Below are 57671 nucleotides of genomic sequence, written 5' to 3' on the forward strand. Positions count from 1 at the left end.
CTATCGTTGACGCATTGGTTGACAGCTTCCAAGCTGCTAACACAACAACACACATTGAGCGTTTGACTATCCGTGCAATCGACAACGTCAACGTTGCAGCAGCAACGGTTGGTGTATCGATCGATGCAGGCGCATTGACAGCAGCTTCCGCTTTGGACGTGACATTGGGCCGTGGTGGTAACTTCTTGCAATTAGGCGCTGGTGGCGACCGCGTTGTCTTGTTGGGTAACTATGTTGCTGGTACATACAACACATCTGAAAACGGTGTAGCGTTGAACACACAATCTACTGCAACAGCAGTAGCTCGTGTAGTAACAGACACGATCAACTTGGGCGCAGGTAACGATACATTGGTCACTTACGGTGCGATCAACTTGGCAGGCGCAACATTGTCTGGCATCGAAAACATCACAGCAAACTCTGCTGTAGTTATCACTGCTTCACAATACGCAGCCTTGGTAGCAGCTCGTGCCGCATTGAATCTGTCTGGTCCGATGCTGACATTCTCTGGCGTGGGCCCACATCAATTGACGATTGTTGATGATATCGCTGGTGCGAATAACATCGATCTGTCCTTTATCACAGTGACCGGTGGTACTTTGGTCTTCGACGTAACGTCGTCCTCCAATGCAACGGGTGGTGGTGTAAACAACACGACGACATCGAACGCAGTGGGTACATCCGGCGGTGCTACTGCGACTGCAGGTATTATTGGTACTACACCATCTAATGGTGGTGGCCAGGCATTGGCGGCTATCACTTTGACGGCTGGCGGCGTATTCAACAGCACAGCAGGCGTGAACGATAACTTTACTGGCAATGCAGCAGCGCTTGTCGGTACCACAGTCAATGGTAATGCGGGCGACAATGATACGATCACCTTCACAGGTGGTGGTAGTATCGTTATCGGTGGCGGCAATACCATTACCAACATCAAGACAGTCACAATAGACAATACATCATCTGATGTCTACTTCAACGTGGCAACGGCTGGTGTTACTACCGTGAATGGTGGTACTGGTAACGATCGTGTGTACCTTGCGAATTCTGGCAACTCTATGTTGGCTGGAAATGTCAACTTAGGTACAGGTAACAATAACTTGACCATGGAAGGTAAAACTTACAGTGGTACATTCAGTGCAGGCTCTGGTACTAGTGACGTCTTGAGCTTAGTTGCTTCTTCAAACATTTCCGGTGCAAATATCAGTGGATTTGAAAGCTTGGTAGTTGCATCCAATGCAGGGATCACTTTGAATGCAGCACAATACGCCGCGTTCACAAGCATTACTGCTACAGGTACGAATGCATTTACCTTTGCTACTGCCGGTACTATCGCGGGTAACGCGACTGTGGAAAATTATGTTTTGGCTAACGGCGCAAATACGTTTACTGCGGCGGCTGGTTTGATCTCTGTCACAGGCGGTACGGGCGATGATGTCATTAATGTCGGTGATGCGATTATCACTGCGACAGTGGCTGCGAATGGTATCAATGGTGGCGCTGGTAATGATATTTTGAATGTAGGCGCAGTTACAGCAGCTTTAGATATGTCTGCAAAAGTTACAGGTGTCGAGACGGTCAATGTCACTGGTGGTACCAATGCAGCATGGACTGTCACTAACGAAAACGGTGCTGGTGTGACTTTGAATTTCACTAAGTCTGCTGCTACTGCGATCAATAATGTAACTTTGGGCTCAGGTGGTCAGACATTGAACGTGTTGGGTAGCGGTACTGGTGCTGCAACAATCACTGGCGGTAGTGGTGCAGACACGATCAACTTGTCTGCAACACAAACAGGTGCTGATACGATCATGACTGGTTCTGTGATCTCTGCAATCGATACCATCGGTAACTTCAAAGTAGCGGGTGCTGACGTATTCAAAACAGGTACAGCAGCAACTACATTGAACTCTTTGGTAATCGCTTCAGCTGACACAGCAACATTGGCAGCAGCAATCGCAACAGCAGCAACAGCAGCTGGCGCGACATTGGCAGCAAATACTCAGGCTTACATCATCACAGTAAGCGCTGGTACAGCAGCTGGTACTTATGCTTTCCAAAACATCGGTGGCACAGTAGGTGCAGTTGATGCAACTGACTTTATCGTTAAAATCGTTGGCGCGGGTTCTATCGTTGCTGGTGACTTCATCGCTTAATTCAGTATGCTTAGTAGTCGGTTGTAAAGTAAAAACATGGGTGGCGCAAGCGACCCATGTAACTCAAACAGCAGGGAGAAAATAGCCTCTCTGTTGTGCGAAACAAAAGACTCACGTCTGCAAAGAGATGGGTTTTTTTATGAATGAAACCAACGACAACGTCGAGGTAGGGTGTGCCCTGCGGATCAATTGTCGGTCAAGGCTGGCCATCAAGAGAAATCCAAACGCGGCGTGCTCTGGCACTGTGCCATCATTTTTGTGATGTGCGTCACAAAAAAGAGGAGGGTATCATGTTATCCTTACCCATTAATGATGTAGGTGGCTTCTAAAAGTGCGAACTGTTAGGTGGAGCGCCAATCTCAGTCCGTAATTAAGTTACCAGGAGTTTTAAATGGCTATTTTGAATGTAGATAATGAGACCATCAATTTGGCGTCGGTGCCTGGTGCTGCAGATCTGCTTGTTGACCACTCTATGTTTGCTGCCATTGATGCTCCGGCAAACGCAGTATCAGCTGGGGTAGAGGTATTGCACGCAGGTGCAACAGTCAATACCTTGAATCATTCTATCGATAGCGGTGTAGAAAAGCTTGAGACGATTCAAACGCCAGCGACTATTGTCTCATCGTCGTCGAATATTACCGCGCAGGCATACTTACACACGCTGGTGGCAGGTACTGCGGCAGGCGTCTATGCATTTCAAAATATTGACGGCACTCTGACTGCCGTAGACTCTACCGATTTTATTGTCATGGTGACTGGTACCGGCGCAATTGTTGCCAGTGATTTTGTTATGTAGTTGCTTGACATGAGCTGTGAGCAAAGAAATTGCCCTTATCTTATTCTTAAAACCCACCGCTATTAGAGGTGGGTTTTTTTATGTGTGGGACTTAATAAGGCAGCGGCATTTCAGCAAGCTTATCGGCGGATTTAGTGGTGGCGATGTTGCTTGAGTCGAATGCTAGCTTTGACCTTATCGTGGCAGCCGACGTGTTTGTATATACTGGGCAATTATCTGCTATCGTTGAACAAGCCAGCCGTCTTTTGAGCGGAGGAGGCTTATTCGCTTTTTCAACCGAGCTGGCGTACGAGAGTGAGTCCGAAAGCGTGTTGCAAAATGGCTATTGCTTGCGTGCCAGTGGTCGATATGCGCATCACCCCTTGTATTTGCAGTAATTGGCATCCATCTATTGCTTCGTCTGCATACAACAGTTGCCGCGCACCATCAGAATGGAAAATCATCAGGCTATTGATGGATATTTAACTATATGGCGTAAGTAGTTTGATGCTACGAAATGCATTTCTATTGCGTTGGGTGGTATCAGAAAATCGACTACCGGCGACGCTGCTGCTACAATGTCAGGCTTGATTTATTCGAATTGCGTACTTGTGTAGTTGACCGGTCGCGCGATATATACACTTATTTGTCATTTTCTTTTTTGCGATGGCACACAACCCATTTGAATTTAGTAGGTGGGTTTTTCAGTTAATGGAGCTTTTATATGTTTCAAAATATTCAGACTTTAGACAAGACTTTGCATAGCGCTTTGCGCTTGGATCCTGCGGCGGATTTCTCCTTCGCAAGTGGATTGACAACCGCCCCATTAGCTGCCGCTGAATTGCCAGATGCCGCTCTGTTTTATCCAATTTTATTTACACCTAGCGGCACGATCAATCCAATCGCGGTCTTGGGGTTAAGAGAGCGAAATGTTTTTTTGAACGAGAAAAATCAATGGCTCGATGCTTACGTGCCAGTGCATGTGCGTCGCTATCCTTTTATTCTGGGTCGTGTCGGTGATACGGACGACTATCTGTTAGCGGCTGATTTGTCTGCGCCTCAATTTAACGAGACTAAGGGCGAATTAGTGTTTGTTGATGAGCAAATCAATCCACACTTTAAACCTGTGCTTGAGCTGTTAAATGCGTATGAAAAAAATATGCGCGAAATGCGTGTGGTTTTGGCTGAGTTGGAAACAACTGGCGTGTTGATTTCTAAAGAATTGAGTTTCCGCGAAGATCACCAAGTGCATGTTATCGGTGGCTTTCGCACAGTAGATCGCGAAAAAGTGATGGCATTGGATGATGCTACTCTGGCACGTTGGGTACGCAATGGTTTGATGGCTTTGTTGGAAATCCACTGGGCCTCTTTCCGTCATATTCCTAAAGTCGCTTTGGCTTCTTCTCGTCCGGATCAAGTGCAGTAGTAGCGCTAGTTTCAACAGGTAGTGAGTAAGATAAAAATGGGGCTGTATCGCTCCATTTTTATTATGGTAATTTACTTTTATAGCTAAATTCTTTTTATTCTGCGATCTTAGGTGAGCACTTTGAAATTACTTCATGTCGGCTGCGGCCCACAAAATAAAGCTGGTACGACACCGTTCTTTCAATCGGATGATTGGCAAGAAATTCGTTTTGATATTGATGCTTCGGTTAATCCCGATATTCAAGGTACTTTGACTGACATGAGCGCGGTGGAAAGTGGTTCAGTCGACGCGGTTTATTCTTCGCATAATATTGAGCATTTATATCCACATGAAGTGCCCTATGCTTTGGCGGAAATTCTTCGAGTATTGAAAGACGATGGTATTTTTGTTGTGACTTGTCCTGATTTACAATCAGTATGCAAACTGGTCGCAGAAGATAAGTTGCTTGAGCCTGCCTATATTTCTCCTGCTGGGCCGATTGCGCCTATCGATATTTTGTATGGACACCGCCCTCCTATGGCGCGTGGTAATTTGTATATGGCGCATCGTTGCGGCTTCACTCAGAAAGTCTTGATGAATACACTTGCTGGTGCTGGTTTTAAGACAGTGGTAGCAGCGTCACGACCATCGGCGTTTGATCTATGGGCAGTCGGTAGTAAGAGTGAAAGGCCGGTTCCTGAAGTTGAAGCTTTATTACGTGCGCAGTTGAAATAGTATTGCATCACAAATAGACCGCGTCTCCTATGCATAAGAAAAAAGCCACTGTAGTCAAGCGTTCGTCGATTAACGCAGCACTTGGGCAAGGCGACAAGCTTGTCGTATTGTTGCAGCAGGCGCTCTCCTTGCATAAGAACGGGCAATTGGCAGACGCTGAAACACTCTATCTAGAAATACTAAAGATCAATCCCCGGTACTTTGATGCCTTGCAGTTTCTCGGCATGATTCAGCGTGCTAAAGGTGAGCTGCAGCAAGCACTCGATTCACTTTCTTGTGCCGCGCAAATCAATCCGAATAATTTAACGGTGCATGCTTCTCTTGGAAATGTTTTGTTGGATTTAGGACGGCATGTAGATGCGATTGCCAGCTACGATCGTTTTTTGGCGATGACCCCAGATTTTGCTGAAGTCCTAAACAATAAAGCCAATGCGCTGAGCGCCTTAGGTCGAGAAACCGAAGCAATGTCTTACTATGAAAAGGCATTACAAAAGCAGCCTGATTTTGCTGATGTGTATTTTAATCGCGGCAATTTGCACATGGACATGAGTCGATTTGCGCATGCCTTAAATGATTATGAGCATGTATTGCGGATGAATTCAGGACACTACCAAGCGTGGAATAATCGTGGTAATGCTCTATTCAAGTTGGGAAGATTGTCCGAAGCCATGCAAAGCTATCAGCAAGGTCTGACAATCGCGCCAGACAATGCCGAGTTGCTGGGCTGTATCGCGAATGCCTATAAAATGAGTGGACAATTAAATGAATCAGCGCAGCTTTATAGCAAAGTGTTGACACTTAATACCCAAGGTTTTCCTAGGCAAAATGCAGCTTTACAACTGGCGATTTTGCACTACGTGCATGGTGATGCAGCACAAGTAGCACCTTTGATGGAAGTTGCAAAAGAAATGTTGATCCAGCCGCATGGTAAAGATCATGGTTCTTTGATTTACTGCCTCTTTATGTTGAAAATACAGCAGTGGTGGCAGGCATTTCGACTACAGGCAAAGCTTCCCAATCCACAAGGTTTACTTTACGTAATAGGCGAAAGTCATATGCTTTCGGTTCACAATTTAGTGGTGCCGTATCGGGGACAAAATTTGCAATGCAAAGGTTTTTGGGTCGAAGGTTGCACGCAGTGGCGAGTCGGTCATACTGAATCAAATCATTATCAGCAGTTATTTACTAACTATTTGCAATCATTGCCCGTCGCATCCACGGTTTTGATGACGATTGGTGAAATTGACTGCCGGATTGATGGCGGTATTTTAAAGGCGCACAAAAAATCTCCAGAAACTGGATTGGCGCAAAGAATCCATATTACGATTTCGGCTTATCTTGAGCACATTTCTAAAGTGGCGCGCGTTAGGACGTTGAACATACTAGTTGCTGGGGTGCCAGCTTATTACATCGACGCAAGTGCTCACAGCGAGCAAGCGCTGCGCGACTTTGGTGATTTTTTGGCGTTGTTTAATGCCATCTTGAAGCAACATGCCATTGATATGGGAATGGCCTTCCTCGATGTTTTTGCGCTGACCGATAGTGGTGCAGGAAAATCCAATGAGCTGTGGCACATTGATCAGCATCACTTGCGTCCTGACGCCATGCTTGTCGCATTCGAGCGTCATTTAATGCTTCCGCAATAATTGCCAGATTCTAAATTGCACTGACACCGTCAGCTTTTTATTTACACTTTATTTTGATATTTTCTTTATGAAAATCCTGTTCATACATCAAAACTTCCCTGGTCAGTTTATTCATCTTGCACCTGCACTTGCTGCTAACACGCAAAATGATGTTCGTGCTTTGACAATGCAGCAAACCATACCCGCAGTGTGGAATGGCGTTAAATTGTTTCCCTACCAGATTACTCGTGGTACTTGTGCTGATATGCATCCTTGGCTAGCTGATACGGAGCCTAAAGCGATACGCGGGGAAGCGGCAATGCGGTCGGCTCTGCTATTGCGAGCTCAGGGCTTTACTCCTGATGTGATTATTGCGCATCCAGGTTGGGGCGAAAGTCTATTTCTTAAACAAGTATGGCCAGAAGCTAAGCTCGGAATCTATGCAGAATTTTTCTATCACTCACGCGGTGCCGATGTTGGCTTTGATCCCGAGTTCCCGTTAAATGCGATTGATAATGCGTGCAAAATCCAGTTGAAGAACATCAATAATCTTTTGCATATGCAGCTGGCGGATGCTGCTATTTCACCGACGCACTGGCAGGCTAGCACTTTTCCTAGTCAATGGCGGGAACGAATTAGTGTGATCCACGATGGTATCCATACCGATAAGTTGGTACCTAATCCCGGGATCGCTGTAAAGTTAAGTAATGGTTTGACTTTGACGCGTAAGGATGAAGTTATCACCTTCGTGAATCGGAATTTGGAACCGTATCGTGGCTACCATACTTTCATGCGGGCTTTGCCTGAAGTTTTAAAAAGTCGACCCCAGGCGCGCATATTAATTGTGGGTGGGGATGATGTGAGCTATGGAGCACGACCGGCTCAGGGCAATTGGAAGCAAATATTTTTGCAAGAAGTTTTACCTCAAATCGCAGCAAGTGATCTCGAACGTATTATGTTTCTAGGCAATTTACCCTATGAGCAATTCATACCTTTGTTACAGTTATCACGGGTTCACGTGTATTTGACTTATCCGTTCGTCTTGTCATGGAGTTTATTGGAGGCCATGAGCGTTGGTTGTGCCATTGTGGCGAGCGATACGCAACCTTTACATGAAGCGATTCGACACAATGAAACTGGACGTTTGGTGAACTTCTTTGATTCGCAGAAACTAGCACAAGAGATTTGTAATTTGTTATCGGATGAGACAGAGCGCCTACGTTTGGGCTCAAATGCACGTCGCTTTGCGCAAGAAAATTATGATTTGCAAAACATCTGTTTGCCAGCTCAGTTGGCTTGGGTGCAAAGATTATTGGCAATATAAAAAGTATTGGCTAGGAACTGTTGTTAACAGGTTGTTTTACTTCAGATAAGTTGAAAAGCGCTTGTAAACATCCGTAAACTTAGGCTAAACTAAGTACTCAAAGCCAAGTATAGCCAGTAAGACTTAACGCTTCGTGGATAAAACCACGAAGCGTTTATTTTTTGAGCTAAACTTCCCGAACTCTAAGACATATCTTTTAATTTTTTGATGTGCGTGGCTTAAACTAAGAAGTATGCGGTAAATCTGTTGTAGTTCCCCCGATTGCTTTGTTTGGTGCTCCTTTACAATTGCTTGAAGTCCAACGTGGATGATACAGACAGGGGGCGGCTATGCTTGACTTAAACTCTTTTGACACGATGCTTGGGCAATTGCGCGAAAGTAGCCAGTTGCATTCTGGTTCGGTTCTTGAAACTTTGGCTCAGCGTCAAAAAAGTGCCAGCGCGTTCATCCAAGCGATGACCAATGCAAATGAGGCGGCCAGCAATGTATCTAATAAGTTAAGTAGTATGCTTGTCGATAATAAGACCAACCAGGCAACTGATACTTTAGCTGAAATGAGTCAAAGCTTAGCCAGGCCCGCACCAAGCAACAGCAATGTAGCAACCCAGCAGATTCAGCAAACGGTGGTATTGAGTGCACCTCCATCGGCCTCTGGTACCGTTAATCTAGCCGAAAAAAATGCTTTGCTAGTGAATAATATTGTGCAGTCTAGGGCAATCTCGCCAGAGCAGCAGAATGTGATCGACTCAACTTTGCGTTCAAATTTCACGTATACAACGCAAAAAGACCCAGTTAACAATACTTTGTGGGAATTGGAAGATGGCTTGCGCCGGGCAGTCGATTGCTATGACGCCGCAGTGGTCAATGCGAAAGGTGGGATGAGCAACGGCGTGGCGACAAAAGACGGTCGTCCAATGTACGTAAGCCGAGATCTTGAAATACAGATGGCGAGCGATAAAGTCCAGCTTGCCCGACAAAACTTCGAAACCCATAAAGCATTCTTGAACGACCCGGTCGCTCGTAACAAAGCAGAAATGGCATTTCAAGTTACCCGAGGTTATCCGTCTATAGGCGGTCCAGAATTATCCGCGCAAGATCAGCTTATAGTAAAAGAAGAGCGCATGCGACGTGGTCTCGGCGTCTAGTTGCTTTAACCTGAGCTGCCTAGGATCACTTTTATCTGAGCCCAAACAGACAGAAATAGGCACTAAGTATCGTACGAACTTTGAGTGTGTATGCGCCGTGCCCAACGGCGATTGAGTCTTGTAGATCGTTATCCCTTCCTGGGTATTGGCGCAAATGGTGCACTTTACCGCCGCCTCAACTGATGCTTCATTTCTATCTGTTAGCGATAGGCCTTAATCCTAAAATTCATTCCAGCTATTCCACAATAAGCCCGGACATTCAAAGCATTGTCTTTCTTTTACTTTTGTGGGTATTTATCCTGTTTTTGTAATTTTTTAAATTTAAATCGCAGGTCACTCTTGACGATAGCGCAAAAAAAGTATTTTCTTTTTTTTCGATTTTTATGTTAATCTTACGAAATTGTGATGTACGTCACATTTTTAGATGTTCTTGTTGGTGATAATCCGGCCTGCTCTAACAAAGCGCAGAATTTTATTGCCCCGCCCGCAGACCTTGCAAAGTAATAAGTAAGACCTAGAGTCTAATATGCAAAGCATGTCTTCTCTCGGGGCATTCGGCACCTTTAGTGTAAAGAAATAGAATGATATCCAAATTAAAACTTCCTCAGAATGAAATCTCTCAGGTCTTGCAGACTTTTAAGAGCACTTTCAGAACCGTTGGCGTCTTTAGCGCCATTATCAATTTATTGATGCTTGCACCTTCTTTGTACATGCTGCAGGTGTATGACCGCGTTCTGCAAAGTCAAAATGAAATGACTTTGTTGTGGATTACATTGCTGACGCTTGGCGCATTCGCTTTCATGAGTATCTTGGAGTTCATTCGTAGTTTCGTCGTTATTCGTCTTGGCGCAAAGTTGGACATGCAAATGAATAAGCGTGTGTACACCGCTGCTTTTGAAGAAAACTTGAAGCGTGGTGGCGGTAATGCGGGACAAGCACTGCAAGATTTGACGCAAATTCGTCAATTCTTAACCGGTAATGGCTTGTTCGCATTCTTTGACGCACCTTGGTTTCCAATCTATTTGGCGATCATCTTTATGTTCGACACTTATCTCGGACTGTTTGCATTGCTTGCCGTGATAGTGATGGTTATTTTGGCTTATGTAAATGAAGTTGTGTCGAAAAAACCTCTGGCTGAAGCGAATACGATGGCGATTGCATCAAGCAATCTTGCGACCAATAACTTACGTAATGCTGAAGTCATTGAAGCAATGGGCATGTTGCAAAATTTGATGGGGCGTTGGTTCCAGCTGCAAGGCCGTTTCCTACATTTACAAAGTGAAGCCAGTGAAAAGTCCGGTATTGTTACCGCGATCAGTAAGTTTGTGCGCGTGTCGGTTCAGTCCCTGGTTTTGGGTTTGGGCGCATTATTGGTTATTAAAGGCGAAATGACGCCAGGTATGATGATTGCTGGTTCTATTTTGTTGGGTAAGGCGACTGGCCCTATCGATCAATTAATTGGCGTGTGGAAGCAGTGGAGTACCGTAAAAGGTGCATATAACCGTTTGAATGAACTGTTGGCGAACAACCCAGCGCGTACACCTGGTATGGATTTGCCAAAGCCACAAGGTCATGTTTCCGTTGAAGGTGTTACTGCGGCTCCCCCAGGTTCCCCAGTTGCGGTTATTAAAGGTTTGACCTTTGCTTTGCAACCAGGTGATGTGTTAGGTGTAATCGGTCCTTCAGGCTCAGGTAAGTCGACTTTGGCACGATTGTTAGTGGGTGTCTGGCCAGCAGCGGTTGGTAAAGTGCGACTCGACGGTGCGGATATTTTTCAATGGAATAAAGACCAATTAGGTCCAAATATTGGTTATTTGCCGCAAGATATAGAATTGTTTGGCGGCACGATTGCTGAAAATATCGCTCGTTTTAGCGAAGTTGATTCCGAAAAAGTCATCATGGCTGCAAAACGTGCGGGCGTGCATGAAATGATCTTGCATTTCCCTAAGGGCTATGACACGCGTATTGGTGATGCTGGTGCGGGCCTATCTGGCGGCCAGAAGCAACGCATCGGTTTGGCACGTGCGATGTACGACGATCCTTCTGTATTGATTTTAGATGAGCCAAACTCGAATCTGGATGACGTCGGCGAGCAAGCATTGGTGGTGGCAGTGAATGACTTACGTCAACGCGGCAAAACCATTATTTTGATTACGCATCGTACGACGATCTTGGGCGCCACCACCAAATTATTGTTACTGCGTGATGGCGTGGCACAAGCTTTTGGCCCGCGTGATCAAGTGCTGGCAGCCCTAGCGCAAGCAAATCAACAGGTTCAACAGCAGTTACAGGCGCAGCAAGCAGCGCAACAAGCGCAAGCCGGTGCAGCGACTGCTGCTTCCGAGCCACCTGCTGATACGCAGGCTCGTATCGAGGCAGCGGCCAATAGTGCTAATGCGCAAGTTGAAGAATAGGAATTGAGATGACTAATTTAATTAAGACTACGGGTAAGGCAACTGATGTGACTTCAAGCGAGGTCACGATCATTGATGTAAATACCGATGCCAGCAGCTATGTACGTCTGGGCTGGATGATTGTGTTGTTTGGTATTGTTGGGTTCCTGATCTGGGCGACATTTGCGCCCCTTGATAAGGGCGTACCTATGAGCGGAACAGTCTCTGTGGCGTCTAGTCGCAAAGCCGTGCAACACCTAACTGGCGGTACGATTGATGAGATTTTGGTAAAAGAAGGCGATGTTGTGAAAGCAGGTCAAATTCTGTTGAAGATGAACAGTGTGATGGTAAAGTCAAATTCTGATATCGCACGTGTTCAGTGGTTTACCGCGCAGGCAGCAGAGGCTCGCTTGTTGGCAGAGCGCGATGGCGCAGCGAGTATTGCGTTCCCGAAAGCTTTGATGCAGCAGCAAAGTGATCCGCATGCTGCGAACAGTATTTTGTTGCAACAACAATTGTTCATGGCGCGCAGAACATCAGTGCAGAGCGAACTCGCGGCGGTTGATGAAAATATTGCTGGCTTGAAAATGCAATTGCATGGATTGGAAGAGTCTATGGTAAGCAAGAAGCAACAACAAGGTTTTTTGAAAGAACAGTTAGACAGCATTCGTGAGCTTTCAAAAGACGGTTATGTCGCCCGCAATCGTTTATTGGATCTGGAGCGCAATTACGCACAATTGACAGGCGCTATTTCGGAAGACCTCGGAAATATGGGACGTACATCACGTCAAGTTGCCGAATTGACTCTGCGCAAAACGCAGCGTCAGCAAGAGTATCAAAAAGAAATTCGCACTCAGTTATCCGAAGTTCAAAAAGAGCGTGAATCCTTGCAAAGTCGGGTTGGTGCGCTCGATTTTGAATTGAATAATGTCAATGTAAAAGCTCCTGTTGATGGCACTATCATCGGTTTGAACGTCTTTACGCAAGGTGGTGTGGTTCCAGGTGGCTTTAAATTGATGGAAATTGTACCTAAGAATGATGCATTGGTTGTCGATGCGATGCTGGCTGTGAATTTGATTGACAAAGTGAAAGTGGGCCTTCCGGTTGAGTTCATTTTCTCAGCATTTAATACCAACACGACACCGCATATCCCTGGTGTGGTTACGCAAATTTCGGCAGATCGCTCAATAGATGAGCACACGGGTCACCCGTATTACAAAGTTAAAGCGGTAGTAACCGCTGAAGGCATGAAAAAACTCGGTAAGTTAGAGATTCGTCCAGGTATGCCAGTAGACATTTCTATCAAAACGGGCGAACGTACGATGATGAACTACTTGTTGAAACCTATTTTGGACCGTGGTCATACTGCAATGAGAGAAGAGTAATATGAATAAATTATTCCGCTTAACTGCTATATCAAGTGTCTGCATGTTACTGGTAGCACCTGCCTCTAATGCATTTGGGATCGGTTTGTTGGAGGCTTATCAGGCCGCCTTAAAAAACGATCCTAATCATAAAGTCGCCAAGGCCGAATTGATTGCCGGCAAAGAGTACGAGACCATTGGCCGGTCAGGGCTTTTGCCTTCACTGCAGTATAGTTATTCGACCAGTAAGAATAAAGGTGAAAGCATCAGCCCAAATTTTATCGGGCAACTGACGACTTCGAATCAGGACTACACCAGTGAAAGCAAGGGCGTTACATTGCGGCAGACCTTGTTTAATTTGGACGCGTATGCTCGCTTCCAGCAAGGTGTCGCACAGACGAATTTGAGCGATGCGCAATTTGATATGCGCAACAGCGATTTATTCATTCGCCTTTTAAGTGCTTATTCCGATGCAAAATTTGCAGAAGATCAGATTGGTTTATACTCCGCGCAACGCGACACCTTAGCGGAACAACGGCGCGTGAACGATCGCTTGTTCGCTAAAGGTGAAGGCACTAAGACAGACATGTTGGAAACTCAGGCGAGGTTGGATATTGCCGAGGCAATGCTGTTGGAAGCGAATGATGCTCTGCAAACCGCGCGCAATACCTTGAGCGGCATCATTGGTATGGATGCGACACAATTGGATGGGCTAAATTCAGAGTTTAAAGCGATACCGATGGTAGGTGATTTTCAAGAATGGAAGACGACAGCGGAAAAGAGTAATCCTGAATTATCTGCTGCGCGCTATTCTCTAGAAATTGCCGAAAAAGAGATCGATAAAAGTCGCGCCGGACATGCACCAAGAATAGATCTTAATGCTAGTTACAATCATGGTCTGTCCGAAACCTTTTCGACTCGCAATCAAGATTTGAATATGCGTACGATAGGTGTACAGTTGGTGATCCCTATCTACTCAGGTGGTTATGTGAATGCTGTTTCCAAGCAAGCCGTGGCGCGTCGGGAGCGGGCTCGAGCCGAGTTGGAAGCAACCTCTAGCAAAGTGATGATTGAATTGCGTAAACAGTTTAACGCGGTGAATAGTGGCGCAATCAAAATCGACGGTTTGCAGCGAGCGGTGAATTCCGCCACTTTGCTGGTTGAGGCGACAGGGCAGAGTGTCAAAGGTGGGATTCGTATCAATGCTGATCTGCTAAATGCGCAGCAGCAATTGATTACGGCAAAACGCGATTTGGCATCTGCTCGCTATAACTACTTGCTGAGTTTTTTGAAATTGCGCGTTGCCGCAGGCACCATTAATATTGATGATTTACGTACGGTTGCCGGATATTTTTCCGTTAATTAGTATAGTCTGGTATTCAAGCAAAAAAAGCGTGAGGATTTTCATCCTCACGCTTTTTTTATATCTGCGTAGACCTTAGTTAGCCCGCTAACTTCTTTTTCAGTAGCTCGTTCACCTGCGCTGGATTACCTTTGCCTTTGGTCGCTTTCATCGCCTGACCAACAAGCGCATTAAACGCCTTCTCTTTACCAGCACGATATTCATCGACTGATTGCTGATTGGCAGCCATCACTTCATCGATAATTTTTTCAAGCGCGCCAACGTCGGAGATTTGCTTGAGACCTTTTGCGTCGATGACTTTGTCGGCTAAATCCACATCAGCACTCGGCGTCTGCCACATCGCGGCAAACACTTCTTTGGCGATCTTGTTGGAGATCGTACCGTCGGTGATGCGTTGCAATAACAAAGCGAGTTGCGCCGCATTGACTGGGATGCTGTTGATGTCCATGCCTTCGCGATTTAATGTCGAAGAGACGTCGCCCATCAACCAGTTAGCGATTTGCTTTGCCTGTGCAGCTTTATCGCCCTCTGGAGAGGCAGCAATCGCAGCTTCAAAATAAGCCGCCATCGCTTTCGATTGCGTGACGATCATCGCGTCGTAATCCGATAAACCGAATTGTGCGATAAAGCGCTCACGCATTGCCGTTGGTAATTCTGGCATGGTGCTGCGTACTTGTTCTACCCATTCGCGGCTGATGCGTAATGGTGGCAAATCCGGGTCAGGGAAATAGCGATAATCTTGTGAATCTTCTTTACTACGCATAGAGCGCGTTTCTTTGCGATCAGGATCGTACAGACGAGTTTCTTGCACCACGGTGCCACCGTCTTCGATGAGTTCGATTTGACGACGCACTTCGATGTTGATTGCTTCTTCGAGGAAACGGAAAGAGTTCAAGTTTTTGATTTCGCAGCGTGTGCCGAATTCTTTTTGTCCGACCGGACGCACTGAGACATTGGCATCGCAACGGAAGGAACCTTCTTGCATATTGCCATCGCAAATATCCAGCCACATGACTAAGGAATGCAAAGCTTTGGCATACGCGACTGCTTCCGCAGCGCTGCGCATCACCGGTTCTGTAACGATTTCCAAGAGCGGAGTACCAGCGCGATTAAGATCGATACCGGTCATGCCTTGATAGTCTTCGTGCAGGGATTTGCCGGCATCTTCTTCCAGATGGGCGCGTGTGAGTTCGATAACTTTGACTTCAGACTTGCCATCTTTCTCGACCACGCAAGTAACCGTACCACCTTGCACTACAGGGATTTCGAATTGGCTGATTTGGTAGCCTTTAGGCAGATCTGGATAGAAATAGTTTTTGCGAGCGAAGATGGATTCTGGTGCGATGGTGGCGCCAACCGCTAAGCCAAATTGTATGGCTTTTTCTACTGCGCCTTTATTCATCACAGGCAAGACGCCTGGCAAAGCCAGATCAACTGGACTTGCTTGTGTGTTCGGCTCCGCGCCAAATTGTATGGACGAACCGCTGAAAATTTTGGAGTTGGTTTTGAGCTGTGCGTGTGTCTCAAAACCGATAACGACTTCCCATTGCATAATGCATTCCTTTGCTTCAAATTTTTGCCAGGCAGTTAGTCTGCACTGAGTTTCTTCCCTCCCCTTTAAGGAGAGGGTTAGGGCGGGGATAGGGATAGATTGCTCTATTGCTCCGGCGTCTTCGTATGCCAATCTGTCGCTTGCTGAAATTGATGCGCAACATTGAGCAATTTTGCTTCCGCAAAATAATTACCAATAATCTGCAGACCAACCGGACGCTTGCTATTCTTTTCACCTTGGCCAAAACCACAAGGAATCGACATGCCAGGCAAGCCTGCTAAGCTAGTCGATAAAGTGAAAATATCAGCTAAGTAGTTCGCCACTGGATCATCCGATTTGTCGCCAAGATCCCATGCAACAGTCGGTGCAACCGGCCCCATAATCACATCGCATTGCTCAAACGCAGCCTGAAAATCTTGCGCGATTAAGCGACGGATTTTTTGCGCTTGTAAGTAATAAGCATCGTAATAACCATGCGATAAAACATAGGCGCCGGTCAAAATGCGGCGCTTGACTTCATCGCCAAAACCTTCGGTGCGGGTCTTGCGATACATGTCGTTTAGGTCTTTGTATTCAGCAGCACGGTGTCCGTAACGTACGCCATCAAAACGACTCAGATTAGAGGACGCTTCGGCCGGTGCGATGATGTAATAGACGGGGATCGATAACTCTGTTTTTGGCAGAGAAATATCAACTAAGATCGCGCCCAATTTTTCGTATTCGGCTAAGGCTGCGCGGACTGCTTGTTCTACATCTTTGGCGAGGCCTTCGCCGAAAAATTCACGCGGCACACCGATGCGCAAACCTTTGATTTCTTGATTTAAATTGCATGAAAAATCTTCTTTGTCGCGCTGTACGCTGGTCGAATCTTTTTCATCAAAACCAGTCATTGCATTGAGTAGCCAACTGCAATCTTCAGCAGTCTGTGCAATCGGTCCACCTTGATCGAGCGAGGACGCGAAGGCGATCATGCCGAAACGTGAGACACTGCCGTAAGTGGGTTTGATACCTGTTACGCCGCAGAACGCGGCTGGTTGGCGAATCGAGCCGCCAGTGTCAGTGCCGGTGGCCGCAGGCGCTAGACGTGCAGCAATTGCCGCTGCAGAACCACCTGATGAGCCACCAGGAACGGCGCTGAGATCCCAAGGGTTTTTGACTGGACCAAAATAAGAATTTTCATTGCCTGAACCCATGGCAAATTCATCGCAATTGAGTTTGCCTAAAGTGACGGTGCCCGCTTGATTGAATAATTCAACCACGGTCGCATTAAATGGACTGACATAGTTTTCTAACATGCGAGAGCCAGCGGTGGAGCGCCAATCACGCGTCACAAAAATATCTTTATGGGCGATAGGAATACCGGTCAATGCGGTCGTATCGCCTTGTGCTAATCGCTGATCTGCGATGGCGGCTTGTGCCAATGTCAAAGTGCGATCAACATGCGTGAATGCATTCAGATTGCTGGCCTCAATGCGGCTCAAATAATGCGTCGCTAATTCAGTAGCGGAGACTTGCTTACTTTGCAGTAAAGCGGAGAGTTGTTTCAATGAGTGCGTATGCATGGATTTTCTCAGCGTATTCTTGGTGTCGTTGCGTCATGCCGGCTTGGTTCTTTCTCGAACGGCGGTCATGCTTAAAATTGCTAGTGTTAGCTGGTGATTTGGCGCTCTACTCTATGACTTTTGGTACCAGATAGAGGCCATCTTGGGTCGCCGGTGCGACTTGTTGATATTCTTCACGATGATTGCTTTCGGTGACCTTATCTTCACGCAAGCGCAGGCAGATTTCTGGCATAACGGTTGCAATCGGGTGACTCAAAGGCGCCACGCCTGTCGTGTCGACTGCTTTCAATTGCTCTGCAATTGAGAAAAAGCCATTGAGTTTTTCCAGTGTGCTGCTCGCTTCAGCGTCGGATAATTCAAGTCGTGCCAGATTGGCAATACGTTTTACATCGTTTAATTCTAATGACATGGTCTATAGCGCCAAGCGGCGCGCCAAAAATGTGTTAATGATAATGAAACTGCCGGATTTAGCTTATTAGAATCGTCGCGTATTTTTCCTTGAATCTGCCGCAAAAAAATGCCGGAAAATAGCTTGAATTCAATTTAATGGATTACCTATGATTTCTAGGATTATAAGGTAGAATGTCGGGTTAATACTCTTAAAATCGCCGAAGATGCACAGTTTGAGCGCTTAATTTGTGATTTGAGTAGTTGGATCTGAAATCCGTTTAATGCAGAAGCAGGTAGCTAATTTTGCTTAATTTCGGTCTTTGGTGATTATTTTTCTTTAAAGTGCACGCTATTTTGTTTGTAACGCATTTTGGAGAAACTGTGATTTTGGTGTGGCGCAACGGCTGCTCAATTATCGTGGAAATCATTGTGGAAAGTATTGCAGAAACGATGTCGCAAAATTGTTCTTTACGTTTTTTAAAGCGATGCAGATTCCAACTCAGAGTGAAAAAATTTTTGCGCAGATGATTTGCGCCTTTTAAAGACATCGTGACAACACAGCACACACAGGAATTTACATGTTTGGTTTTTTTCGTAGTTATCTCTCTAATGATTTGGCAATTGACTTAGGTACAGCCAATACCTTGATTTATGTGCGCGGTCAGGGCATCGTTCTCGACGAGCCATCCGTGGTAGCGATACGCCAAGAAGGCGGTCCTAACGGCAAAAAGACCATACAAGCAGTCGGTAAAGAAGCCAAGCAAATGTTGGGTAAAGTGCCAGGTAATATCGAGGCAATTCGCCCTATGAAGGACGGCGTTATCGCAGACTTTACTGTGACTGAGCAAATGCTCAAGCAATTCATCCGTATGGTGCACGACACTAAGTTCTTCAAACCTTCTCCTCGCATCATTATTTGTGTCCCTTGTGGCTCTACCCAAGTTGAGCGCCGTGCGATTCGTGAATCCGCTTTAGGTGCTGGTGCATCACAAGTGTATTTGATCGAAGAGCCTATGGCAGCTGCAATCGGTGCTGGTTTGCCAGTGTCAGATGCGACTGGTTCTATGGTGGTCGATATTGGTGGCGGCACGACTGAGGTGGGCGTGATTTCGCTAGGTGGTATGGTCTACAAAGGCTCTGTTCGCGTCGGCGGTGACAAGTTTGACGAAGCGATTGTGAATTACATTCGTCGTAACTACGGCATGCTGATCGGTGAGCAAACTGCCGAAGCGATTAAGAAGACGATAGGTTCGGCTTTCCCGGGTTCCGAGATCAAAGAAATGGAAGTCAAAGGACGCAATCTGTCCGAAGGTATTCCACGTTCTTTCACTATCTCTAGTAATGAGATTTTGGAAGCGTTGACTGATCCGCTGAACAATATTGTGTCTGCGGTTAAAAATGCTTTGGAGCAGACGCCACCAGAACTCGGTGCTGACATCGCTGAAAAAGGCATGATGTTGACCGGCGGCGGTGCTTTATTGCGTGATCTGGATCGTCTATTGATGGAAGAGACTGGCCTGCCAGTTCTGGTTGCTGAAGAGCCATTGACTTGCGTCGTACGCGGCTCGGGCATGGCATTAGAGCGTATGGATAAATTAGGTTCTTTGTTTTCTTACGAATAGATTATGAATAGTCGTACCTGTTTGCTGTAGTGGCAATCTGGTTTCAAAATACTATCAAGGAAAACGATGGCGATTAAGATCTGGCGAATGTGAATGCCAGATCTTTTTTTAAGTTTTTTCTACTACTCATCTTTATTTGCTAATGGCTTCGCATCTGGCGTCACACTATGCAACATAGTCCACCACCACTATTCAAACAAGGCGCATCCGCCCGAGTGAAAGTGATTTTCTTTGCCATTTTCTCCATTGCCTTGCTACTGATTGATTCTCGTATCAATTCCTTGGTGAGAGTGCGCCAAGTTGTTGGGACGGCGCTTTATCCCTTGCAGATGTTGGTTTTGATGCCACGTGATGCTGCGCGCAATGTAGGCGATTATTTTGCTTCCACCAGCACTTTGCAAAAAGAGCTGACGGCGCTCAAGCTACAACAAATCACGAACACTCAGACCATACAAAAAACACTATTGCTCCAAACGGAGAATGATCATTTACGACAATTGATCGATTTAAAGGCGCGCACGCCTAGCGCTTCCGTTCTGGCAGAGATTTTGTACGATGCACGTGATCTCTATAACCGTAAAATTATATTGAACAAAGGCTCGCAACATGGCGTTGCATTGAGCCAGCCTGTGATCGATGAACGTGGTGTGGTCGGACAGGTGACACGGGTATTTCCTTTGACTGCTGAGGTCACTTTATTGACCGATAAAAATCAGGCGATTCCAGTCCAGGTGCAGCGTAACGGTTTACGTAGCGTGATTAATGGGCGAGGCCGATCTGCATTTTTAGATATGCGCGTCACGAGTAATGCGGATGTGCAATTGGGCGATATTTTGGTGACATCGGGTATTGATGGTATTTACCCGGCTGGTTTACAAGTCGCCAAGGTGGCGCAGTTCGAAAACAAGGCAACTTCCACTTTTGAAATTGTACTTTGTGCACCGCTGGCGGGTATAGATTTGCATAAACAGTTATTAATCCTGTTAGTCGAGACCGATAAATTGCCGCCACCCGAATTGGAAGAAGTCCGCGCGAAAAAAGAAAAAATCAATCGTAAAGTCACGCGCGATGCGACAAAAGATAGCCCTAAAGATGGGACGGTGGATGTGAGCAAAGATAATTCACTGGTGCCGCCCAAACCGGTTGAGGCTGCACCTGTCAGTGTTCCTGCCACGTCAGTGAAAGAGGTAAGGTAATGAATCATCCTCAATACATACTATTGCCCGCAAATTCTTTTTTCATCGTACTAAGTTTGCTTGCTGCGTTCATGCTGAATCTTTTCCCTTGGGGGAATGTGGTGGGTGTGCCAGACTTTGTGGCCTTAGTGTTGGTGTTTTGGAGTATCCATCAACCACGCAAAGTAGGTATCGGTGTCGCATTCGTGATGGGTGTTTTAATGGACGTGCACGATGCAGTCTATTTGGGTGAAAATGCGCTAGCATTTACCTTATTGTCGTATTTCGCCATCTCTATCCATCGTCGCGTTTTGTGGTTTCCGCCTTTGGTTCAAAGTTTTCAGGTGTTCCCACTTTTTCTGGGTGTGCAACTCATACAACTTGCCGTGCGTTTATTACTGTCTACAGATGCGCATTTCCCCGGATGGTTATTCTTCCTCGGATGCATCTTGACTACTGCATTGTGGCCAGTCGCAACTTGGCTATTGCTGGCGCCGCAACGTCGTGCGGTTGATAAAGATGACACGCGTCCGATCTGAATTTGCTTCAGGTTGTCGTTGGGATTCCAACGAAGGTCTAAATTTTATGTTCCAACTTAGAGGTCGTACATTAAGTCGATCCTTAAGCAATATGTCAGCAATAACTAAAGTACAGATAAAGCGATAGCAGAAACATGAATGAACTTAAGAATACTGAGCGCGAGCTGTACCTGTTTCGAGTTCGCTTAGTTGCGCTTGGGGCCTTTGCCTTCCTGTGTTTCAGTATCTTGATTGGCCGTTTTGTCTGGCTGCAAATTATTAAGCATGATACCTATGCGACGAAAGCGGATGAGAACCGCATCTCTTTAGTCTCTATCGTACCGAATCGCGGCTTGATCCTTGATCGCAATGGCGTGATTCTGGCGCGAAATTACTCCGCGTATACTTTAGAAATTACTCCATCAAAGATCACGCAAGATCTTGATAGCTTGATTGATGAGCTTTCCAACTTAGTCGATATTCAGCCTAAGCATCGCAAGCGTTTGCGTAAGTTGATCGAAGAATCTAAAAGTTTTGAAAGCCTGCCTATCCGCACCCGATTGTCCGACGAAGAAGTGGCACGATTTACGGCGCAGCGTTTCCGCTTCCCCGGCGTCGATGTGCAAGCGCGCTTGTTTCGGCAGTATCCACTAGGCGATGTCGCCTCACATGTGATTGGCTATATTGGACGCATCAATAAACGTGATGCCGAATTACTCGATGACAGTGACGATGCAGCTAACTACAAAGGTACGCTGTACATAGGTAAAGAAGGTCTGGAGAAAAGCTACGAAAAGCTATTGCATGGTAAGACAGGATTTGAAGAGGTGGAAGTTTCTGCGGGTGGGCGTCCCGTGCGTACTTTATCGCGTAATTCACCTATCTCCGGCAAGAACCTGATCTTATCTATCGACATCGAATTGCAAAAAGTGATAGAAGAGGCGTTTGGTACGAGGCGTGGTGCGATGGTTGCGATTGAACCAGCCACGGGTGACGTATTGGCCTTCGTTTCTATGCCGACTTACGATCCAAATCTATTCGTGGAAGGTATTGATCAGCAAAGTTGGAATGAGTTAAATACCTCAGAAGATATTCCGCTTTTGAATCGCCCCTTAACCGGCGCTTATTCGCCAGGGTCCACGTATAAACCCTTTATGGCTTTGGCCGCTTTGGAATTAGGTAAGCGTACGATGACGCAAGGGATCTCTGATCCTGGCTTCTTTGCCTTCGGGAATAAAATATTCCGTGACGATAAAGTTGGTGGCCATGGCTTCGTTGATATGTATCGTGCCGTTGCTTTGTCATGTGACACCTATTTTTATCAGCTGGCGAATGATATGGGCGTGGACATGATGCACGATTTCATGAAACAGTTTGGCATGGGGCAAATTACGGGCATCGATTTGGAACATGAACGTAAAGGCTTATTGCCTTCGACCGCATGGAAGCGCGAAGCATTTAAAAAAACCGTGAATCAGCGTTGGATACCCGGTGATACGATTTCCCTCGGGATTGGGCAGGGACAAAATACTTTTACGCCTTTGCAGATGGCACATGCTACCGCCAATCTGGTGAATAACGGTGTGGTGATGAAACCCCATTTAGTGAAAATGGTTGAAGACCCGCAGACCCGTGCTCGAACTTTAACTGTGCCAAAAGAAAGTTATCGTATTCCGCTCAAACAAGAGAACATTGATTTCATTAAGAATGCGATGGCCGGTGTAGTAAGAGAAGGAACTGGTGCGCGGGCGTTTGCCGGTGCCGGCTATCAGTCGGGTGGAAAAACGGGAACTGCGCAGGTGGTCTCTATGAAGAAGAATGAAAAACACGGCACAAAAAACGCGATTTTACGGCACCGTGATCACTCATGGTATATCGCTTTTGCACCCTTGGATAATCCGAAAATCGCGATTGCGATTATTGTAGAAAATGGCGGTTATGGATCTGAAGCGGCAGCGCCGATAGTTCGTCGTGCGTTTGACTATTACTTGCTCGGCAAACGACCTGCGGACAAAACGCCTGTGCCTATGCCAGCACCTACCGCCGATGATATGCAAGTTGCAGATGACGAAGCTGGGCATGACCATGACGATGCGACGGCGGTTGCACCAGGCCTGAAGCCAGAAGCACAGGCGACTGACAAGCCTGAGCAGAAAAAGCCGACGGTAGGACAAGCAAATCCGCAAGCACCAGTGCCAGCACCTGCGCCACAAGCACAGAAAAACAATGCGATCATCGTCGATAGAAAAGACCCCGTAAAACTGCCGCCAAGTACGACGCCAGCCACCGACAAGAAACCCGTGGAGGTGAAAAAATAATATGGATAATAAAGCCGTTTATTGGCAGCGCATTCGTGCCTATTTCACTGTGTTTGACGGGCCCCTGTCTATCCTGATTTTTCTGATTGTGGCGACCGGCATTGTGACTATGTATTCCGCGGGCATGGATTTCCCAGGACGACTGGAAAATCATATGCGTAATATTGTGATTGCTTTCTTTGTGATGTGGTTCGTGGCGAATATTCCGCCTCAAACCTTGATGCGATTCGCAATCCCTTTGTACACGTTTGGCGTCGCTTTGCTCGTTGCCGTAGCGATGTTTGGTATGATCAAAAAAGGTGCGCGTCGTTGGCTCAATGTGGGGGTGGTGATTCAACCTTCAGAGATTTTGAAAATCGCTGTGCCTTTGATGCTGGCTTGGTATTTCCAGAAACGAGAAGGCTCTTTGCGTTGGCGTGATTTTTTGATTGCGACGGTGATTCTTGGTATTCCTACAGCGCTTATCGCAAAACAGCCTGATTTGGGCACGACCTTATTGGTGGGTACCATAGGATTTTCGGTTATTTTCTTTGCGGGGTTATCTTGGCGCTTGTTAATTGGACTGATTTTGGCCACGGCGATTTTGATTCCTACCGTGATTTGGCCGCGCCTGCACGATTATCAACGTGATCGTGTGATGGTGATGCTCGATCCTAGTAAAGACGCTTTGGGTAAAGGTTTTCATATTATTCAATCGACCATCGCTGTGGGGTCGGGCGGTGTGACGGGTAAAGGCTGGACCAAAGGCACTCAATCGCATTTGGAGTTTATTCCTGAACACACGACGGATTTTATCTCTGCTGTGTACTTGGAAGAGTTTGGCTTTATCGGTAGCTTATTTTTGGTTTTCTTGTATTTTCTATTGATACTGCGAGGGCTGATGATCGCAGCGAATGCACCGACCATGTTTTCACGACTGATGGCAGGTGCGGTTACTACCGCTTTCTTTATCTATTCTTTTGTGAATATGGGTATGGTGATAGGCATCTTGCCAGTAGTCGGTGTACCGCTGCCGTTCATGAGTTTCGGCGGTACTGCGATGATGACGTTGGGTATGGGCCTAGGCATTTTGATGAGTGTGCAACATAACCGTAAATTGATGAAGTCTTGATGAATTGGAAGCTTGTGACCCTAACAAAAACTTCTCATGCTAGTAAAGGCTATTTGCTGCTATTGCCGTTGTTATTGTTATTGAGTGCCTGTGGCAGTGCGCCGAAAACTAGTACCAACAAATCGGACGCAATGAAAAGCGGCACGCAGCCCCCCGTGCACGCAAACGTACCTGTTAAGACGGTCAGCACCGCCCCTGCATTACCCAAGGCAAATTCTGGTCGCGGCGGCTACTATCAGGATGATGGTCCGGGAGACGCCATTCCGCCTGATTTGGAATCGACCGTCGATCCCATTCCCGTCGTAGAGGCATATTCGCGCACAGGTAACAAGCCATACAAAGTATTCGGAAAAACCTATACCCCTATTGTTGACGCGACGACACCGTTTAAGCAACGTGGCATTGCTAGTTGGTATGGTAAAAAATTCCACGGCAAACGTACGTCATCGGGTGAGCCATACGATATGTATCAGATCACCGCGGCGCATCCAATTTTGCCTATACCTTCCTACGCACGTGTGACTAACTTAAGCAATGGTAAGCAAGTTATCGTTAGAATTAATGACCGTGGTCCGTTTCACTCTAGCCGTATTATGGATCTGTCCTATACCGCTGCTTTAAAGCTAGGCTATTTGGGTAAGGGCAGTAGCGAGGTGGAGCTTGAACGCCTGCTACCTGAAGATATTGCTAAGATGGCCGAAAATCGGACGAATCAAATTGCAGTAGTGCCAGTGCGTGAGCCGGTTAGTACGATATCGAATAATGCGCCCGTGGTAGCGGCGAAAGCAGAAATCGAAAGACCCGCCTTAGAAAATCTGATTGCAGCACAAGAACGCAAAATGCAGACTGAAGTAGCCGCCACTGAAATGGCTGGTAGTAGGGCCGCGACATCGGTGGCAGCGAATGCTAACCGCGCTGAAAACACGGGTTCCACATTCTATTTGCAATTTGCCGCGTTTGCGATTCGAGCCAATGCGGAAGCTAGTATGGCGCAATTGAAACAGCTATTGCGTGACCAAGCCGCAGCACGCGATTTACCGTTTGAAATCGTGCAACAAGGTAGTTTATATCGTTTGCAAAGTGGTCCATTTACGACGCGTGATGCAGCAAATCAAATTGCGCAGCAATTGGCTTTGGGTGGCGCTAAGCCTATCGTCATAAGCCGCTAGGCGTATCAATCGACGCGACTATTTTGAATCGACGTCCTGTTGATTTTTCATTTCTAGTGCGATCTGGTACAAGGCGTTTTTCTTTTGCCCGGTAATTTGCGCCGCCAATGCCGCAGCTTGTTTCACCGAAAGTTCTTCTAACAAGATAGTCAGTACGCGTTTTTCTTCGAGATCGTCGCCATCGGCATCGGCAGTGGCGCCTTCCACCAGCACCACAAATTCGCCTTTTTCTCTATGCGCGTCTTGCGCCAGCCAGCTAGCGGCGTCGCCTAAAGTACAGCGATGCACTTCTTCAAATAATTTGGTTAATTCGCGTGCAAACACCACTCTGCGTTGTTCACCAAAGGCCTTGCATAGTGCCGCTGTACTTTCCAAAATACGATGCGGCGCTTCATAGAAAATCATACTTGCTGGGATAGCTGTGAGGTTTTGTAATACGACATCTCTCTGTCCCGCCTTGCTAGGCAGGAAACCAACAAAGTAAAACTGATCATTGATCAGACCGCTGACCGATAGGGCACTGATTGCAGCGGATGCGCCAGGCAAAGGAATCACACGTAAGCCCGCTGCTCGTACAGCATCGACAATAATCGCGCCCGGATCAGACACGGCCGGCGTACCGGCGTCGGAGACCAAGGCAATTCTTTCTCCTGCTTGCAGCCGCGCAATAATTTTTTCTGCCACCTCGTGTTCATTATGCTGATGTGCTGCGATTAAACTCTTATGCAAGCCATAGCGCGTCATCAGTTGTGCCGTATTGCGCGTATCTTCACAAGCCACGGCATCCGCAATCGCCAGCACATGCAAGGCTCGTAGGGAGATGTCGGCACTATTGCCGATAGGCGTTGCCACTACATATAAACTGGCGGTAGGATAGCTTTGCTGAGCGACGGCTTCCAACAGAGCAGTAGGGTGAATGGCAATGAGATTTTCAGTTTGCATGATGCGAGTTTTGTTGAGTGTAGCTATTGCGTGGCCTTTAGTGATGCCGCAGATATTTTATTGGGATTGTACGCTATGACCGAATCAAATTGGCTGACAAAGAATTTATCGAAACTGGGGCGGCCTCGTACCAGCAAGCAAGCGACCGGTGACGAGGGTGAGGATCAGGCGCTGCAATATCTGTTGGCCGAAGGTTTGCACTTGGTACAGCGCAATTTTCTTTGCAAGGGAGGGGAAATCGATTTGATAATGCGCGACCGTCAACATTTGGTCTTTGTCGAAGTACGTAAGCGTAGTAGTGCTCAATTTGGTGGCGCTCTGGCCAGTGTTACACCAAGCAAGCAAAAAAGGTTGATACATGCTGCCCAAGTCTATTTGCAATCTATAAAGCCCCAGCCAGCTTGCCGCTTTGACCTGGTTGCTATTGAGGCGGAGCAATTACTTTGGTTGAAAGATGTCATTTAGTTCATAAAGCCAGAGTGTGGTAGATAATAGAAAATATTACCTGTCTTCGGTTCGCGTACTTTCTCCTTGCTCAAGTTATAATCGCCGCACTATGAAAAATCCACGCATTCTTTCGCACTTTCAGGAAAGTGCAGAACTTAAAATGATTTCAGCCGAATTGCTTGCCGATCCCATCGAGCAAGCGATAGAACTGATGTTCACCGCCTTGTCGAATGGCAACAAGATTCTGGCTTGTGGCAATGGTGGTTCGGCTGCGGACTGTCAGCATTTTGCAGCCGAATTGGTTGGACGTTTTGAGCGTGAGCGATTACCGCTGCCCGCGCTGGCACTGACCACCGATACGTCCATCATGACGGCCATCGCCAATGACTATAGTTTTCAAGAGGTGTTTGCCAAGCAAGTGCAAGCCTTTGGTCAGGCTGGCGATATCTTGTTGGCGATCACGACCTCCGGAAATTCTGTGAGTGTATTGAATGCCGTCAATGCAGCCTTAGAGCGTGATATGCGTGTCATCGCTTTAACAGGCAAAGGCGGTGGTGAGATGCGCTCTTGCCTCACCGATGCCGATGTCCATATTTGTGTGCCACATGACCGCACGGCAAGAATTCAAGAAGTACATTTATTAACCATACACTGTATGTGTGACGGCATTGATGCCGCCTTGTTTGGAGGTGATACAGATGAATAAATCTGTTTGGAGTCCGTTGGTAAAACGTTTAATGCGCCCGCTCTTGGTGTTGAGTTTGTCTAGTGCTGCTCTAGTGAGCTTGCAAGGCTGCGTTGCAGTCGTCGTGGGTGGTGCCGTAATGGGCACTTTGGCTGCCACTGACAGACGCACACTCGGTGCGCAAACTGAAGACAAAGCCATTGTTTTGAAAGGTGAATCGGCTGTCAAACGTGCTTTGGGAGATGCGGCCCATGTGAATGTGAATAGCTTTAATCGCCGAGCTTTATTGACAGGCGAAGTGGCGGATGAAGCAGCAAAAGCGAGCGCCGAACGCGAACTCAAAGCTGTGCAAGGCGTAGTAGGTGTTCAAAATGAGATCGTCATTGCAGGCTTGTCGAATTTTTCTTCTCGTTCATCTGATGCCGTGATTACAACTAAAGTGAAAGCTTCATTCGTTGATACTAAAGGTTTATATGGTAGTGCGTTCAAGGTTGTGACAGAAGCCAGTACTGTGTTTTTGATGGGGCGTGTCACGCCCCGTGAAGGTGATCTGGCAGCTCGTGTGGCGGCAGGCGTGAATGGCGTCCGCAAGGTGGTCAAAGTGTTTGAATACATTACCGAAGATGAATTGAAATCTATGTTGGCGACACCAAGTAAAGTGGATCTGAACGAAGATAACAAGTAAGGAATTCTTCAGTTGAAATGAATAATTTGGGGTATTTATTTAGGGGCCACATCGAACGATGTAGCCCTATTTTTTAGGAGAAGCAAAATGGGATTCATTATTTTTTTAGTCGTGGTTGCTGCCCTCGTTTTTTGGGCGATCAGTACTTACAATAATTTAGTCAGCTTCCGTAATCGCTTTAAAAATGGCTTCGCGCAAATCGATGTGCAATTAAAACGCCGTTACGACTTGATCCCCAATTTGGTGGAAGTCGCAAAAGGCTATATGAAGCACGAACGTGAAACGCTGGAAGCAGTGATCGCGGCACGCAATCAAGCTGTGACCGCGAACGCACAGGTTGCAGTGGATCCAGCCAACGCCGCAGCAGTACATCAGTTGTCGAATGCCGAAGGTGCACTGGCATCGTCTTTGGGGAAAATGTTCGCCTTGTCGGAAGCTTATCCTGACCTCAAAGCCAACGAAAACATGCTGCAGTTGACGGAAGAGTTGACCAGCACAGAAAACAAAATCTCATTTGCGCGTCAAGCCTATAACGACAGCGTTATGCAATACAACACCGCCTGCGAACAATTTCCCGGCAATATTTTTGCGGGTATGTTCGGCTTTAAAACGGGCGAGTTATTGCAAGCGACCGAAGCGCCTGAAGAGCGTAAAGCCGTCAAGGTCTCGTTTTAAATCAGATGGACTTCGTACGTTGACCTCGCACGCTAACCAAGGCCTATGAATTTTTTCGAACATCAAGCCCAGGCGCATAAAGAGAGTAAGAAATTATTATTCTTATTTGCGCTGGCGGTTATCGCGATCGTTCTGGCAGTGAATTTTATGCTTGCGCTGCTTTGGATTTGGATGAAGGGGCAGCCACTAGCTAGTGTGCATCTATATCCGCGCTTCTTCTTTCTGACCAACACGGGCGTAGTCTTACTGTTTATCGGCGGCGGTACGCTGTTTGAAATGTCACGTTTGAAAGATGGTGGCGATGCGGTTGCGCGCATGGCGGGTGGACGTTTGGTCTCGCCAGACTCGCGTGAATTGCAAGAACGTCGCTTGCTCAATATTGTGGAAGAAATGGCGCTCGCATCGGGTATCGCGTGCCCTCGTGTGTACGTGATGGATGATGAAGACGCGATCAATGCTTTCGCAGCGGGCTATCATCAAAATGAAGCAGTTGTGGCGGTGACTCGCGGCACTTTGGCACGACTTAGTCGCGATGAATTACAAGGCGTGATCGCGCATGAATTTAGCCATATCTTGAATGGCGATATGCGTATGAACGTCAAGTTGATTGGTGTCCTGTTCGGGATACAAATGCTGGCGAGTTTTGGTCAAACTTTGCTCGACATTGGCGCACGCATGGGCGGCTCGCGCAGTCGCGATGAGAAGGGGCCGCCTTTACAGCTCATTTTTATTGTATTTGGTGTCGCCCTATTTGTGATCGGCTACATCGGTGTTTTCTTTGGCCGTTTGATTAAATCCGCAGTGTCCCGACAACGTGAATTCTTGGCTGATGCGAGCGCTGTGCAATTCACACGTAATCCCGATGGTATCGGTGGCGCACTGCGCAAGATTGGTGGGCTAACACGCGACAATAAATGTGGCTCACGAATTAATCACCACAACGCGGAGCAGTTATCACACATGTTTTTGGGAGCGGCGCGACCCAATTTATTGTCAGGATTATTTGCAACGCATCCGCCGATAGAAACACGTTTGCAAAGGCTGTATGGGCGTAAGGTCGGGTATTTGGATGCTAGTGAAATAGCAGAAGAAGTGGTCGCCGGTTCAGATGCTGTTGCTATGGGTTTTGCAGGTGGCAGCAACAGCACTAATTTCAATACAAGTCCAACGGGTTTGCCATCCCCATTGCAAATTTCACCGATTGGTTTTCATCCAGAATTTGGTTATCGTGCAGCCGCTGAGCCGGCCGAGAATTTACCAGTCGCGCCACTTGCCGTTCAAATTCCTGCTGAGATTGTGCAAGCAGCGCGTAATCCTGACGCTGCTTGTGCCTTGGTGTACGCCTTGCTACTTGACCGTAAAGATATCGCTGCGTATCAAACGCAAATTAGTATTTTGCGGCAATCGCTTGCCCAGCAGTGTGCATTGGCAACGCTCTTGCACGAAGCGGTAGAAACCATGTCGGCGAGTATGCGTCTACCTGTGCTCGATTTGGCGATGCCTGCATTAAAATTTTTGAATCCTGTACAGCGCCAACAATTATTAGGCATAGCAGCGCGACTGATCGCGGCCGACCAAATCGTGACACAAGCCGAATTTGTTTTGCAAACCGTTTTGCAGCGCAGGCTCAGCCCACATGCTGGGCGTGAAGTCGGCGTGAAATATAGTCATTTGGCGCAATTGAAGGCGGAAACAGGTTTGCTGGTATCGTTGATGGCGACTACAGAATTTACCGCAGAGAGTGCGCAGCAGGCGTATATGCGATCGGTAAATAGCATGCCGGACTTAGGTTTGACGGTAGCGCAGTTCGTTGCGCGTGAGGCTTTAGATTTCTTTGAGGTGAAACAGGCTTTGGATAAATTTCAGCAGCTCGCGCCCCTGGCAAAGCCGTTTGTTATCCGCTTGATGCTCAAAGCGGGCGCAGAGAAATTGAGTAGTGATGGTGCTGATTTATTGCGCTGCGTTTGCGCTGCACTTGATGCGCCAGTGCCTGAAGTCGTGAGTGCCAGTTATGCAGTCATACCGGCACCATGATACTTCCTTGATCAATCAAGTATGATCAGCTAAGCACGCCCCACAATAGCAGCAGTCGCCATTAACTCTTCTATCAAAGCGAGCGACATTTTGCCTGACATACGATGAGGATTTAGTTCAGGTAGCGCGGAATATTTCAACAAAATAGACGGATTGATTTTGCCGAGATTCGCTTGTCCCATAGTCCAGCCGGCATAGCGACGTTGGCTGATTTCTTCATAGTCCAATAAGATCACATCGGTATGGCGCGGGTCGCGCAAAATATGGCTATACAGGGCATTAATCGCTTCACGGCCACCTTCTAAAACTTGCATGAATACTTGATCGCTATGGCAGAGAATGCCAGTAATCCCATGCTGCGGATTATGATCGCGCGATTGTTGCATGATGTTTTGTACGGTATCACTCAGATTGCCATCGACGGCGCGACTGGCGTATAAAAGACGAACTAACATGTTGCTTTCCCTATCACAGTTGGTGTTCTTAGGACTTACGCAAAACAGACGCTAGCGTCGTTGTAGCCGCCTCGCCCCTGTCTTCGCAGTGGCAGGTCAAGCAATTGTACTGTCTTCGGCGACACTCCTAGCTAGCGCAATTTTGCGTAAGTCCTAGCTCTAACTCTCGTTACTTCTTAATCAGCGACAAAAATTCGCGGCGCAAATTGGGGTCTTTCAAGAACGAACCATGCATCACGCTATTGATCATTTTCGAATCCATATCTTTCACACCACGCCAATGCATACAAAAGTGGTCGGCTTCCATGACTACCGCTAAACCATCTGGCTGCATTTTTTCTTGCAAGGTGTCGGCGAGTTGCACTACGGCTTCTTCCTGAATTTGAGGACGACTCATAATCCAGTCAGCGATACGGGCGTATTTTGATAGGCCGATCAGGTTCGAATGTTCGTTCGGCATTACGCCTATCCAGACCTTACCAATGATAGGGCATAGATGATGTGAGCATGCCGAGCGTACGGTAATTGGACCGATAATCATCAATTCATTCAGATGCGACGCATTCGGAAACTCCGTCACTGGGGGCATCGGTAGATAGCGACCTTTGAAAATTTCGTTCAGATACATTTTGGCGACGCGCCGTCCAGTATCTAGAGTATTGTGGTCGCTGGCGGTGTCTATGACTAAGCTTTGTAACACCTCGCGCAGTTTGCCTTCAACTTCGGCTAACAATTGGTCGAGTTCCCCTGGCTCAATGAAATCAGCAATATTGTCGTTGGCGTGATAGCGTACTTTCGCCTTGACGATGCGTTCGCGTATGCGTTGTGAGACAGGGATAGTCGGTACAGCATGGAATTTGGAATCAGTTGGCATTGTTTGTCCAGTCGGCGCGAGCGCCAAAAAAGCAAAAACTCGAGCAAGAGGTCGTGCAAAAATTATGCAAAAAATGATGCGATAAGTTGTTATGGTAACTGAATCGGGGCGCTTGTGTTTTTTGTCAGTGTGCTTTTAACGGTTCAAGTAAATTTGACAACGTTAGTTCAGAGGTGAAAACTTAAGGCTTATCTTGATCCGATGACTTACCCTCTGCCATTTGCTTCATGGCCATTCTGATGGTGCGCATTTGTGTGCCAAAATTAGTGCAAGAACGGCACATACCCAGATGAATCTTCAATTGGGTGCGTTCTGCCAGACTTAGCTTTCTATCTAAGTCTTCTGAAAGTTTCTGATGCGCCTGCTTACAGGTATAGAAAAAAAGCATAAGTGCATTCGGTTATTTAAGAGGTTGTTTGGGCAAACCAGTTCAATTCCAGGCATTCGCGCAAACGCAAGCGTGCACGATAGAGTAGAACCCAGAGATTAGACGTACTGAGACCCAAATCCTTACAAATTTCTTCAGTTGATAATTCCAGCCATTCACGCATCATAAAAACACGGGCAGTTTGCGCCGGTAATTTCTCCAGACAGATTTCTAAAGTTTTGAAAAAGTCTTGCTGTTGCAGGCTTGCTTCTGGCGCACCCCAAGCACTAGCAGGCTCTATCGTGTGTCCGTTAGCATTAAATAAATGATCAACAATATCGTCATCCGATTGATCTTCGCCAGCAAAATCAGCGAATTGCGCTTCACGATTTCCCGCTCTCAGAAAATCGATAATTTTAAATTTCAAAATACCAATCACATAGGTGCGCAGGCTGGATTTGCCGCTGAAATTATCTGGTTTTTCCAGCACGGCTAATAAGGTTTCTTGCACTGCATCTTCCGCGTGCACCGCATTTCTCAGTTGCAGCAGGGCGAAGCGCTGCAAGGCTGGGCGCATGACTTCTAATTGTTGATGTAATTCCGCGATGTGGGACATGAATAAAAATACCTGATGGATTTTAACGAGCAGCGCTTTTGCCTGTAAAATTCAGGCTAAGACCTCGATACTTCATAGGATACCCCTAATATGAGCATTACGACAAACATCCCTCACGAAACATCTGACCGCTTAGCGGGAGTAGAACCAGAAATTAAAGCAGAAATTTTAGCAGAGGCTTTGCCGTATATTCGTAAATTCCACGGGAAAACCATTGTTGTAAAATACGGCGGCAACGCGATGACAGAAGAGCGCCTAAAACACGGCTTCGCCCGCGATGTCATTTTACTCAAATTAGTCGGCATGAACCCGGTCGTGGTTCACGGCGGCGGCCCTCAAATTGACAACGCTTTGAAAAAAGTCGGCAAGCAAGGTACTTTCGTTCAAGGTATGCGTATCACAGACGAAGAAACCATGGAAGTGGTCGAATGGGTCTTGGGCGGTGAAGTACAACAAGACATCGTCATGCTGATCAATCACTACGGCGGCCAAGCGGTCGGTTTAACCGGCAAAGACGGCGGCTTAATCCGCGCCCGAAAAATGAAAATGCCAGACCGCGAAAACCCAGGCGAATTTCTAGACATCGGTTTCGTTGGCGAAATCGACGCAATCAATCCAGCGGTCGTAAAAGCCCTGCAAGACGACGCTTTTATCCCAATTATTTCCCCTATCGGTTTCGGCGAAGACGGCCAAGCCTACAACATCAACGCCGACCTAGTAGCTGGCAAAATCGCCGAAATCCTAAAAGCCGAAAAGCTGATCATGATGACCAACATACCTGGCGTCTTAGACAAGCAAGGCAATTTGGTTACAGACTTATCCGCCAGAGAAATCGACGAAATGTTCGCAGACGGCACAATTTCAGGCGGCATGTTGCCAAAGATTTCTTCTGCTTTGGACGCAGCAAAATCGGGTGTGAACACGGTGCACATCATCGACGGCCGCATTCCGCATTCTCTGTTGTTAGAAATTCTGACCGAACAAGCTTTTGGTACGATGATTCGTTCCCACTAGCATAAATTTCATTCTGGGGCGCATTGCGTTGTTGCTTGTCCTCGCAATACTTTAGTATTGCTCCGGGAAGCGCCTAGCACTGCATCCCCATAATGAAATTTCTGGCTAGTGGTCTATCCCGTTAGGCAAAGACTATTTTTCTAAATCCGAGTTAAATTTCAATGATCGTTGGCCCCTTTCAAATCGCAGAGAAGTTTCATATCACCGATAGAGGAACCGTCGTTGTAGTTTCGCAGATAACGAATCTTCCAGTTGGCAAATTGCTCAAAGCAAGAATCGCCAGTCCAAATGGTACTCACTTAATCGCAGATGCACATAAAGAATGGTTGTTGCAACGGTCTTCTCAGCCTCTAGAAAATGAAGCTTATTTGCTTCGTGGAATCGAGAAGGAGCAAATCATCGACGGGAGCTCAATTGAGATTACTGCAATTTAATGGGTTGCTCGACACGAGCAGGCAACAATATGCCGCATTGATGCTATTGATGCCCGTCGAGGAGATTGAACGTTGTATCGGCGATTTTATCGCATGTGACACTGCCAATTGTGCAGGACAGAAAATCGAAAAAGAAAGCCTTGCTGTCTGAGCCGAAGGCGAGTTTCAAGGCTTTCCCATTTTTTGTTCTGCACAATTGGGAACACGAAGTGCAGTGGCACCTGCGCCGCCTTCTTTTGCTTACTTTTCTTGGCGAAGCAAGAAAAGTGAGTGGCTGTCGGGCCACCCCCGACCACAGGACGATCAGATTAGAAAAGTCAGTAATTTGATTTACGATTATTAAGTGACTTCGACAACGTAGCTAAGTAAGTCAAATATGAATCTAAAACAAACCATCTGGCTATTCGACCTAGACAACACCCTACACAACGCTAGCGCAGCAGTCTTCCCCAGCATAGCCAACAACATGACCCGCTATATGACCCAAGTCTTAGCAGAGTCCAACCATCCATCCGACCCAGAAACAGTCAACCAACTAAGAATCAGCTACCTAAAACGTTACGGTGCCACGCTAAAAGGCATGGTCATTCACCACGGCGTAAATGAAAAAGACTTCCTGCATGAAGCGCATAAATTCGATTACCTACCAGACTTGCTCAGAAGAGAACGAGGTTTGTCGAAAATACTCGCTCGACTACCAGGCAAAAAAATTCTATTCACCAATGCCCCGCGAGAGTATTCACAACAAGCTATCCGACACTTCAATTTACACAGACATTTTGTCGCGCATATCTCAATAGAAAACATGCGCGTCCATGGCAAATCCCATCCTAAACCCAGTAAGCCTTACTTGCGCAAGCTTTTAGCTCAACACGGATGGCAAGCAAGTCAATGTATCTTGGTAGAAGATAGTGTAGCAAATATCATCGCGGCCAAACAAATTGGCATCCGTACTGTAATGGTCACAGGGCATGGTCAACACGTGCAACAGAAAAGTATTTCTGCCAGCGCTGATATCACAGTAAAATCTGTATTCGAATTGCCGCGACGTTTACGTCAGTTGCACATCTCTTAGTCGTCACCCAATACTTTCAAGCCATGTCTATCACGAAACCCGGCGAGCGTAAGCTCCAGATATTACAAGCCTTAGCGGGTATGTTGGAAAACCCTAAAGGCGAGAAAATCACTACTGCAGCCTTGGCTGCAAAGATTGATGTGTCAGAAGCGACTTTGTATCGACACTTCGCCAGCAAGGCACAGATGTTTGAAGGCCTGATTGAGTTTATTGAAAGTTCGGTATTTGGCTTGATTAATCAAATTAGCCTACAACACAAAGGTGGCATAGAGCAAGCGCACAGTATTAGTCTGATGCTACTCAGTTTTGCAGAGCGTAATCCTGGGATGACACGGGTGTTGATTGGCGATGCGTTGATGAATGAAGATGAACGATTGCAAGCACGCATGAATCAATTCATGGATAGAGTTGAGTTAGCCTACAAACAGGCCTTACGCCAGGCTGGCATGCAAGGTCAGGTGGCGGAGGCTGAAATTGCTATGCGCGCCAATTTATTGACCAACTTTGTCCTTGGTCGTTGGCAGCGATTTGCTAAAACTGGATTCAAGGCTAGTCCAACCGAACTGGCCAGTGCACAATTGGCCTTGCTCTTATAAATCTGCCGTCAGACGTTCTAGCTTGCCGCGGGTCAAATTGAATGCGTCCCGATAAAAAGGCTCAAGCTCGGTCGCCTTAAGTTTAATCTTTAGCCTTACTCTTTCGCCATACTCAAGCTCCAGAATGTTGGCGAGATAGCTCTCACACAATCGACGTAAAGGGGCTTCGTCGGCAAATTCAAAAACTAACTGAATTTCGCTTAAGACCTCAATAGCAATTAACTCTGCATTTTTAAATGCATCTGATATGGCCTGACCATAAGCTCGTGTTAAACCTCCAGCGCCTAATTTTGTACCACCCCAGTATCTAATCACGACGGCCAGCACATTAAAGAGTTCTTTATGAACTAAGACGTTGTACATAGGTTTGGCCGCAGTGCCGGAGGGTTCGCCGTCGTCGTCTAGACCAGAATCGCCTTCGCAGAGTAGCGCCCAGCAAACGTGGACTGCATTCGGATGTTGGGCGCGGATTTGATTTAGCAATGCTTTCGCTTCACTGCGCGAATAAACTGGATAAAGTTGTCCAAGAAAACGACTCTTTTTTATTTCTATCTCGGCATGGACTGCCGATTTAAGTTGATGCATAAGCTATGCTTTATCAGCGAATTCGAGCGCGATTATTGAATGACAAAGGTTTCAAAAAAAACGTCGTTGACACCGTGATCGCTTTTAGCTTCGAGAACTTGATTGATCTTTGTTTTTAATTCATCAATCAACACTTTTTTACCTTCAGTGCTTTGTAACTCCGCAGAATCTTTGCTACTTAGCGTCATGATCACAACGTGACGCACCATAGGCATATACACTTTGATTTTGTCGGCAACTTCGCCGGCCGCAAGCTGCAAAGTAACGGCAGTTTGTAAATACCGATCAAAGCTGGCGAGATTGACCACGAACGGCTCCAGACGTGCGGTCGGCGTACCAGAGCCGGCCGACGCGCTAGCTTTTTCATTTGCGTGTGCCATGCCTGCGCTGAACGCCAAGCTCAGGAGCGCGCTGAATACGAATACGAAAGTAGATAAAGTCTTGCGCATGACGAACTCCTGAGTTTGATGGTACTGGATTGAGAGTAAAAAATTAAACAGTTAAACGGTTAAAGGTTTGTAGCGAATACGCTTTGGTTTAGCACCTTCCTCACCCAAACGTTTTTTCTTATCGGCTTCATATTCCTGATAGTTACCGTCGAAGAAACTTACTTGTGAATCGCCTTCAAAAGCTAGAATATGCGTCGCAATGCGATCCAAGAACCAGCGATCATGCGAGATTACCATGACGCTGCCTGCGAATTCCAACAAGGCATCTTCCAATGCGCGCAAAGTTTCTACGTCCAAATCATTTGATGGTTCATCGAGCAGTAAGACATTGCCGCCTTGTAGTAAAGTTTTTGCCAGATGCAAACGACCGCGTTCACCACCCGATAAATTGCCGACGATTTTTTGTTGATCGCCGCCTTTAAAATTGAAGCGACCAAGGTAAGCGCGTGAAGGCATTTCGAAACGACCGACTGTCAAAATGTCTGCACCGTTCGCGACATCTTCAAACACGGTTTTGGTATTGCCGAGATCTTCGCGTGATTGATCGACCAGTGAGATTTTTGCAGTTTGACCGAGTGCCACTTCGCCACTATCGGGTTGTTCTATGCCTTTGATCATTTTGAACAAGGTGGACTTACCCGCGCCGTTCGGTCCGATGATACCGACGATTGCGCCTGGCGGAATCTTGAAGCTGAGATTGTCAATTAAGAGGCGATCGCCAAATGATTTACTGACGTTTTTGAATTCGATCACTTCATTACCTAAACGCTCTGCCACGGGAATGAAAATTTCCTGGGTTTCATTGCGTTTCTGGTATTCGTGCTCACTCATTTCATTGAAGCGTGCCAGACGTGCTTTGCTCTTCGCTTGACGTGCCTTAGGATTTTGGCGTGACCATTCCAATTCTTTTTGCAAGGCGCGTTGACGTGCAGATTCAGTGGCTTCTTCTTGCTTCAAGCGGGCTTGTTTTTGATCTAGCCAAGACGAGTAATTACCTTTCCATGGAATACCAGCACCGCGATCCAGTTCCAAAATCCATTCGGCAGCATTGTCCAAGAAATAGCGATCATGCGTAATCGCGACGACGGTACCAGGGAAACGCAATAAGAATTGCTCAAGCCAATCGACTGATTCCGCATCCAAATGGTTGGTTGGTTCGTCAAGCAAAAGCATATCTGGCTTCGACAAAAGCAAACGGCAAAGAGCAACACGGCGTTTTTCACCACCGGACAAGACTGCTATCTTTGCATCCCAAGGAGGTAAGCGCAAAGCGTCGGCGGCCATTTCTAATTGCAGCTCGACGTTGTCACCGGCAGAGGTGGAGATGATCGCTTCTAAGCGGGCTTGTTCATTTGCCAGTGCGTCAAAGTCAGCGTTCTCTTCGGCATATGCTGCATACACTAATTCGAGTTTCGCCTTGGCTTCAAATACCTCACCAAGTGCGCCTTCAACCGCTTCGCGCACCGTTTGTTCTGGATCAAGTTGTGGTTCTTGCGGTAAATATCCGATGTTTAAATTCGGCATAGGCACGGCTTCACCCTGAATATCTTTATCGATACCCGCCATGATTTTCAATAAGGAAGACTTACCTGAACCATTTAGACCCAATACGCCAATCTTGGCACCAGGGAAAAAGGAGAGGGAGATATCTTTCAAAATTTGACGCTTAGGTGGGACGATCTTGCCGACCCGGTTCATGGTGTAGACGTAATTTGCCATTATTGGGATTCTTTTAGAGGGAAAATGCGAAGTCGTTAGGATACCTCATGCGCTTGGCAACAGGCAGCCAGATTTGGAAAAAAGCTGAGAAAAAAGCTGAGAAGAAGCTTGAGAGATTAGATTGCAATTCACTTTGGCACAGCGGTTGTTAAGATCATTGATGATTCGCTTTCATTCGATTATTGATAAGTCTAGCTAGTTTTCACACGAAATTTCCACAAAATATAGTTAAAAATTTATGTCTGAGTGGTGGTGCAACAATCTGCAAAAATTGAGGCGTGTCAATAGCGTAAAGCCTTGCTATCGATCAGCAGTTAAAGTTAAGATGATTATATGAAATAAAGAGATAGTTAATTTTAAAGCAAATTAATGGTATAGTTCGTAATTGTATTTTTATTAAAGCTAAGCCCTTGCCCCGGATTTATGCATGTTGGCGTGTTGATAATTGCGTTGATTTCTTGTTGCCAAAATGATGGTGTGAGCAGTGTGAAATGAGAATTTTCAGCTGTATTTTTATAGTAATCTGTTCATAGAAAGCAGTTCCTTAGATCGTCTTTATGGAATCAATAATTAAACATTTGATGGAAATTACTGGTCATCGTGACCATGATTTGCTCAATATCTCCGTAATTTCAGCGCTCAGCGAACTTACGAATGCTTCGCGTGCCAGAGTTTTAGATATGGTTCATGTCGGCGGGCGTGCTTTCGTTAAAGCACAGATTACGATTGCTGAAGGAAAATTAGAGGCTAGTGAAGAGCATCTAGAACACTTAATTCCTGAAATACCAATTGAGCAGCTTCCAAAATTAGTCGCAGGCTTGGCGCAGCACAGTAGTGTCATTGAAGATATTGATGACAAGGGCAACCGAACTATCTGGCTGCCAATTTGGATGAATGACAAAGTCAACGTTTGCCTTGAGATTTATAATCCAGCTGCCTATACCGAAAACACCAAAGAAGTCATGAGTGGTATTTTGGTCGTGTACCGCAATTTTCAAAATTTATTGGATTACAGCGAGCGCGATTCACTCACAGGATTGCTTAATCGTAAAACTTTCGATGATAACTTTTCAAAGATCATACGAACTGGTCTGCAAAAGCAGTTGCACGACAATGCTACCCAAGTCGAAGTCGAACGGCGTGATAGTAACAGCGAAAAACAACATTGGCTGGCGGTTTTGGATATCGATCATTTTAAACGGGTCAATGACCAATTTGGACATTTGTACGGTGATGAAGTTTTGATCTTGGTCGCCAATTTGATGAGATCCTCATTCCGACCTAGCGATAAGTTATTCCGTTTTGGTGGCGAAGAATTCGTTATTTTATTGCGTTCGACTAACAAAGAAGATGCGCATATGATTTTTGAGCGCTTCCGTGAGAACGTCGCGCGTTATCCTTTCCCTCAAGTCGGAACAGTCACTATTAGTATTGGGTTTGCCCACATCGATCCTTTCGAGCCTGCGGTAGGTACTATAGGACGCGCAGATCAGGCGCTGTATTATGCAAAAAGTAATGGGCGCAATCGGGTCTGTCAATACGAAGATCTGGTACAGTCAGGTGCACTGCATATAGAGCATTCGCAAGACAGCGTAGAATTTTTCTAAACGCTCCCGCATCCTAAAGTGCTGACATAGAAATTTCTCAAGACGCACTGTGACTACCTATGGAATTACGTCAACTACGCTACTTCGTCGCCATCGTTGATCATGGGTCACTCTCCCGTGCGGCGCGGGTTCTGCATATCGTACAGCCGGCATTGACCCAACAAATTCAACAGCTTGAAGAGGAACTGGGAACCAGTCTCTTGCATCGTTCCGCCCAAGGCATGCAAGCGACCGATGCCGGTCGAATATTCTATGAACATGCCTTAGCGATTCTGAAGCAAGTGGCAGATGCCAAATCGGCTGTCAATCAAACCACCGACAAACCTAGTGGCACAGTCGCACTAGGCATTCCACAAAGCGCATCTGGCGCTTTAGCATTCCCGTTGTTGACCGCAGTTAGAGCTGCTTTTCCCGATATCGTATTTCAACTCACAGAAGAATTGACCGGCAATTTGACGGAACAGTTGGCATCGGGGCGCTTGAATTTGGCGGTCTTGTTTGATGATGGACAATTGGGTAAATTCACCACCAAACCCTTGGTGGAAGAAGAGATGATGTACATCACCCGTACCGATTCTCAATTTGCTTGCAAACGTAAATCCATCACGCTTAAAAAAGCGTTACAAGTTCCCTTGATTCTGCCCAGTATACAGCACGGCGTGCGACCAAGAATCGAACAAGTTGTGCGTGACCATGGATTAAGAACCGAACACGTGATCGACATTACTTCGATTGCGATTTTAAAATCTGCCCTTCTTGCCGATATGGGAGCGACTATTTTACCGATGTCACCATTGCTTGCCGAAATCGAGCGAGGTGAAATGCGCGCCAGCCCAATTAACGACGTCACGCTATCGCGCAAAGTGGTATTGTGTTCGTCGAAGAATATTCCCTTAACCAATGCTGCGATGGCAGTGGAAAAATTGGTGCTTGATCTTAGCCGTGATCTCAGCCTCAGCGGCAAATGGCGGGGCACTAAAAATTTAGTTTAATGAAAACTTCAGACCAGCTAAGTGTAGACAAAAAAAGTGCGTTCGGGGGCACGGTTCTATTTTGGGCATTGATGGTGGCAGTTGCAGTTCAAGATTACCAGCGTGCTGGCGGGAAACATCTTTGGGAGCCAGTGCTTTGGGAAAGCTCTTCTGCCTTGGTTGGCACGATTATTTTTTATCTTCAATGGCCACTGCTAACTAACAAATCTTTGCTGCAAACACCACGCCGCTGGTTTTTTCGTCTGCTAACCTATCTTCCTCTCGTTTGTATTAGTTTTGTTTGCGTCACTTTTTCTATACGCCATGGCTTGTACGCGTTGATAGGCGACACCTATTCGCATGACCCTTGGTTAGAAGTGATTGTTTACGAATCGATCAAGTTATCAATATTTTTCGGCTTATTCTATGTCGTAGTTTTTGGTGTGCAATCGTATATGTTCTTGGTAGAAGAGAAAGCGAACGCAGAACGCGCTACGCGACTTTTGCAGCAGGCACATATACAAAGATTGAGCCAACAAATTCAACCACATTTTTTATTCAATGCGTTAAATACGATTTCTTCATTGATGTACTCTGATCTAAAGGCGGCCGACACGGCAATCACGCGCCTGGCTGAACTATTACGCCATACTTTAGATTTGGGTGAGCAAACAGAAACTACTTTCGCGCGCGAGTTAGAATTGCTGCGTGCCTTTGCCGAATTGATGCAATTACGTTTTGTCGATAGAGTCAGCATAGAGTGGCAAATTGACCCACGCAGTTTGACATGCAAAGTACCAACGATGTGTTTGCAGGTGCTGTTAGAAAATACATTTAAACACACAGTAGAAAAACGTTCGGCGAAGACACATATTGTTATACGAACTAGCTCGAATGAAAATATTCTCAGTTTGATTGTTGAAGACAATATGGGGAACCTGGGGCAGAATCCGTCTGGTATCGGTTTGAACAATCTGCGTCAACGACTTACTGTGATGTATGGTGGGCATGCCAGTTTTCAGATCACGCAAAGCCTTCCTGCTGGCGTACGATCTGAAATTCGTATTGCGCTTCAAGACAGCGCTAATTCGGCGTTGATCGCATGACGCACGACCTACGTATTTTGATTGTGGATGATGAGCGTCCAGCGCGTGATAAATTACGCCGCCTGATCACCGAACATGCAAAAGTCGAACACATTGCAGAAGCAAGAGACGGCCTAGAAGCCTTAAAGCTTTTGGCGCAAGCATCATTCGATGTCGTTTTTTTAGATATGCACATGCCAGAAATGAACGGGCTGAGCGTGGCGCAACAATTATCTGAACCTGCGCCGCTCATCGTATTTGTCACGGCATACGATCAATTTGCCTTGCAAGCTTTTGATGCGAACGCGATCGATTATTTGCTTAAGCCTTACGATGAGGAGCGCTTCTTACGCGCCTTATACAAGATTAACAAGTCTTTGGCTGCTCAAAACGCGAAAGCAAACACTTTGAGTGAAGCCGCACCTATGATTATTCAAGAGCGAGGGCGTGTGATAGTGCTGCCTGTTCCAGATATTCATTGGGTGGAAGCAGCGGATAATTATGTTTTGCTGCACGCGTCTGAAAATTCCCATATGTTGCGTCAAACATTGCTCATGACCTTGCAACGCTTGGGCCATGCATATGCTCGCTGTCATCGGAGTTACTTGGTTCGCCGCGATCAGATTGTCGGTTTTGAAAATCGCTTTGGCGGTAAAGGCGATGGCGATTTTAAATTGCGAAGTGGTGCGCTTGTCCCTTGCAGTCGTCAATATCGTGAACAGATATTGCTAAGTTTAGGATAGTGGTACCTAATATTTGTTAAATCATACATAGCGCCTGTGCTGGGTGTTTAAATGGACTCTTTTTCTAAAGAATTATTTCTTCTCATGACGTATCATTTTTTCCTATAGCCCTATTTTTATTCCGTATTTTTCAAACGAACACGTTCGCACTACACTGTGAACACAGCAGATTTCAAAGGAAGTCGAGAAAGCGCTGCAGCGAATGGGAGTGGTCTCCATCCCAGAATTTCGAAAGCTTTCTTTGATGTCTCCGATTCAGATTTGCCTGATACCAAGTTGAAACTAAGTAGAAGTATTAAAACCTGATTCTCAATCGCCAGTCGCTCGAGTCGCGGCGCGGATAATTAGGTTTTAAGAAACTTTTTCCAAAAAAACGCCGGAATTGCCGGGCTTTTTCTTGGGTATCAGGCCTGAATTGAATTAAAATGGCTGCCATCTCAGCCGATGCAACTAGAACTTATGGCGATTACCTTCCCATAAGCTCAGAACAGACTTGTGTCTTACCGGACGCAGCCCAAGTTCTTTGCACACAAAAATCACAAATTTTTTGGAGCTCTACATGTCATCCGACACAGCAATGAAATCTGCTGGTCTGGTGGAAGCGTCTTCGCTTTCGTCCGCCTCAGCATCTGAAACAAATTCAGCAACATCCTCCGTCGTCACCAATTCAGCGCCGCATTTGGCTCCCGTCACGCTCGACGACAAATACACATCCAACACTGGCACGATTTTCCTATCAGGCATTCAGGCATTAGTGCGCTTGCCGATGATACAAAGACAGCGTGATCTCGCCGCTGGCCTGAATACGGCTGGTTTCATCTCAGGATATCGCGGTTCACCGCTCGGAGGTTTGGATGAAACTTTGTGGAAAACCAAAAAACTCTTAGAACAACATCATGTGAAGTTCGTGCCAGGCGTGAATGAAGACCTCGCCGCCACTGCGGTATGGGGCACGCAAACCGTCGACCTGATCGGCCCCGCTAAATACGATGGCGTGTTCGGTTTGTGGTACGGTAAAGGCCCAGGCGTAGATCGCAGTGCCGACGTCTTCAAACACATGAACCATGCTGGTACCTCGAAACACGGTGGCGTGATCTTGGTGGCGGGTGATGACCATGGTGCATACTCATCGACGCTGCCACATCAGTCAGACCACATCTTTTCCGCCTGCATGATTCCTATGCTGTATCCAGCCAATGTGCAGGAATACTTAGACTTGGGTTTGCATGCCTGGGCGATGTCGCGCTTCTCTGGTTGTGCGGTGGGCTTCAAAGCCTTGGCAGATACCGTTGAATCGACTTCCTCTGTCGATGCCGATCCATTCCGATTGAAAATCACGATCCCAGAAGATTTCGTGATGCCAGAAGGTGGTCTCAATACTCGCCTGTCGCTCGATACGCTGGGCATACAAGCGCGGAAGCAAGAAGCCTTGATGCAAGACTATAAAATCTATGCAGCCTTGGCCTATGCGCGTGCGAATAAACTTAATCATGTGACGATTGATAGCCCACATGCCAAGCTCGGTATTGTCGCTTCAGGCAAGTCTTATCTCGACGTCTTAGAAGCGTTTGAGAATCTCGGCATCGACGAACAAATGGCGGGCGATATCGGTATCCGTTTGTACAAAGTATCGATGCCTTGGCCATTGGAACCGGATGGCGTACGTGAATTTGCGCAAGGCTTGGATGAGATCTTGGTGGTCGAAGAAAAACGTCAAATGGTCGAGTACCAACTCAAAGAGCAACTCTACAACTGGCGCGACGATGTGCGTCCACGTGTGATCGGTAAGTTCGACGAAAAAGGTGAATGGGTTGCACCACGCGGCGAATGGCTGTTGACGTCGAAAGCTGATTTCTCCGTCTCGCAAATCGCACGCGTGATCTCCGCGCGTATCGCACGCTTCCACACTAGCGATTTGATCAAAGCACGTTTGGCTTTCCTCGAAGCCAAAGACGAAGTGTTGAATAAACAGGTCAACACGCCTGCACGTCCTGCTTACTATTGCTCAGGTTGCCCACATAATACGTCGACTAAAGTGCCGGAAGGTAGTTTGGCTTTAGCGGGTATCGGATGCCACGTGATGGCGACAGCGATTTATCCTGAGTTCAATAAATTGACTACCCACATGGGCGGCGAAGGCGCGCCATGGATAGGTCAATCGGCCTTCTCGACTTTGCCACACGTGTTCCAAAATCTCGGTGACGGTACTTACTTCCATTCGGGCTATTTGGCAATCCGCGCAGCAGTAGCCGCGAAGGTGAATATCACCTACAAGATTTTGTATAACGATGCAGTCGCGATGACAGGCGGTCAGCCTGTCGACGGCACGATTAGTGTGCAAATGATGGCGCAACAAATGGCAGCTGAAGGCGTGAAACGTATCGCCTTGGTGACCGAAGATTTAACACGTTACACAGATCGTAGCGGCTTACCCGCGATCATCACTTTGCACGACCGCAAAGACATGGATGCGGTACAACGTGAGCTGCGTGAAATCGAAGGTGCGAGTGTTTTAATTTACGATCAAACCTGCGCAGCCGAAAAACGTCGCCGTCGTAAAAAAGGTCAATTCCCTGACCCTAACCAGCGCATGTTTATCAACGAAGCGGTGTGCGAAGGTTGTGGTGATTGCGGCGTGCAATCGAACTGCACTTCCATCATGCCAGTGGAGACAGAATTTGGTCGCAAGCGTGCGATCGATCAGTCTTCCTGCAACAAAGATTATTCCTGCGTCAAAGGATTCTGCCCAAGTTTCGTCACGGTAGAAGGCGGCAAGTTAGTGAAGTCAAAAACGGGCGTAGCGAAAACAGATGATTTCGGCGATTTGCCTCTGCCAGTTCTGCCTAGTTGCGATACTTCCTACAATATTTTGTTGAATGGTATCGGTGGCACTGGTGTGATTACAGTGGGTGCTTTGCTCGGCATGGCAGCGCATCTCGAAGGCAAGGTTGCTTCGGTATTGGATATGACAGGCATGTCGCAGAAGAACGGTTCGGTGACATCGCATATTCGTATCGTCGAAAAGGTCAGTAAGCTACGCGCGCAACGTATTCCAACAGGTGAAGCTGATTTGATTTTGGGCTGCGATATTTTGACGGCAGGCCAACATGATGCGATCTCCAAAATGCGCGCAGGTCGTACACGTGCTGTGATCAATACGCATGAGCAACCGACTGGGCCATTCGCCAAAAATCCGGATTGGCAATTTCCATTAGAGTCGACTGAACGTTTGATCTCTGATTCGGTTGGCGGTAATGTCGATTTCGTCAACGCGACGAAACTCGCGACTGCTTTGATGGGCGATTCCATAGCCACCAATTTGTTCATCCTAGGTTTTGCCTTCCAAAAAGGCGCGATTCCTTTATCTGAGGCAGCATTGTTGCGCGCCATTGAATTGAACGGCGTGGCGATCGACGCTAATAAAAAAGCCTTCTTGTGGGGTCGTAGAGCCGCAGTCGATCTGGCGCGCGTAGAAAAAATCGCGATCCCAGGTCAACCTGTCGTAATCCAGATGCCGCAAAGCTTAGACAGCATCATCAAACGTCGCGTCGCTTTTCTGACCGAATACCAAGATGCCGCTTACGCTGCACAATACGAAGAACTCGTTAGCGAAGTGCGCGCAGCCGAAGAAAAAATCGGCGGGATTAAGTTAGCGACGGCCGTAGCAAAGTACGCCTACAAATTGATGGCTTACAAAGACGAATACGAAGTCGCTCGTTTGTACACCAACGGCGAATTCACTGAAAAATTGAAACAACAATTTGAAGGTGATTTCTCAATCAAATTCAATTTGGCACCACCTTTGTTTTCCAAAAAAGATGGTCAAGGCCATTTGATCAAAGCGCAATATGGCTCATGGATGTGGCAAGCGTTTAAGTTACTTGCGAAACTGAAGGGTTTGCGTGGCACGAAGTTGGACGTCTTTGGTTACACCGAAGAACGTCAAAAAGAACGCGCTTTGATTACTGATTATCGCGATACGATCTTGTCCTTGCTGACTAAACTCAACACTGATAATGTCGATCAAATCGTTGCGATTGCTAGTTTGCCAGAGAAAATCCGTGGCTTTGGTCATGTGAAGGAAAAGGCAATGCAAGCTTATCGTGTTGAAAAAGCGGCATTGATGAACGCGCCTAGTAAACAGCAAGCAGCTTGATTTTCCAGTCCCCTCTCCCGCAAGCGGGAGAGGGCTAGGGTGAGGGTGGTTCAGGACTTGTAGAGTTGAAGTAGATAAGTTAGTGGTTGCTACAGTCTTCCATTCCTTTTATCTGCATCTGAACGTCCGTCAAAGCATGCTTTTACTCCCTAACCCTTCTCCCGCTCGCGGGAGAAGGGAGTTAAAACCAACACAAAACCACAATTAATAAGTGACGTGAACGTAAACGTAAATCGAAACGTCATATAATCGAAACCATCGAAAAAAGACGCCCAAACCATGCCACAAGCATCTAAGGAATAAAAATGACTGATCTATCCATCGCCGAGAAGTTAACCGAATACAAACCTACCAACAAAGTCCGCTTCGTGACTGCAGCATCCCTGTTCGACGGCCACGACGCCTCGATCAATATCATGCGTCGCATCTTGATGGCAAATGGTGCAGAAGTGATCCACTTGGGACATAACCGTTCAGTAGAAGAAATCGTCACCGCGGCATTGCAAGAAGACGCACAAGGTATCGCGATTTCCAGCTATCAAGGTGGGCACGTCGAGTATTTCAAATACATGATCGACCTGCTCAAGCAACGTGGCGGTGAACATATCAAAGTATTCGGTGGCGGTGGCGGTGTGATCGTGCCAGAAGAAATCGCGGATTTGCATGCTTATGGCGTGACACGCATTTTCAGTCCGGAAGATGGTCAACGCATGGGCTTGGTCGGTATGATTTTATCCATGATCAAAGCATGCGACATCGATCTTTCACCATTCGCTCCAGCAAGCTTAGATGTGTTGCAACAAGGTGAACTTGCCGATAAACATCGTCCTCTCGCACAACTGATTACCGCATTAGAAAACGATAAAGTGGACGCAGCTTTGCGCGCGACCATTATCGAATCAGCTAAGGCAATCAAGACACCCACCTTCGGTATCACAGGCACTGGCGGTGCAGGTAAATCTTCCTTAACTGATGAATTGATTCGTCGCATTCGCCTAGATCAAGATGATGAGTTGAATATCGCTTTGATTTCCATCGACCCATCACGTCGTAAATCCGGCGGCGCTTTGCTCGGTGACCGTATTCGTATGAATGCGATCAACCCATGGAAAGGCAAAGTCAAAGTTTTCATGCGTTCTTTGGCAACACGTGAAGCGGGTTCTGAAATTTCTCAGGCTTTGCCAGACGTCATCGCTGCTTGCAAAGTGACAGGTTTTGATTTGGTCATTGTCGAAACTTCCGGTATCGGCCAAGGCGATGCAGCGATTGTGCCGCATGTGGATTTGTCCATGTACGTGATGACGCCAGAATTCGGTGCAGCGTCTCAATTAGAAAAAATCGACATGCTCGATTTCGCGGATTTTGTTGCGATTAATAAGTTCGATCGCAAAGGTGCACAAGACGCGCAACGCGATGTGGCGAAACAATACCAACGCAATCGCGAAATGTGGACCAAAAAGCCAGACGAAATGCCAGTGTACGGCACGCAAGCTTCGCGTTTTAATGATGATGGCGTGACCGCTTTGTATCAAGGCATCTTGCCTGAATTGGTTGCGCGTGGTTTGAAAGCGAAACCAAGCAAACTCGCGCCAGTAAGCAGTAAAACTTCCAGCGCGCAAAACGTCATCGTGCCACCAGCCCGTAGTCGCTACTTGGCAGAAATCGCAGATAGCGTCCGTGCTTATCACAAGCATACTTACAAACAAGTTGGCATCGCACGTGAACGTCAACAGCTGCAAGCAACTAAGCAGATGTTGACCGTCGCTGGTAAAACCGCAGACTCATTTGATAGCATAAATGACTTAATTACAGAACGCGACAACAACCTCACCGCAGAATCCAAAAAACTCGTCACCATGTGGCCTGACATGCAGAAGGCGTATGCAGGTGATGAATACGTAGTAAAAATTCGCGACAAAGAAATTCGCACGCAACTCATCAGCAGCACTTTGTCAGGCACAAAGATCCGTAAAGTCGCATTGCCACGCTTTGAAGACCACGGCGAAATCTTGCGCTGGTTGATGTTAGAAAGCGTCCCAGGTTCTTTCCCATTCACGGCAGGTGTGTTTGCCTTCAAGCGTGAAGGTGAAGACCCAACGCGTATGTTCGCTGGTGAAGGTGATCCATACCGCACGAATCGCCGCTTCAAACTCGTTTCCCAAGGCATGGATGCGAAGCGTCTCTCGACCGCGTTTGACTCCGTCACTTTGTACGGCGCAGACCCAGCGATCCGTCCAGACATCTACGGCAAAATTGGTAACTCTGGAGTCTCCGTCGCAACCTTGGAAGACATGAAAGTCTTGTACGATGGTTTCGATCTCTGCGATCCAGCGACCTCAGTCTCGATGACGATTAACGGCCCAGCGCCAACGATCTTGGCCTTCTTCATGAACACCGCGATTGATCAGCAAATGGATAAATTCCGTGCTGATAATAAGCGCGAGCCGACCGCCGACGAAGCAGCAAAAATCCGCGCATGGGTCTTGATGAATGTGCGTGGTACCGTGCAAGCCGATATTCTGAAAGAAGATCAAGGTCAAAATACCTGCATCTTCTCGACTGAGTTCTCACTCAAAGTCATGGGCGATATTCAAGAGTATTTCGTCCATCACCAAGTGCGTAATTTCTACTCTGTGTCGATCTCTGGCTACCATATTGCTGAAGCGGGTGCGAACCCAATTTCTCAATTGGCATTCACTTTGTCGAACGGTTTCACTTTCGTTGAAGCCTACCTCGCACGCGGTATGCACATCGATGATTTTGCCGCGAACCTGTCCTTCTTCTTCAGTAACGGCATGGACCCAGAGTACACGGTCTTGGGTCGCGTTGCACGTCGCATTTGGGCAGTGTCCATGCGCGATAAATACGGCGCTAACGATCGCAGCCAGAAGCTGAAATACCATATCCAAACTTCAGGCCGTAGCTTGCACGCGCAAGAAATCGACTTCAACGATATCCGCACCACGCTACAAGCCTTGATCGCGATCTACGACAACTGTAATAGCTTGCACACCAATGCGTACGACGAAGCGATCACCACACCAACCGACGAATCCGTACGTCGTGCTCTCGCAATTCAGTTGATCATCAACCGCGAATGGGGCTTAGCAAAAAACGAAAATCCTATCCAAGGTAGCTTCATCATCGAAGAATTGACTGACTTGGTCGAAGAAGCGGTGATGCAAGAATTCGAGCGCATAGCAGAACGCGGCGGTGTCTTGGGCGCGATGGAAACCGGCTACCAACGCGGCAAGATCCAAGAAGAATCCATGCACTACGAACACCTGAAACACGACGGCACTTTACCTATCATCGGCGTCAATACCTTCCGCAACCCGAAAGGAGGCGAAGCACCACAGAAGATAGAATTAGCGCGCTCCACCGACGAAGAGAAGCAATCGCAGTTAACGCGCTTGGCCGACTTCCATACACGCCATGCGGACGTCGCACCACAAGCACTCGCAGCATTGCAGCAAGCGGCGATTAACAACGAAAACGTGTTTGCGAAGTTGATGGAGGCGGCGCGGGTTTGTTCTTTGGGGCAGATTACGACTGCGTTGTTTGAAGTGGGTGGGCAGTACCGTAGGAATATGTAGTTTTTGGCACACCAATAAATCCAATTGGCGGGCGCATTACTGCGTTGCACTTACTCGCAATATCGACATATTGCTCCGTCGCGCGCCTTGTACTGCATCCCGCGAATTGAATTTCTTGGCATGCCAAGATTTTGGGTGTCTCATGTAGGGCGGGTGCAACCCGCGCTGTAAATCAATCATAACGATTTATCGTTCAAAAATTCTTTCAAGCATCAAATCACCATCGCGACATTATTAAAACTCTGACGGCGCGGGTTGCACCCTCGCCCTACAGGATCGGCAATTCCTTAAATTGAATACCCTAGTATGCTAATATCGCGATGAAACTAAAGTGCACGCATTTTTCTCTAACCAAACGAATTGATTGAAATTGTTAGATCATGGAAAACCGTATCATCGTTTTTGTTATCTCTTCGCTGGTCGCGATCATAGTTTCGAGTGTCTTAATTGGTTCGACATTTGTTGCTTTGGATTCTGTTCAGCAACAGGAACGATTCACAGAGGTGTGGGTTGGCGGTGATGGCTTAGGAGTTAATTTGAAGATAGAGTTTTTCGGTAAAAAATATCGTACTACTTGGGACGGGTGTTTAGGGGAATATGGCAGGGCAGAAGGTGAGTTTGTCAAAACTGAGGATCATATTCGTTTCAATCCGAAAACTGAAGCGGGTATGATGAAAGATCGTTTTCGTGCTATGCGAGTAGTGCGGAAAGAAGGTCAAGAATATTTAATCGATGTAGATGACGAGAATGCATTGGATTACCTTGAAATCTCGGGACTGAAGAAGCTGAACGAATCGGAAAGAGTTAGGTAAACAATTTGTAGGGCGGGTGCAACCCGCGCTGTAAACTGACACTAACGATTTATCGTTCAAATATTCTTTCACGTTTCAATTCACCATTACGGCATATTGAAAATTCTGGCGGCGCGGGTTGCACCCGCCCTCCGGGGTTCGTCGTTGTTTTCGACTCGATTGCTTCGTGATACGCTTGCTGTTTTCAATCGATTGTACACTTATCTATGTCCCGCTATCGCCGCGCTAACATCAAAGGAGCCACGTATTTCTTTACGGTGGTGACCGAGCGTCGGCAACCTATATTGACGAATGCGGATATACGAGATGCTCTGCGTGCCGCAATCGTGAAGGTGCGGGCATCAAATCCTTTTGAGATTGATGCATGGGTTTTACTCCCTGATCATTTGCATTGCATTTGGACTCTGCCGGAAGGCGATGCGGATTTCTCGACGCGTTGGCGTTTGATCAAACGCGAAGTCACGGTGGCGGTTGGTGCGAACTATTTTCGTGAAGAATTTCAAACCGAACGACGTGCACAAAAACAGCAAGGCACCATCTGGCAACAGCGATTCTGGGAGCATATCATCCGCGACGATGATGACTTTGCGGCGCATATGGATTATTTGCATTTCAATCCCGTCAAACATGGATTGGCGAAGACCGTGAATGAATGGCCTTGGTCTTCGTTTCATCGTTTGGTCAATGACGGTGTTTATCCTTCGAATTGGGGTGGTGAAGGCTCTGATGCCATTGTCCTCAAACACGATGAGAATTAATAAATTGTAGGGCGGGTGCAACCCGCGCTGTAAATCAATCATAACGATTTATCGTTCAAATATTTGTTCAAGAATCAAATCACCATTGCGGCATTCTGAAAATTCTGGCGGCGCGGGTTGCACCCGCCCTACAAATTTGGCCTACGCTCACCGAAAAGCCTCATTCAGAAACGGAATCACCCGCGCACTATAAGCATCCGCAGCATCCCGATAAGCAAAGGTATGATCAACACCCGGCAAGATCATCAGCTCCGTTTTTGCCGCATCACCGAATGCCCGTTGTAAGCGTTCGCCGAAATGCGGTGGCGTATAAATATCAGCGTCGCCGTGTATCAGTAACACCGAGGGATTACCTTTGACCAATGCAGCTTGGCGCTCTGGCCTGAGGTTTCTTTCTAAGGATGGCCAGACCACTTGCGACATGCGGATTGCCGCGTTGGCGACTGGGTAGTGTTTCCAAAAATCGGGAAGAGTAGGGAAGGCGGCTTCTAACACCGCTGCTTGGTAAGGGCTACCTTCTCGTGCTAATGAGCACAGACCCCAAGCTGCGCCGAATGATGCGCCTATGAGCCCGACTGGTAAGTGTGGGTGACGTCGCTGCGCCCAGATGCCTGCCGCGAGTATGTCGGCGGGATAGTCGAAGGATTTGCCTTGGCTCTCGCCGAAGCCGTTTGCATCAAACACCAGCACGTTAAAACCCGCTTGGCGAAATAGATCTGCGTGACCATAGCGCAACCAAAATCCTTTTGCTGCTTTGCCCATGGGATGGGCAAGTACGAGGGTGGCTTTTGCGTTGCCCGCAACGCCTGTTTCGCTTTCCGCTGCACCCCACAAACCTTGTAGCTGCGCACCGTTGCCACTTTGAAAGTTGACGCGTTCCCATTTTGATTGCTCACTATTATTTGGCCAAACCCATGGCACTTCAAAACGCCCGAAGAAGGGTTTGCGTAAAATTTTGTGCGGCAAGCTCATAGGGTTTCCTTCATCGGCGGGTTGGGCGCATCGTGGTCGGTACTCGACCTAGGATGGATTTTTCGATGATAGCTTACCCAGGAACTTGCTTCAAAGTGCAAGGGCTCTAATCCAAGAATGCACATTGAAAAATTCTGGCGGCGTGGGTTGCGCCCAGCTCACAGTCTACCAATTAATCGCTTATCACTTTTTGTACGCATTTAGCTCAAGGTTTCGAGTCCATAAGCTAAATACTGACATCCCAATGATGCAAGCTAAATGTTATTGGCAGCGCGCGGTGATCAGCCGTGTGATCTGACTAATTCTCGCGGAATACTTACACAAAATTCTCAGCATCACAGGAAATCAAATTTTTGCTCATAGAGGAATAGTTGATTATTCGCGACGCTGATTTGTGTTGATGCCGTTGTTTCTGGAATGCGTTTCCAGTCTACGCCATCTTGGCTGCGGAAGATGCCATCATAGCTCACTGCTAGCCAAATGCCTTTGAAACTGGCGATAGAGAAAATTCTGGGATTAATGGTTTGTAGTGCCGATTTGTTCCATAGTATGCCGTCTTTACTTAATCTTAGCTGATCGTAGCCGAGCAATAAGAATTGCGAATTTTGGAATTGACCATCATAAACATAACCGGTGAGGTCGAGCGAGATCGGTGACCATTGGCGACCATCGCGCGAATAAAATGCGAGATGACAATTTTGCGTGAATATGAAGACACAGTTGACATTGAGATTTGTTTGACCCGTGGTTGTACGGACATTTGTATAGTTTTCAACCGCGACGTATCCAGTGTCGGAACCGACGACTAAGGATGCGTTCAGATTCTTTATACGGCTGTCCGATCCTAAAATAACGGACTGTACCCAAGTAATCCCATCGTCGCTGCTAAAGTCACCACCTTTGATTGGGAGTCCTGTGGTGAAAATGCGATTCCCTTGAATGCTGAGATGACTGGTACCTGTATCCCAGGCGAGTGTGAAGGGCAATTCACTTTCATCTAATTCAAGATCGCAACGTGTTGTCCAATTTATTCCATCGCTACTGGTGATGATGTAAAAGGACTTGCTGGTTCCATTGGTGGCCTCGGCGTAAGCGATATAGCGCGACGCTTTAAAGACTATCTTGCGAATGTTTAGCGGTAAATCTAACTGTCGCCATTGCTTTCCATTCTTGCTTGCAATGAGTTTACCATTGGCGATCGCCCAAAACTGGTCATTCATAAAGCTCAGTTGCTCTGCTTTGATTGGTGTGCCAGACGCGCGCAGTTGCAATCGTTGAATCCAGTTGGTTCCGTCATTGCTCAGCCGGCTTATCGACGAGTTGAGATAAACGCCATTGCCATACACGACGTAACCAAGACCCAACTTGGATTCAAGGTTCAATGTGGCGGTTAGATCGGTGATGCCAGCATTCGCGTCTGACAGCTCGCTTTCAATCGCGGTGTAAGTCTTTCCGTTGGTCGAGCAGGTTTTTGCAGGCGAAACGGCGATGCCACCCGATGAGGCAGCGGTATTTGCTGGTGCTGATCCACCACCTCCGCATGCGCTAAGAAGAATAAGTGCCGACAGGAGCGAGAGCAAGCAGTAAAATTTTTTCATGAACTAAAATGAAGATAAAAAAGAAAAATGTTCTTGCCAGATAATAGTCTTTGGATCTAGCCTGGTCAACCAAGCAATCAGCTCGCTTGTGTCGATTTTTAGTGCAAATTATCCGTCTTGAGTTTATGGCTCCGATATTTTCTCTTGGATTAAATTTTCATCGCGACATCTTGAGAACTCTGGCAATGCGGATTTCCGTGCGCTACGTTTTTTTAAAGATGCTTTCAATTCCGTCTAAGTATTTCCTATCTATCGACATTGGTGAAAAATAGGGATTCGATTTCACATTTTGTTAAAATGAATTGGTATATTAGATAATTTCTCATACAATGCCCCTACGCATTCGGCTCAAAAATCCTTTGGATAAGGTGCAAGCACTTTAGCGTCTGTCGAAATTTTTTATAATCTACTTGAACCCACTCATGAAAATTATAGCCTCACTTTTTTTAGCAAGTCTCGTTGCGTTACCTGTTCACGCCAGCGCCCAGTCGTCTGGATTTAGTCTTAAGAAGATCATTAAGGACAGTGTCAAAGAAGGGCAGCAGAGCGGGTCTAAGCCTGAGCAAACTGCGGGAGCTCCTACCACCACATCAGCAACGACGCCGACCACGCAAGGTAGCGTGGGATCAACTCCGGTTAAAGAAGGCGTTGTGCAACTTGATGGGCAGCCTATTCCGGGCTCTCCGGGTTTACTGTTGGATTCGAATTCTTTTGTGAAGTTTGCAGCAGGTATTCGCAAGCCAGAAATTGGTGGTATCAGTTTAGGGATGAATGTGAATGATGCTATGCCCCTCATCAAAAAGCTTAATCCAGCCTATCGCATAGAAACTCTGAAAATCATGGTAAATAATTATCGAGGTGTGACTGCAAAAGCTGGCCCTCCAAATGCGATACCTACGGATCAGTTTACGGTGTATTTTAACGAGGCAGGTAACATTTGGCTGGTTAATCGCCACATCGAGCTGCCGAAAGATCAACCGCTTTTATTGGACACATACAAAAAGGCCTTATTTGAGAAATACGATGCCTCAAATACGCTGATCTCTGAACGTAATCGTGCCAATTACCCAGATTTTGCTTGGTCTTTTGGTATGAATGGACAGCAATATGCATCGCATAATCTGGATTCCAAATCGGCACCTTGTGCCTCACTACCGTACACATTGTATGTACCGATTACGGATTCTGTAACCATCCCAAATAATTTCCGCAACACCTGTGCGTTAGCGCTGACAGTTAGTGCGCATATGCAATCGAAAACTGATTTGATTCAAAGCTACACCATGCTGATGTATTCGCCTGCCTTGATTCGTGATGTGAACACGATGAACTCGCTGCAGGCCGAATACCTAAAGCAAAAACGTGAGGCAGAAGAGAAGGCGCGGGCGAATAAACCGCAGTTTTAGTTCCGTAAGACGGATGTAATCGATTGTGCTGCGCGGGCTGCATACGCCCTAAAAATTTCAGATCTTCTTTGCGCTCTATACATGCCTGCGAGCTCATAAAACAGAAATGGTGAGCTCAACATCGCTCACCATTTTTACTTGAACAGGGCCTTAAGTTTTCACACTACTCGCGACCTTCGGTTCAACTACTGGCTCAGCGATTTTGTTAGCACCAGCCAAATTCTGGCTCACCAAATTGGCCAACAAGACATTCACTAAAGAACCAGAACCTTCTGCGCCATTGCCGCCTGCGATGATCTGTGGCACCAAAGGAATCTTGGCTTCTGCTAAAGCTCTGCCGACTTCGATCAACGCATAATTACTTTGTCCCACTGCTGTGGTTTTGCGTTGGATGACTTCCGCTTCGGCAGTACCAACGGCTAAGGTGTTTTCAGCTTTTGCTTTACCCACCACGCTAAACACTTGCGCATCGGCTTCGGCGTTGACGATTTTAGAACGTGCATCGCCTTCTGCGTTTAACACGCGAGCATCTTTGTCACCCTCGGCTTTTTTCACCATCGCACTGGCAGCGAATTGCGAAATCTCGACTTCGCGTTCGGCGGCTACCACTTTG

49 protein-coding genes (1 of these 49 running past the window's edge) are annotated in these 57671 nt (G+C 46.9%); 35 read left to right on the forward strand and 14 right to left on the reverse strand.

Going from position 1 to position 57671, the window contains the following annotated elements; translation table 11 throughout:
• The 11 genes from ACO0KZ_RS13555 to ACO0KZ_RS13605 form a co-directional block, all read left to right on the forward strand.
• Positions 1 to 2156 (forward strand): beta strand repeat-containing protein (locus ACO0KZ_RS13555; RefSeq protein ID WP_422996063.1); only part of this gene is annotated, 2156 nt, incomplete at its 5' end.
• 391 nt (positions 2157 to 2547) lie between these two features.
• A complete protein-coding gene (locus tag ACO0KZ_RS13560) occupies positions 2548 to 2952 on the forward strand; it encodes a hypothetical protein (protein ID WP_422996065.1) in 405 nt (134 codons plus the stop codon).
• 137 nt (positions 2953 to 3089) lie between these two features.
• Positions 3090 to 3329, forward strand: a complete 240-nt coding sequence (locus ACO0KZ_RS13565) for a hypothetical protein (RefSeq protein ID WP_422996067.1) — start codon at positions 3090 to 3092, stop codon at positions 3327 to 3329.
• Positions 3330 to 3655: 326 nt separating this feature from the next.
• A complete protein-coding gene (locus ACO0KZ_RS13570; RefSeq protein WP_422996069.1) occupies positions 3656 to 4357 on the forward strand; it encodes a SapC family protein in 702 nt (233 codons plus the stop codon).
• 111 nt (positions 4358 to 4468) lie between these two features.
• Positions 4469 to 5071, forward strand: coding sequence for a class I SAM-dependent methyltransferase (locus ACO0KZ_RS13575; protein WP_422996071.1), 603 nt, complete (start codon positions 4469 to 4471; stop codon positions 5069 to 5071).
• 29 nt (positions 5072 to 5100) lie between these two features.
• Positions 5101 to 6717 (forward strand): tetratricopeptide repeat protein, encoded by a 1617-nt coding sequence (locus ACO0KZ_RS13580; RefSeq protein WP_422996073.1) that lies wholly within the window; start codon positions 5101 to 5103, stop codon positions 6715 to 6717.
• A 67-nt stretch (positions 6718 to 6784) separates the two neighbouring features.
• A complete protein-coding gene (locus ACO0KZ_RS13585) occupies positions 6785 to 8020 on the forward strand; it encodes a glycosyltransferase family 4 protein (RefSeq protein WP_422996075.1) in 1236 nt (411 codons plus the stop codon).
• A 329-nt stretch (positions 8021 to 8349) separates the two neighbouring features.
• Positions 8350 to 9165 carry a hypothetical protein gene (locus tag ACO0KZ_RS13590; RefSeq protein ID WP_422996077.1) on the forward strand — a complete coding sequence of 272 codons (816 nt, stop codon included), beginning with the start codon at positions 8350 to 8352 and terminating at the stop codon, positions 9163 to 9165.
• 581 nt (positions 9166 to 9746) lie between these two features.
• Positions 9747 to 11579, forward strand: a complete 1833-nt coding sequence (locus ACO0KZ_RS13595; RefSeq protein ID WP_422996079.1) for a type I secretion system permease/ATPase — start codon at positions 9747 to 9749, stop codon at positions 11577 to 11579.
• A gap of 8 nt (positions 11580 to 11587) precedes the next feature.
• Positions 11588 to 12943, forward strand: coding sequence for an HlyD family type I secretion periplasmic adaptor subunit (locus ACO0KZ_RS13600; protein WP_422996081.1), 1356 nt, complete (start codon positions 11588 to 11590; stop codon positions 12941 to 12943).
• A 1-nt stretch (position 12944) separates the two neighbouring features.
• On the forward strand, positions 12945 to 14288 hold the full coding sequence (locus ACO0KZ_RS13605) for a TolC family outer membrane protein (protein WP_422996083.1): 1344 nt from the start codon (positions 12945 to 12947) through the stop codon (positions 14286 to 14288).
• A 76-nt stretch (positions 14289 to 14364) separates the two neighbouring features.
• On the opposite strand, the gene gatB is transcribed toward ACO0KZ_RS13605, so the two are convergent.
• The 3 genes from gatB to gatC form a co-directional block, all read right to left on the reverse strand.
• Entirely contained in the window at positions 14365 to 15837 is a 1473-nt protein-coding gene (gatB, locus tag ACO0KZ_RS13610; RefSeq protein ID WP_422996085.1) for an Asp-tRNA(Asn)/Glu-tRNA(Gln) amidotransferase subunit GatB, read from the reverse strand.
• A 104-nt stretch (positions 15838 to 15941) separates the two neighbouring features.
• On the reverse strand, positions 15942 to 17399 hold the full coding sequence (gatA, locus tag ACO0KZ_RS13615) for an Asp-tRNA(Asn)/Glu-tRNA(Gln) amidotransferase subunit GatA (RefSeq protein WP_422996087.1): 1458 nt from the start codon (positions 17397 to 17399) through the stop codon (positions 15942 to 15944).
• A gap of 106 nt (positions 17400 to 17505) precedes the next feature.
• A complete protein-coding gene (gene gatC / locus ACO0KZ_RS13620; RefSeq protein ID WP_422996089.1) occupies positions 17506 to 17808 on the reverse strand; it encodes an Asp-tRNA(Asn)/Glu-tRNA(Gln) amidotransferase subunit GatC in 303 nt (100 codons plus the stop codon).
• Positions 17809 to 18367: 559 nt separating this feature from the next.
• Between gatC and ACO0KZ_RS13625 the strand changes: the two genes are divergently transcribed.
• From ACO0KZ_RS13625 to ACO0KZ_RS13650, 6 genes are all read left to right on the forward strand, one after another.
• Complete coding sequence (locus ACO0KZ_RS13625) at positions 18368 to 19411, forward strand: rod shape-determining protein (protein WP_186916616.1); 1044 nt, start codon at positions 18368 to 18370, stop codon at positions 19409 to 19411.
• Between the two features lie 167 nt (positions 19412 to 19578).
• Positions 19579 to 20607 carry a rod shape-determining protein MreC gene (gene mreC / locus ACO0KZ_RS13630; protein ID WP_422996091.1) on the forward strand — a complete coding sequence of 343 codons (1029 nt, stop codon included), beginning with the start codon at positions 19579 to 19581 and terminating at the stop codon, positions 20605 to 20607.
• Positions 20607 to 21125 (forward strand): rod shape-determining protein MreD, encoded by a 519-nt coding sequence (gene mreD, locus ACO0KZ_RS13635; RefSeq protein WP_422996093.1) that lies wholly within the window; start codon positions 20607 to 20609, stop codon positions 21123 to 21125. The genes mreC and mreD overlap by 1 nt, the downstream gene beginning before the upstream one ends.
• A 134-nt stretch (positions 21126 to 21259) precedes the next feature.
• Positions 21260 to 23422, forward strand: coding sequence for a penicillin-binding protein 2 (mrdA, locus tag ACO0KZ_RS13640; RefSeq protein WP_422996095.1), 2163 nt, complete (start codon positions 21260 to 21262; stop codon positions 23420 to 23422).
• Position 23423: 1 nt separating this feature from the next.
• Positions 23424 to 24533 (forward strand): rod shape-determining protein RodA, encoded by a 1110-nt coding sequence (gene rodA, locus ACO0KZ_RS13645; protein ID WP_422996097.1) that lies wholly within the window; start codon positions 23424 to 23426, stop codon positions 24531 to 24533.
• A gap of 14 nt (positions 24534 to 24547) precedes the next feature.
• The gene (locus ACO0KZ_RS13650; RefSeq protein ID WP_422996099.1) at positions 24548 to 25702 is read left to right on the forward strand and encodes a septal ring lytic transglycosylase RlpA family protein; all 1155 of its coding nucleotides are present in this window, start codon (positions 24548 to 24550) and stop codon (positions 25700 to 25702) included.
• Positions 25703 to 25720: 18 nt separating this feature from the next.
• Here the strand turns inward: ACO0KZ_RS13650 and rsmI are convergent, their stop codons facing one another.
• Complete coding sequence (gene rsmI / locus ACO0KZ_RS13655; RefSeq protein ID WP_422996101.1) at positions 25721 to 26644, reverse strand: 16S rRNA (cytidine(1402)-2'-O)-methyltransferase; 924 nt, start codon at positions 26642 to 26644, stop codon at positions 25721 to 25723.
• A 75-nt stretch (positions 26645 to 26719) separates the two neighbouring features.
• Between rsmI and ACO0KZ_RS13660 the strand changes: the two genes are divergently transcribed.
• The 5 genes from ACO0KZ_RS13660 (at position 26720) to ACO0KZ_RS13680 (ending at position 31170) form a co-directional block, all read left to right on the forward strand.
• Positions 26720 to 27109 carry a YraN family protein gene (locus tag ACO0KZ_RS13660; RefSeq protein ID WP_422996103.1) on the forward strand — a complete coding sequence of 130 codons (390 nt, stop codon included), beginning with the start codon at positions 26720 to 26722 and terminating at the stop codon, positions 27107 to 27109.
• Positions 27110 to 27200: 91 nt separating this feature from the next.
• Positions 27201 to 27797: a phosphoheptose isomerase gene (locus tag ACO0KZ_RS13665; protein ID WP_422996105.1), complete on the forward strand. Its 597-nt coding sequence runs from the start codon at positions 27201 to 27203 to the stop codon at positions 27795 to 27797.
• Positions 27790 to 28461 carry a BON domain-containing protein gene (locus ACO0KZ_RS13670; protein WP_422996107.1) on the forward strand — a complete coding sequence of 224 codons (672 nt, stop codon included), beginning with the start codon at positions 27790 to 27792 and terminating at the stop codon, positions 28459 to 28461. The genes ACO0KZ_RS13665 and ACO0KZ_RS13670 overlap by 8 nt, the downstream gene beginning before the upstream one ends.
• An 87-nt stretch (positions 28462 to 28548) precedes the next feature.
• Positions 28549 to 29136, forward strand: coding sequence for a LemA family protein (locus ACO0KZ_RS13675; protein ID WP_422996110.1), 588 nt, complete (start codon positions 28549 to 28551; stop codon positions 29134 to 29136).
• A 45-nt stretch (positions 29137 to 29181) separates the two neighbouring features.
• Complete coding sequence (locus tag ACO0KZ_RS13680) at positions 29182 to 31170, forward strand: M48 family metallopeptidase (RefSeq protein ID WP_422996112.1); 1989 nt, start codon at positions 29182 to 29184, stop codon at positions 31168 to 31170.
• 29 nt (positions 31171 to 31199) lie between these two features.
• Here the strand turns inward: ACO0KZ_RS13680 and ACO0KZ_RS13685 are convergent, their stop codons facing one another.
• From ACO0KZ_RS13685 to ACO0KZ_RS13700, 4 genes are all read right to left on the reverse strand, one after another.
• Positions 31200 to 31625 carry a BLUF domain-containing protein gene (locus ACO0KZ_RS13685; protein WP_422996114.1) on the reverse strand — a complete coding sequence of 142 codons (426 nt, stop codon included), beginning with the start codon at positions 31623 to 31625 and terminating at the stop codon, positions 31200 to 31202.
• Positions 31626 to 31794: 169 nt separating this feature from the next.
• Positions 31795 to 32499 (reverse strand): GTP cyclohydrolase I, encoded by a 705-nt coding sequence (gene folE / locus ACO0KZ_RS13690; RefSeq protein WP_422996116.1) that lies wholly within the window; start codon positions 32497 to 32499, stop codon positions 31795 to 31797.
• A gap of 181 nt (positions 32500 to 32680) precedes the next feature.
• Positions 32681 to 32887, reverse strand: a complete 207-nt coding sequence (locus tag ACO0KZ_RS13695; protein ID WP_422996118.1) for a zf-HC2 domain-containing protein — start codon at positions 32885 to 32887, stop codon at positions 32681 to 32683.
• A gap of 16 nt (positions 32888 to 32903) precedes the next feature.
• Positions 32904 to 33482 carry a sigma-70 family RNA polymerase sigma factor gene (locus tag ACO0KZ_RS13700; protein ID WP_422996120.1) on the reverse strand — a complete coding sequence of 193 codons (579 nt, stop codon included), beginning with the start codon at positions 33480 to 33482 and terminating at the stop codon, positions 32904 to 32906.
• 90 nt (positions 33483 to 33572) lie between these two features.
• Between ACO0KZ_RS13700 and argB the strand changes: the two genes are divergently transcribed.
• From argB to slmA, 4 genes are all read left to right on the forward strand, one after another.
• Positions 33573 to 34496: an acetylglutamate kinase gene (argB, locus tag ACO0KZ_RS13705; RefSeq protein ID WP_186921250.1), complete on the forward strand. Its 924-nt coding sequence runs from the start codon at positions 33573 to 33575 to the stop codon at positions 34494 to 34496.
• A 414-nt stretch (positions 34497 to 34910) separates the two neighbouring features.
• The gene (locus tag ACO0KZ_RS13710) at positions 34911 to 35081 is read left to right on the forward strand and encodes a hypothetical protein (protein ID WP_422996122.1); all 171 of its coding nucleotides are present in this window, start codon (positions 34911 to 34913) and stop codon (positions 35079 to 35081) included.
• 225 nt (positions 35082 to 35306) lie between these two features.
• Positions 35307 to 36005, forward strand: a complete 699-nt coding sequence (locus ACO0KZ_RS13715; RefSeq protein ID WP_422996124.1) for a pyrimidine 5'-nucleotidase — start codon at positions 35307 to 35309, stop codon at positions 36003 to 36005.
• Positions 36006 to 36028: 23 nt separating this feature from the next.
• Positions 36029 to 36601, forward strand: a complete 573-nt coding sequence (gene slmA, locus ACO0KZ_RS13720; protein WP_315477396.1) for a nucleoid occlusion factor SlmA — start codon at positions 36029 to 36031, stop codon at positions 36599 to 36601.
• On the opposite strand, the gene ACO0KZ_RS13725 is transcribed toward slmA, so the two are convergent.
• From ACO0KZ_RS13725 to ettA, 3 genes are read right to left on the reverse strand one after another with little or no spacing between them, the layout of a single operon-like run.
• On the reverse strand, positions 36596 to 37186 hold the full coding sequence (locus ACO0KZ_RS13725; protein ID WP_422996127.1) for an IMPACT family protein: 591 nt from the start codon (positions 37184 to 37186) through the stop codon (positions 36596 to 36598). The genes slmA and ACO0KZ_RS13725 overlap by 6 nt on opposite strands.
• Before the next feature lie 32 nt (positions 37187 to 37218).
• The gene (locus ACO0KZ_RS13730) at positions 37219 to 37635 is read right to left on the reverse strand and encodes a flagellar basal body-associated FliL family protein (protein WP_422996129.1); all 417 of its coding nucleotides are present in this window, start codon (positions 37633 to 37635) and stop codon (positions 37219 to 37221) included.
• 51 nt (positions 37636 to 37686) lie between these two features.
• On the reverse strand, positions 37687 to 39354 hold the full coding sequence (gene ettA / locus ACO0KZ_RS13735; protein WP_422996131.1) for an energy-dependent translational throttle protein EttA: 1668 nt from the start codon (positions 39352 to 39354) through the stop codon (positions 37687 to 37689).
• A gap of 557 nt (positions 39355 to 39911) precedes the next feature.
• Between ettA and ACO0KZ_RS13740 the strand changes: the two genes are divergently transcribed.
• The 8 genes from ACO0KZ_RS13740 (at position 39912) to ACO0KZ_RS13775 (ending at position 53082) form a co-directional block, all read left to right on the forward strand.
• Positions 39912 to 40961, forward strand: a complete 1050-nt coding sequence (locus ACO0KZ_RS13740; protein WP_422996133.1) for a GGDEF domain-containing protein — start codon at positions 39912 to 39914, stop codon at positions 40959 to 40961.
• A 59-nt stretch (positions 40962 to 41020) separates the two neighbouring features.
• On the forward strand, positions 41021 to 41953 hold the full coding sequence (locus tag ACO0KZ_RS13745) for a LysR substrate-binding domain-containing protein (protein ID WP_422996135.1): 933 nt from the start codon (positions 41021 to 41023) through the stop codon (positions 41951 to 41953).
• A complete protein-coding gene (locus tag ACO0KZ_RS13750) occupies positions 41953 to 43038 on the forward strand; it encodes a sensor histidine kinase (RefSeq protein WP_422996137.1) in 1086 nt (361 codons plus the stop codon). The genes ACO0KZ_RS13745 and ACO0KZ_RS13750 overlap by 1 nt, the downstream gene beginning before the upstream one ends.
• Entirely contained in the window at positions 43035 to 43760 is a 726-nt protein-coding gene (locus ACO0KZ_RS13755) for a LytR/AlgR family response regulator transcription factor (RefSeq protein WP_422996139.1), read from the forward strand. The genes ACO0KZ_RS13750 and ACO0KZ_RS13755 overlap by 4 nt, the downstream gene beginning before the upstream one ends.
• 559 nt (positions 43761 to 44319) lie before the next feature.
• Entirely contained in the window at positions 44320 to 47916 is a 3597-nt protein-coding gene (locus ACO0KZ_RS13760) for an indolepyruvate ferredoxin oxidoreductase family protein (RefSeq protein ID WP_422996141.1), read from the forward strand.
• A gap of 305 nt (positions 47917 to 48221) precedes the next feature.
• Entirely contained in the window at positions 48222 to 51512 is a 3291-nt protein-coding gene (icmF, locus tag ACO0KZ_RS13765) for a fused isobutyryl-CoA mutase/GTPase IcmF (RefSeq protein WP_422996143.1), read from the forward strand.
• A 380-nt stretch (positions 51513 to 51892) separates the two neighbouring features.
• Positions 51893 to 52324, forward strand: a complete 432-nt coding sequence (locus ACO0KZ_RS13770; protein WP_422996145.1) for a hypothetical protein — start codon at positions 51893 to 51895, stop codon at positions 52322 to 52324.
• Positions 52325 to 52530: 206 nt separating this feature from the next.
• A complete protein-coding gene (locus tag ACO0KZ_RS13775; protein WP_422996147.1) occupies positions 52531 to 53082 on the forward strand; it encodes an REP-associated tyrosine transposase in 552 nt (183 codons plus the stop codon).
• Positions 53083 to 53229: 147 nt separating this feature from the next.
• Here ACO0KZ_RS13775 and ACO0KZ_RS13780 read toward each other — a convergent pair whose 3' ends face one another.
• Positions 53230 to 54054 carry an alpha/beta hydrolase gene (locus tag ACO0KZ_RS13780; RefSeq protein WP_422996149.1) on the reverse strand — a complete coding sequence of 275 codons (825 nt, stop codon included), beginning with the start codon at positions 54052 to 54054 and terminating at the stop codon, positions 53230 to 53232.
• A 335-nt stretch (positions 54055 to 54389) separates the two neighbouring features.
• Positions 54390 to 55652 carry a hypothetical protein gene (locus tag ACO0KZ_RS13785; protein ID WP_422996151.1) on the reverse strand — a complete coding sequence of 421 codons (1263 nt, stop codon included), beginning with the start codon at positions 55650 to 55652 and terminating at the stop codon, positions 54390 to 54392.
• Between the two features lie 422 nt (positions 55653 to 56074).
• Here ACO0KZ_RS13785 and ACO0KZ_RS13790 point away from each other — a divergent pair, with 422 nt between their 5' ends.
• Complete coding sequence (locus ACO0KZ_RS13790) at positions 56075 to 57058, forward strand: hypothetical protein (RefSeq protein WP_422996153.1); 984 nt, start codon at positions 56075 to 56077, stop codon at positions 57056 to 57058.
• Between the two features lie 150 nt (positions 57059 to 57208).
• On the opposite strand, the gene ACO0KZ_RS13795 is transcribed toward ACO0KZ_RS13790, so the two are convergent.
• Positions 57209 to 57671: the 3' portion of an SPFH domain-containing protein gene (locus ACO0KZ_RS13795; RefSeq protein ID WP_422996155.1), read on the reverse strand. The gene runs 1652 nt beyond the window's last position; the window shows 463 of its 2115 coding nt (coding positions 1653-2115); its start codon lies off the right edge, out of view; the stop codon is at positions 57209 to 57211.

The organism is Undibacterium sp. Di24W, from assembly GCF_049340325.1.
Classification (GTDB): Bacteria; Pseudomonadota; Gammaproteobacteria; order Burkholderiales; family Burkholderiaceae_D; genus Undibacterium.

Coding starts and splice junctions, on each gene's coding strand:
- ACO0KZ_RS13560 (WP_422996065.1), top strand. CDS start 2,548: ATGGCTATTTTGAATGTAGATAATGAGACCATCAATTTGGCGTCGGTG.
- ACO0KZ_RS13570 (WP_422996069.1), top strand. CDS start 3,656: ATGTTTCAAAATATTCAGACTTTAGACAAGACTTTGCATAGCGCTTTG.
- ACO0KZ_RS13580 (WP_422996073.1), top strand. CDS start 5,101: ATGCATAAGAAAAAAGCCACTGTAGTCAAGCGTTCGTCGATTAACGCA.
- ACO0KZ_RS13585 (WP_422996075.1), top strand. CDS start 6,785: ATGAAAATCCTGTTCATACATCAAAACTTCCCTGGTCAGTTTATTCAT.
- ACO0KZ_RS13590 (WP_422996077.1), top strand. CDS start 8,350: ATGCTTGACTTAAACTCTTTTGACACGATGCTTGGGCAATTGCGCGAA.
- ACO0KZ_RS13595 (WP_422996079.1), top strand. CDS start 9,747: ATGATATCCAAATTAAAACTTCCTCAGAATGAAATCTCTCAGGTCTTG.
- ACO0KZ_RS13600 (WP_422996081.1), top strand. CDS start 11,588: ATGACTAATTTAATTAAGACTACGGGTAAGGCAACTGATGTGACTTCA.
- ACO0KZ_RS13605 (WP_422996083.1), top strand. CDS start 12,945: ATGAATAAATTATTCCGCTTAACTGCTATATCAAGTGTCTGCATGTTA.
- gatB (WP_422996085.1), bottom strand. CDS start 15,837: ATGCAATGGGAAGTCGTTATCGGTTTTGAGACACACGCACAGCTCAAA.
- gatA (WP_422996087.1), bottom strand. CDS start 17,399: ATGCATACGCACTCATTGAAACAACTCTCCGCTTTACTGCAAAGTAAG.
- gatC (WP_422996089.1), bottom strand. CDS start 17,808: ATGTCATTAGAATTAAACGATGTAAAACGTATTGCCAATCTGGCACGA.
- ACO0KZ_RS13625 (WP_186916616.1), top strand. CDS start 18,368: ATGTTTGGTTTTTTTCGTAGTTATCTCTCTAATGATTTGGCAATTGAC.
- mreC (WP_422996091.1), top strand. CDS start 19,579: ATGCAACATAGTCCACCACCACTATTCAAACAAGGCGCATCCGCCCGA.
- mreD (WP_422996093.1), top strand. CDS start 20,607: ATGAATCATCCTCAATACATACTATTGCCCGCAAATTCTTTTTTCATC.
- mrdA (WP_422996095.1), top strand. CDS start 21,260: ATGAATGAACTTAAGAATACTGAGCGCGAGCTGTACCTGTTTCGAGTT.
- rodA (WP_422996097.1), top strand. CDS start 23,424: ATGGATAATAAAGCCGTTTATTGGCAGCGCATTCGTGCCTATTTCACT.
- rsmI (WP_422996101.1), bottom strand. CDS start 26,644: ATGCAAACTGAAAATCTCATTGCCATTCACCCTACTGCTCTGTTGGAA.
- ACO0KZ_RS13660 (WP_422996103.1), top strand. CDS start 26,720: ATGACCGAATCAAATTGGCTGACAAAGAATTTATCGAAACTGGGGCGG.
- ACO0KZ_RS13665 (WP_422996105.1), top strand. CDS start 27,201: ATGAAAAATCCACGCATTCTTTCGCACTTTCAGGAAAGTGCAGAACTT.
- ACO0KZ_RS13670 (WP_422996107.1), top strand. CDS start 27,790: ATGAATAAATCTGTTTGGAGTCCGTTGGTAAAACGTTTAATGCGCCCG.
- ACO0KZ_RS13675 (WP_422996110.1), top strand. CDS start 28,549: ATGGGATTCATTATTTTTTTAGTCGTGGTTGCTGCCCTCGTTTTTTGG.
- ACO0KZ_RS13680 (WP_422996112.1), top strand. CDS start 29,182: ATGAATTTTTTCGAACATCAAGCCCAGGCGCATAAAGAGAGTAAGAAA.
- ACO0KZ_RS13685 (WP_422996114.1), bottom strand. CDS start 31,625: ATGTTAGTTCGTCTTTTATACGCCAGTCGCGCCGTCGATGGCAATCTG.
- folE (WP_422996116.1), bottom strand. CDS start 32,499: ATGCCAACTGATTCCAAATTCCATGCTGTACCGACTATCCCTGTCTCA.
- ACO0KZ_RS13695 (WP_422996118.1), bottom strand. CDS start 32,887: ATGCTTTTTTTCTATACCTGTAAGCAGGCGCATCAGAAACTTTCAGAA.
- ACO0KZ_RS13700 (WP_422996120.1), bottom strand. CDS start 33,482: ATGTCCCACATCGCGGAATTACATCAACAATTAGAAGTCATGCGCCCA.
- argB (WP_186921250.1), top strand. CDS start 33,573: ATGAGCATTACGACAAACATCCCTCACGAAACATCTGACCGCTTAGCG.
- ACO0KZ_RS13715 (WP_422996124.1), top strand. CDS start 35,307: ATGAATCTAAAACAAACCATCTGGCTATTCGACCTAGACAACACCCTA.
- slmA (WP_315477396.1), top strand. CDS start 36,029: ATGTCTATCACGAAACCCGGCGAGCGTAAGCTCCAGATATTACAAGCC.
- ACO0KZ_RS13725 (WP_422996127.1), bottom strand. CDS start 37,186: ATGCATCAACTTAAATCGGCAGTCCATGCCGAGATAGAAATAAAAAAG.
- ACO0KZ_RS13730 (WP_422996129.1), bottom strand. CDS start 37,635: ATGCGCAAGACTTTATCTACTTTCGTATTCGTATTCAGCGCGCTCCTG.
- ettA (WP_422996131.1), bottom strand. CDS start 39,354: ATGGCAAATTACGTCTACACCATGAACCGGGTCGGCAAGATCGTCCCA.
- ACO0KZ_RS13740 (WP_422996133.1), top strand. CDS start 39,912: ATGGAATCAATAATTAAACATTTGATGGAAATTACTGGTCATCGTGAC.
- ACO0KZ_RS13745 (WP_422996135.1), top strand. CDS start 41,021: ATGGAATTACGTCAACTACGCTACTTCGTCGCCATCGTTGATCATGGG.
- ACO0KZ_RS13750 (WP_422996137.1), top strand. CDS start 41,953: ATGAAAACTTCAGACCAGCTAAGTGTAGACAAAAAAAGTGCGTTCGGG.
- ACO0KZ_RS13755 (WP_422996139.1), top strand. CDS start 43,035: ATGACGCACGACCTACGTATTTTGATTGTGGATGATGAGCGTCCAGCG.
- ACO0KZ_RS13760 (WP_422996141.1), top strand. CDS start 44,320: ATGTCATCCGACACAGCAATGAAATCTGCTGGTCTGGTGGAAGCGTCT.
- icmF (WP_422996143.1), top strand. CDS start 48,222: ATGACTGATCTATCCATCGCCGAGAAGTTAACCGAATACAAACCTACC.
- ACO0KZ_RS13770 (WP_422996145.1), top strand. CDS start 51,893: ATGGAAAACCGTATCATCGTTTTTGTTATCTCTTCGCTGGTCGCGATC.
- ACO0KZ_RS13775 (WP_422996147.1), top strand. CDS start 52,531: ATGTCCCGCTATCGCCGCGCTAACATCAAAGGAGCCACGTATTTCTTT.
- ACO0KZ_RS13780 (WP_422996149.1), bottom strand. CDS start 54,054: ATGAGCTTGCCGCACAAAATTTTACGCAAACCCTTCTTCGGGCGTTTT.
- ACO0KZ_RS13785 (WP_422996151.1), bottom strand. CDS start 55,652: ATGAAAAAATTTTACTGCTTGCTCTCGCTCCTGTCGGCACTTATTCTT.
- ACO0KZ_RS13790 (WP_422996153.1), top strand. CDS start 56,075: ATGAAAATTATAGCCTCACTTTTTTTAGCAAGTCTCGTTGCGTTACCT.